This window comes from Prauserella sp. PE36 (genome assembly GCF_003311655.1).
Classification (GTDB): Bacteria; Actinomycetota; Actinomycetes; order Mycobacteriales; family Pseudonocardiaceae; genus Prauserella_A; species Prauserella_A endophytica.
Map to the genome: position 1 here is coordinate 1 of NZ_QEQT01000048.1, position 56,935 is coordinate 56,935.

General features: G+C 71.9%; 51 protein-coding genes and 1 pseudogene (1 of these 52 cut by a window edge). 22 read left to right on the top strand and 30 right to left on the bottom strand.

Translation table 11 applies throughout. From position 1 onward, the window contains the following. A pseudogene (locus tag DI005_RS09515) lies at window positions 1-316 on the top strand (succinyl-CoA synthetase subunit alpha); the annotation flags it as partial. Between the two features lie 26 nt (window positions 317-342). Here the strand turns inward: DI005_RS09515 and DI005_RS09520 are convergent. The 4 genes from DI005_RS09520 to DI005_RS09535 are packed head-to-tail and all read right to left on the bottom strand — an operon-like array spanning window position 343 to window position 7,399. Further along, entirely contained in the window at window positions 343-1,881 is a 1,539-nt protein-coding gene (locus DI005_RS09520) for a SulP family inorganic anion transporter (protein ID WP_113641890.1), read from the bottom strand. Between the two features lie 3 nt (window positions 1,882-1,884). Beyond that, complete coding sequence (locus tag DI005_RS09525) at window positions 1,885-2,997, bottom strand: Mrp/NBP35 family ATP-binding protein (RefSeq protein WP_112270140.1); 1,113 nt, start codon at window positions 2,995-2,997, stop codon at window positions 1,885-1,887. Beyond that, complete coding sequence (locus DI005_RS09530) at window positions 2,991-5,825, bottom strand: molybdopterin-dependent oxidoreductase (RefSeq protein WP_113641891.1); 2,835 nt, start codon at window positions 5,823-5,825, stop codon at window positions 2,991-2,993. Before DI005_RS09530 ends, DI005_RS09525 begins: the two co-directional genes overlap by 7 nt. A gap of 29 nt (window positions 5,826-5,854) precedes the next feature. Next, a complete protein-coding gene (locus DI005_RS09535; protein ID WP_112270143.1) occupies window positions 5,855-7,399 on the bottom strand; it encodes a 4Fe-4S dicluster domain-containing protein in 1,545 nt (514 codons plus the stop codon). Between the two features lie 107 nt (window positions 7,400-7,506). Here DI005_RS09535 and DI005_RS09540 point away from each other — a divergent pair, with 107 nt between their 5' ends. Then, complete coding sequence (locus DI005_RS09540) at window positions 7,507-8,427, top strand: LysR family transcriptional regulator (protein WP_113641892.1); 921 nt, start codon at window positions 7,507-7,509, stop codon at window positions 8,425-8,427. 57 nt (window positions 8,428-8,484) lie between these two features. Here the strand turns inward: DI005_RS09540 and xsc are convergent, their stop codons facing one another. Beyond that, window positions 8,485-10,293: a sulfoacetaldehyde acetyltransferase gene (gene xsc / locus DI005_RS09545; protein ID WP_112270147.1), complete on the bottom strand. Its 1,809-nt coding sequence runs from the start codon at window positions 10,291-10,293 to the stop codon at window positions 8,485-8,487. A 157-nt stretch (window positions 10,294-10,450) separates the two neighbouring features. Here xsc and DI005_RS09550 point away from each other — a divergent pair, with 157 nt between their 5' ends. The 6 genes from DI005_RS09550 to DI005_RS09575 all read left to right on the top strand — a co-directional run bounded on the left by DI005_RS09550 (window position 10,451) and on the right by DI005_RS09575 (window position 17,549). Further along, window positions 10,451-11,269: an IclR family transcriptional regulator gene (locus DI005_RS09550; protein WP_199542690.1), complete on the top strand. Its 819-nt coding sequence runs from the start codon at window positions 10,451-10,453 to the stop codon at window positions 11,267-11,269. Window positions 11,270-11,286: 17 nt separating this feature from the next. Continuing rightward, entirely contained in the window at window positions 11,287-12,255 is a 969-nt protein-coding gene (locus DI005_RS09555) for an AAA family ATPase (protein ID WP_113641893.1), read from the top strand. Window positions 12,256-12,258: 3 nt separating this feature from the next. Continuing rightward, the gene (locus DI005_RS09560; RefSeq protein WP_113641894.1) at window positions 12,259-13,938 is read left to right on the top strand and encodes a cobalt chelatase; all 1,680 of its coding nucleotides are present in this window, start codon (window positions 12,259-12,261) and stop codon (window positions 13,936-13,938) included. A 9-nt stretch (window positions 13,939-13,947) separates the two neighbouring features. Next, on the top strand, window positions 13,948-14,733 hold the full coding sequence (locus tag DI005_RS09565) for an IclR family transcriptional regulator (protein ID WP_112270153.1): 786 nt from the start codon (window positions 13,948-13,950) through the stop codon (window positions 14,731-14,733). 145 nt (window positions 14,734-14,878) lie between these two features. Next, on the top strand, window positions 14,879-16,168 hold the full coding sequence (locus DI005_RS09570; RefSeq protein WP_228713696.1) for a hydroxyacid-oxoacid transhydrogenase: 1,290 nt from the start codon (window positions 14,879-14,881) through the stop codon (window positions 16,166-16,168). Between the two features lie 19 nt (window positions 16,169-16,187). Beyond that, window positions 16,188-17,549: an MFS transporter gene (locus DI005_RS09575; RefSeq protein ID WP_112270157.1), complete on the top strand. Its 1,362-nt coding sequence runs from the start codon at window positions 16,188-16,190 to the stop codon at window positions 17,547-17,549. Between the two features lie 37 nt (window positions 17,550-17,586). On the opposite strand, the gene DI005_RS09580 is transcribed toward DI005_RS09575, so the two are convergent. The 4 genes from DI005_RS09580 to DI005_RS09595 all read right to left on the bottom strand — a co-directional run bounded on the left by DI005_RS09580 (window position 17,587) and on the right by DI005_RS09595 (window position 21,954). Then, complete coding sequence (locus DI005_RS09580; protein ID WP_113641895.1) at window positions 17,587-19,683, bottom strand: iron ABC transporter permease; 2,097 nt, start codon at window positions 19,681-19,683, stop codon at window positions 17,587-17,589. Window positions 19,684-19,690: 7 nt separating this feature from the next. After that, complete coding sequence (locus tag DI005_RS09585) at window positions 19,691-20,671, bottom strand: iron-siderophore ABC transporter substrate-binding protein (protein ID WP_113641896.1); 981 nt, start codon at window positions 20,669-20,671, stop codon at window positions 19,691-19,693. 38 nt (window positions 20,672-20,709) lie between these two features. Next, window positions 20,710-21,549: an ABC transporter ATP-binding protein gene (locus DI005_RS09590; protein WP_113641897.1), complete on the bottom strand. Its 840-nt coding sequence runs from the start codon at window positions 21,547-21,549 to the stop codon at window positions 20,710-20,712. A 78-nt stretch (window positions 21,550-21,627) separates the two neighbouring features. Beyond that, entirely contained in the window at window positions 21,628-21,954 is a 327-nt protein-coding gene (locus DI005_RS09595) for a hypothetical protein (RefSeq protein ID WP_113641898.1), read from the bottom strand. 546 nt (window positions 21,955-22,500) lie between these two features. On the opposite strand from DI005_RS09595, the gene DI005_RS09600 reads away from it, so the two are divergent. Beyond that, window positions 22,501-23,757: a hypothetical protein gene (locus DI005_RS09600; RefSeq protein WP_113641899.1), complete on the top strand. Its 1,257-nt coding sequence runs from the start codon at window positions 22,501-22,503 to the stop codon at window positions 23,755-23,757. Window positions 23,758-23,867: 110 nt separating this feature from the next. Here DI005_RS09600 and DI005_RS09605 read toward each other — a convergent pair whose 3' ends face one another. From DI005_RS09605 to DI005_RS09680, 17 genes are all read right to left on the bottom strand, one after another. After that, on the bottom strand, window positions 23,868-24,764 hold the full coding sequence (locus DI005_RS09605; protein WP_113641900.1) for an RNA polymerase sigma-70 factor: 897 nt from the start codon (window positions 24,762-24,764) through the stop codon (window positions 23,868-23,870). 28 nt (window positions 24,765-24,792) lie between these two features. Continuing rightward, window positions 24,793-25,980: an NAD(P)/FAD-dependent oxidoreductase gene (locus DI005_RS09610; protein WP_113641901.1), complete on the bottom strand. Its 1,188-nt coding sequence runs from the start codon at window positions 25,978-25,980 to the stop codon at window positions 24,793-24,795. A gap of 368 nt (window positions 25,981-26,348) precedes the next feature. After that, window positions 26,349-27,110, bottom strand: coding sequence for an SDR family NAD(P)-dependent oxidoreductase (locus tag DI005_RS09615; protein WP_112270166.1), 762 nt, complete (start codon window positions 27,108-27,110; stop codon window positions 26,349-26,351). A 108-nt stretch (window positions 27,111-27,218) separates the two neighbouring features. Further along, entirely contained in the window at window positions 27,219-29,075 is a 1,857-nt protein-coding gene (locus DI005_RS09620; RefSeq protein WP_113641902.1) for a GAF domain-containing protein, read from the bottom strand. A gap of 41 nt (window positions 29,076-29,116) precedes the next feature. Beyond that, on the bottom strand, window positions 29,117-30,415 hold the full coding sequence (locus DI005_RS09625) for a bifunctional 3,4-dihydroxy-2-butanone-4-phosphate synthase/GTP cyclohydrolase II (RefSeq protein WP_199542691.1): 1,299 nt from the start codon (window positions 30,413-30,415) through the stop codon (window positions 29,117-29,119). Beyond that, on the bottom strand, window positions 30,409-30,912 hold the full coding sequence (locus tag DI005_RS09630; protein WP_113641904.1) for a flavin reductase family protein: 504 nt from the start codon (window positions 30,910-30,912) through the stop codon (window positions 30,409-30,411). Before DI005_RS09630 ends, DI005_RS09625 begins: the two co-directional genes overlap by 7 nt. Before the next feature lie 61 nt (window positions 30,913-30,973). Further along, the gene (locus tag DI005_RS09635) at window positions 30,974-32,059 is read right to left on the bottom strand and encodes an LLM class flavin-dependent oxidoreductase (protein ID WP_113641905.1); all 1,086 of its coding nucleotides are present in this window, start codon (window positions 32,057-32,059) and stop codon (window positions 30,974-30,976) included. A 37-nt stretch (window positions 32,060-32,096) separates the two neighbouring features. Next, window positions 32,097-32,522 carry a nuclear transport factor 2 family protein gene (locus DI005_RS09640; protein ID WP_113641906.1) on the bottom strand — a complete coding sequence of 142 codons (426 nt, stop codon included), beginning with the start codon at window positions 32,520-32,522 and terminating at the stop codon, window positions 32,097-32,099. Window positions 32,523-32,639: 117 nt separating this feature from the next. Further along, complete coding sequence (locus DI005_RS09645; RefSeq protein WP_112270177.1) at window positions 32,640-33,356, bottom strand: SDR family NAD(P)-dependent oxidoreductase; 717 nt, start codon at window positions 33,354-33,356, stop codon at window positions 32,640-32,642. Beyond that, the gene (locus DI005_RS38520) at window positions 33,353-34,153 is read right to left on the bottom strand and encodes an alpha/beta fold hydrolase (protein ID WP_199542692.1); all 801 of its coding nucleotides are present in this window, start codon (window positions 34,151-34,153) and stop codon (window positions 33,353-33,355) included. Before DI005_RS38520 ends, DI005_RS09645 begins: the two co-directional genes overlap by 4 nt. Before the next feature lie 30 nt (window positions 34,154-34,183). Continuing rightward, the gene (locus DI005_RS38525) at window positions 34,184-35,302 is read right to left on the bottom strand and encodes an LLM class flavin-dependent oxidoreductase (RefSeq protein ID WP_199542694.1); all 1,119 of its coding nucleotides are present in this window, start codon (window positions 35,300-35,302) and stop codon (window positions 34,184-34,186) included. Beyond that, window positions 35,299-36,888: a long-chain-fatty-acid--CoA ligase gene (locus DI005_RS09655; protein ID WP_113641907.1), complete on the bottom strand. Its 1,590-nt coding sequence runs from the start codon at window positions 36,886-36,888 to the stop codon at window positions 35,299-35,301. Before DI005_RS09655 ends, DI005_RS38525 begins: the two co-directional genes overlap by 4 nt. Then, window positions 36,885-37,916, bottom strand: coding sequence for an LLM class flavin-dependent oxidoreductase (locus DI005_RS09660; RefSeq protein ID WP_113641908.1), 1,032 nt, complete (start codon window positions 37,914-37,916; stop codon window positions 36,885-36,887). The genes DI005_RS09655 and DI005_RS09660 overlap by 4 nt, the downstream gene beginning before the upstream one ends. A 101-nt stretch (window positions 37,917-38,017) precedes the next feature. Next, entirely contained in the window at window positions 38,018-39,037 is a 1,020-nt protein-coding gene (locus DI005_RS09665) for a phosphotransferase family protein (protein WP_113641909.1), read from the bottom strand. Further along, complete coding sequence (locus DI005_RS09670; protein ID WP_113641910.1) at window positions 39,034-40,314, bottom strand: acyl-CoA dehydrogenase family protein; 1,281 nt, start codon at window positions 40,312-40,314, stop codon at window positions 39,034-39,036. Before DI005_RS09670 ends, DI005_RS09665 begins: the two co-directional genes overlap by 4 nt. A gap of 108 nt (window positions 40,315-40,422) precedes the next feature. Then, window positions 40,423-40,626 (bottom strand): hypothetical protein, encoded by a 204-nt coding sequence (locus DI005_RS09675; RefSeq protein ID WP_110336221.1) that lies wholly within the window; start codon window positions 40,624-40,626, stop codon window positions 40,423-40,425. 68 nt (window positions 40,627-40,694) lie between these two features. Further along, complete coding sequence (locus tag DI005_RS09680) at window positions 40,695-41,282, bottom strand: TetR/AcrR family transcriptional regulator (RefSeq protein ID WP_113641911.1); 588 nt, start codon at window positions 41,280-41,282, stop codon at window positions 40,695-40,697. A 117-nt stretch (window positions 41,283-41,399) separates the two neighbouring features. Between DI005_RS09680 and DI005_RS09685 the strand changes: the two genes are divergently transcribed. The 4 genes from DI005_RS09685 (at window position 41,400) to DI005_RS09700 (ending at window position 44,844) form a co-directional block, all read left to right on the top strand. Beyond that, a complete protein-coding gene (locus tag DI005_RS09685) occupies window positions 41,400-42,593 on the top strand; it encodes an acyl-CoA dehydrogenase family protein (protein WP_113641912.1) in 1,194 nt (397 codons plus the stop codon). Then, window positions 42,590-43,621, top strand: coding sequence for a phosphotransferase family protein (locus DI005_RS09690; RefSeq protein ID WP_113641913.1), 1,032 nt, complete (start codon window positions 42,590-42,592; stop codon window positions 43,619-43,621). The genes DI005_RS09685 and DI005_RS09690 overlap by 4 nt, the downstream gene beginning before the upstream one ends. A 10-nt stretch (window positions 43,622-43,631) precedes the next feature. Further along, complete coding sequence (locus DI005_RS09695; RefSeq protein ID WP_112270192.1) at window positions 43,632-44,399, top strand: SDR family NAD(P)-dependent oxidoreductase; 768 nt, start codon at window positions 43,632-43,634, stop codon at window positions 44,397-44,399. A 175-nt stretch (window positions 44,400-44,574) separates the two neighbouring features. Beyond that, entirely contained in the window at window positions 44,575-44,844 is a 270-nt protein-coding gene (locus tag DI005_RS09700; protein WP_112270194.1) for a DUF1876 domain-containing protein, read from the top strand. Window positions 44,845-44,848: 4 nt separating this feature from the next. On the opposite strand, the gene DI005_RS09705 is transcribed toward DI005_RS09700, so the two are convergent. Together DI005_RS09705 and DI005_RS09710 are read right to left on the bottom strand one after the other, a co-directional pair. Next, window positions 44,849-45,682: an SAM-dependent methyltransferase gene (locus DI005_RS09705; protein ID WP_112270196.1), complete on the bottom strand. Its 834-nt coding sequence runs from the start codon at window positions 45,680-45,682 to the stop codon at window positions 44,849-44,851. 166 nt (window positions 45,683-45,848) lie between these two features. Next, window positions 45,849-47,174, bottom strand: coding sequence for an FAD-dependent oxidoreductase (locus DI005_RS09710; RefSeq protein ID WP_113641914.1), 1,326 nt, complete (start codon window positions 47,172-47,174; stop codon window positions 45,849-45,851). Window positions 47,175-47,277: 103 nt separating this feature from the next. Here DI005_RS09710 and DI005_RS09715 point away from each other — a divergent pair, with 103 nt between their 5' ends. After that, complete coding sequence (locus tag DI005_RS09715) at window positions 47,278-48,138, top strand: metalloregulator ArsR/SmtB family transcription factor (protein WP_113641915.1); 861 nt, start codon at window positions 47,278-47,280, stop codon at window positions 48,136-48,138. A 391-nt stretch (window positions 48,139-48,529) separates the two neighbouring features. Continuing rightward, entirely contained in the window at window positions 48,530-49,315 is a 786-nt protein-coding gene (locus DI005_RS09720) for a three-helix bundle dimerization domain-containing protein (RefSeq protein ID WP_369973567.1), read from the top strand. Window positions 49,316-49,333: 18 nt separating this feature from the next. On the opposite strand, the gene DI005_RS09725 is transcribed toward DI005_RS09720, so the two are convergent. Next, window positions 49,334-49,618 carry a hypothetical protein gene (locus DI005_RS09725; RefSeq protein WP_113641916.1) on the bottom strand — a complete coding sequence of 95 codons (285 nt, stop codon included), beginning with the start codon at window positions 49,616-49,618 and terminating at the stop codon, window positions 49,334-49,336. Between the two features lie 233 nt (window positions 49,619-49,851). Here DI005_RS09725 and DI005_RS09730 point away from each other — a divergent pair, with 233 nt between their 5' ends. The 7 genes from DI005_RS09730 to DI005_RS09760 all read left to right on the top strand — a co-directional run bounded on the left by DI005_RS09730 (window position 49,852) and on the right by DI005_RS09760 (window position 56,457). After that, on the top strand, window positions 49,852-50,709 hold the full coding sequence (locus DI005_RS09730) for an SMP-30/gluconolactonase/LRE family protein (RefSeq protein WP_112270206.1): 858 nt from the start codon (window positions 49,852-49,854) through the stop codon (window positions 50,707-50,709). A gap of 82 nt (window positions 50,710-50,791) precedes the next feature. Then, a complete protein-coding gene (locus tag DI005_RS09735; RefSeq protein WP_112270208.1) occupies window positions 50,792-51,709 on the top strand; it encodes a diiron oxygenase in 918 nt (305 codons plus the stop codon). 3 nt (window positions 51,710-51,712) lie between these two features. Further along, window positions 51,713-53,221, top strand: a complete 1,509-nt coding sequence (locus tag DI005_RS09740; RefSeq protein ID WP_113641917.1) for an FAD-dependent oxidoreductase — start codon at window positions 51,713-51,715, stop codon at window positions 53,219-53,221. 196 nt (window positions 53,222-53,417) lie between these two features. Further along, window positions 53,418-54,035 (top strand): GNAT family N-acetyltransferase, encoded by a 618-nt coding sequence (locus DI005_RS09745; protein WP_112270212.1) that lies wholly within the window; start codon window positions 53,418-53,420, stop codon window positions 54,033-54,035. A 96-nt stretch (window positions 54,036-54,131) separates the two neighbouring features. Then, a complete protein-coding gene (locus DI005_RS09750; RefSeq protein ID WP_113641918.1) occupies window positions 54,132-54,587 on the top strand; it encodes a Fur family transcriptional regulator in 456 nt (151 codons plus the stop codon). Beyond that, window positions 54,584-56,107 (top strand): catalase, encoded by a 1,524-nt coding sequence (locus DI005_RS09755; protein ID WP_113641919.1) that lies wholly within the window; start codon window positions 54,584-54,586, stop codon window positions 56,105-56,107. Before DI005_RS09750 ends, DI005_RS09755 begins: the two co-directional genes overlap by 4 nt. Before the next feature lie 131 nt (window positions 56,108-56,238). Beyond that, window positions 56,239-56,457 (top strand): antitoxin, encoded by a 219-nt coding sequence (locus DI005_RS09760; protein WP_369973569.1) that lies wholly within the window; start codon window positions 56,239-56,241, stop codon window positions 56,455-56,457. 7 nt (window positions 56,458-56,464) lie between these two features. Here DI005_RS09760 and DI005_RS09765 read toward each other — a convergent pair whose 3' ends face one another. Further along, on the bottom strand, window positions 56,465-56,935 hold the 3' portion of the coding sequence (locus tag DI005_RS09765) for an AraC family transcriptional regulator (RefSeq protein WP_112270220.1). The gene runs 468 nt beyond the window's last position; only the last 471 of its 939 coding nucleotides appear in the window; its start codon lies off the right edge, out of view — the gene reads right to left on this strand; its stop codon occupies window positions 56,465-56,467.

Sequence of the window (56,935 nt, forward strand, 5' to 3'; positions counted from 1 at the left end):
GCTCGACGCCGTGCGTGAGCTGGACGAGGACGAGCGCACCGAGGCGATCGTGCTCGTCGGCGAGATCGGCGGCTCGATGGAGGAGGACGCGGCGGACTACATCGCGGCGATGCGCAAGCCGGTCGTGGCCTTCATCGCGGGCCGCTCGGCCCCGCCCGACCGCCGCATGGGCCACGCGGGCGCCATCGTCAGCGCCGGCAAGGGCAGCGGGACCTCCAAGGTGGACGCTCTGACCTCTGCGGGAGCTACGGTGGTGGACCTGCCCAGCGGGGTCGGCGACGCCCTGCTGGCTGCGGGCGTCAAACCCGCGGCGTGAACCCGCACGAGGGCGGGCCCGCTCACTCACTCGAGCGGGCTCGTCCTCGGCGTCAGCACCCGGTCGGTCAGCTGGCGGGACTGCGGCGGAACACCCCGCAGCTCGGCCTCCAGCCGGGCGCCGTGGGCCTGCTCCAGTATCGACCGCAGCACCAGCGCGCCGGTGGTGTCGATGCGGCCCAGCCGGGTGAGATCGAGCACGAGCCTTACGGTTTCCGGGTGCGTGGCGAGCAGGTCGTGCAGCAGCGAGTCGAGGCGTTGCGCCGTGCCGAACCACAGCACGCCGCGCGGCGCGAGCGTCAGCTCACCGTCACGCGCCGTGACGTCGACCTCCAGCTGCAGCAGGCGCCACAGGAACACCGCGAGCGACAGCCCCACACCGAGCAGCACGGCCAGGTCGAGCCGGGGGGCCAGCAGCAACGTCGCCAGGAACGTCGCCCAGGCGATCATCGCCTGCGGCGGCGACACCCGCCACAGCCGCACCAGCGGGCGGAACCGCAGCAGACCGGTGACCGCGACGATCACGATCGCGCCCAGCACGGCCAGCGGCAGCGGTTCGAGCACGGCGGCGAACGGCAGGAACGCCAGCACGGTCAACCCGGTGAACGCGCCCGACCATCGGGTGCGCGCGCCCGACATCCGGTTCACCGAGCTGCGGGAGAAGGAGCCGCCGCACGGCATTCCGCCGACCGCCGCCGCGGCCAGGTTCGCCACGCCCTGGCCGACGAACTCGCGGTTGGAGTTCCAGCGGCTGCCGTCCTCGGCGGCGAACCGGCGCGCGATCGAGGCGGCCTCGGTGAACCCGATCAGCGCGATGATGACGCCGGGAAGAATCAGTGAGGGCACGCGGTCCCACGGGATGTCGTCGAGCGTGAACGGCAGCAGCCCGGAGGGCACGCTGTCCACCACGGGGCCGGAATAGAGTCCGGCAGCGGAGATCGCGACGCCGAGTGCGGCCGCCACGAGCACCCCGGGGAAGAGCGCGTGGAGGCGTCGCCCGCCGACGATCACCAGCGCGGTGAGCGCCGTGACCGCCAGCGCCGCGGGGCTCCAGTCGGCGGGGTGGGCGAGGCTCGTGACCGCGGCGACGATCTCGTTGCCCTCGTCCGGCGGCGCGACGCCCAGCGCCTTCGGCACCTGGGACGCGGCGATGAGCACGGCCGCCGCCGGGACGAAACCCAGCAGCATCGGCTGCGACATCAGGTACGCGAGCCAGCCCGCCCGCAGGAGGCCCAGCAGAACCCTGACCACGCCGATCACCAGCGCCAGCGCGAGGCCGAGTCCGACGTACTCGGGGCTCGCCGGGGTCGCGACGGTGCTCAGCGCGCCGAACGTCAGCAGCGCGGTGATCGCCACCGGGCCCGTCTGCAGGTACGGCGACGACGCGAACAGCGCCGCGAGCACGGGCGGCAGCGCACCGGCGTAGAGGCCCGCGACGGGCGGCATGCCGGCGAGCTCGGCGTAGGCCAGCGACTGCGGGATGCCGACCATCGCCACGCTCACGCCCGCGACGGCGTCGTACAGGAGTGTCTTGCCGCGCGGTCGCGCGATACGGGGAACGCGCACGGCTCAGCGGACCACCGACAGCGGCAGGGCGAGGCCGGACAGGCTCCTGCGCACGACCGGAAGCCGCGCCGCGAGATCGGACAGGGCGAGTGCCGACGGCGCGTCCGGCGCACCGGCCACCACCGGAACACCGGTGTCCCCGGCGTGCCGCAGCGCGGCGTCAAGGGGGATGCGGGCGAGCAGCTCGGTGCCGAGGTCGTCGGCGAGCCGTTGCCCGCCACCGGAGCCGAACAGCGCGGTGCGCTCGCCGCAGCACTCGCAGACCAGCGTGGACATGTTCTCCACCACCCCGGCCAGCGGCATGCGCAGATCGGCGGCCATGCGTCCCGCCCGCGTCGCCACCGTCTGCGCGCTCACCTGCGGGGTGGTGACGGCGAGCAGTGCCGCCCTTGGCAGCAGCTCCAGCAGCGAGAGGGTCACGTCGCCCGTCCCGGGCGGAAGGTCGACCAGCAGCACGTCCAGCTCGCCCCAGTGCACGTCGGTGAGGAACTGCTCCAGCGCCTTGTGCAGCATCGGACCACGCCAGACCACCGGCTCACCGTCGCCGACGAGGAACCCGACCGACATCAGCCGCACGCCGTGCGCGTCGACCGGCAGCATGAGCCCCTTCAGCGCGACGGGACTGCGCCGGACGCCGAACAGCTGCGGCACCGAATAGCCCCACACGTCGGCGTCGAGCAGCCCGACGCGCTTGCCGGTCCGGGCCAGCGCCACGGCCAGGTTCGCCGCGACGGAGGACTTCCCGACTCCGCCTTTGCCGCTCGCGACCGCGTAGACCAGGGTGTCCGTGCCGAGGCGCGCCGGCTGCTGTTCGCGCAGCCGCTGCGACAGGGCCAGCCGCTCCCGGTCGGAGAGCGTCGTGAAGCTCACCTCCACGCCGGTGACGCCCGGCACCGCCGAGGCGGCGGCGGTGACGTCGGCCTGGAGCCGCTCTCGCAACGGGCACGTGGGCGTGGTCAGCGCGACGGCGACGTGCGCGGTGCCGCGCCGGTCGGTGGTGACGTCGCGGAGCATGCCGAGCTCGTCGAGGCCCCGGTGGATCTCCGGGTCCTCCACCGCGCCCACGGCCTCCCGCAGGGCCGCGTGGTCGACCGGGGTCCGGCGCCGGGTCAGCATTCCGGCACCCGGTAACCACGCAGCTTCGGGGCGAGGGGACGCATCATGAACTCTGGCCGCCGCTGCCCTCCGGGACCGAGGTCGGGGCTCGTGCGGGCGAGCCACTCCCGGTACACCTCCGCGGAGCGCCGCGTGTCGACGTAGACGTCGCCGTAGCGGTCCCCGGGGTGCGCGTACTCCAGCTTGATCTTCTGCAGCCAGCAGTGCATGCCCGACTCCGGGTCAGGGTGCACGGCGAACGCGAGGTTCTGGTGCACGCCGGGGTCCTCCCAGTTGATCCGGCTCGAGTCAGGGTCGGATGAGTCGAACGGGGCGACACCGCCGCGATGCCGCAGCAGCCACGTGTGCTCACCGTCCGGATGGGACAGTTCCACCATGCCGGTGGTCCAGCGGCTGCCCTCCCCGGGGTGCAGGCGCCAGCGGCCCATGTGGTGGGACAGCGCGCAGACGCCGGGCCGGATCCCCTCGGTGACCCACACCCTGGCCACGAAGTAGCCGATCTCGGTGCTGATGCGCACGAGGTCGTCGGTGACCACGCCGCGCCGCGCGGCGTCGAGCGAGTTGAGCCACAGCGGGTGGGTGTTGGAGATCTCGTTGAGGTACTTGGCGTTGCCGGAACGCGTGTGGATCAGCGTCGGCAGCCGGAAGGTGGGCACGAGCACCAGCTCGCCGGCCTCGATGTCGATCTCGCCGCGCGCCACGTGCGAGCGCAGGTAGCCGGGTGTGGCCCGGTCGGCGCGCCCCCAGTCGCGCATCGCCGTCGAGTACACCTCCAGCTTGCGTGACGGCGTCGGCCAGCCGACGGTCGCCGTCCCGTCCTCGTGCCGCAGCCCGATCGCGCCAGCCTCGCCCACCACCGGCGCGACGGAGTCCGGGGTCACCGGCGTGCGCAGCACGCCGCAGGAGTCGGCGGTCGCGTTCTCCAGCTGCTCACCGGGCACCGCGCGCTCGTCGACGCGGTACACCTCGTCGTCGAGGGCCACCACGCCGTAGCGGCGCATGTACTCCAGCGGCTCCATGCCCTCGTCCGCGGCCTTCTTCGCCAGACCCGGCACCTGGTTCTCGAACAGCCACCGGTAGTACTCGTCCACGGTGATCTTCTCGCCCGGCCGGTAGGGCGACTCGAAGTAGCGGCGGATGCCCAGCGAGCCGTCGGGGTCGATGCGCCACGACAGCTCGAACCAGAACTCGTTCTCCTCCCAGACCTCGCCTGGGTTGACGTCGCGGGTGTCGTTGTACGACAGGCCGAGCTTGTCCATCGCGACGCGGCGCACGGGCTGCCGGAAACCCAGCCACCGCCCGGCGTGCGTCTCGTACGAATGCGTGTCGTGCCGCTCGCTGGCGTGTCCCATGGGCAGGACGTAGTCGGCGAACTCGGCGGTCTCGGACCACGTCGGGGTCAGCGCCACGTGCAGGCCCACCTTGTCCGGATCGGACAGCTGCTCGATCCAGGTGAACCCGTCGGGGTTGGTCCAGACGGGGTTGTAGACCCGCGAGAAGTAGACCTCGAGCCTGCCCCGGCCCTCGGCGAGGAAGTGGGGCAGCAGGAACGACATCTCGTTGGTGGACAACGGGAAGTCGCGTGGCCAGATCAGCTCGTTCCACCGCTCGTGCGGCTCGGGCTTCGCGGGACCGTGCGGGATGAACTTGTGCCAGCCGTTGGGGCTCGTGCCGCCGCGAGTGCCGATGCTGCCGGTCAGCGCGAGCACGAACCACAGCGCCCGCGCGACCTGCCAGCCGCCGAGGTTTCCCGCGGCCGCCGCGCGCCAGATGTGCGCCGAGAGGCGCCCGTCGCAGTCGGCCACCAGCTCGGCGATCTCCTCGATGCGGTCGGCCGGCACCTGCGCTTCCTCGGCGGCGAACTCGAACGTGTAGTCCGCGTAGTCCTCGGTGATGCGGTCGAGGAACGTCTCGAAGTCGCGGGGCGCGTCGGCGTGCAGCTCGGCGAGGTAGGTGTCCCAGTTGAACCACCGGCGGACGTACTCGGTGTCGATGCGGCGGGTCCGCAGCAGGTACGACGCGACGGCCAGCAGCACCGCCGCCTCGCTGCCGGGCCACGGCGTGAGCCACACGTCCGCGTGCGAGGCCGTGTTCGACAGACGCGGGTCCATCACCACGAGCTTGGCGCCGGACTGCTTGCCCTCCATGATGCGCTGGGCGTGCGGGTTGAAGTAGTGGCCGGTCTCCAGGTGGCTGGACAGCAGGAGGATGACCTTGGCGTTGGCGTGGTCGGCCGAGGGCCGGTCGTAGCCGGTCCACAGCGACATCCCGAACCGCGCCCCGGCCGAGCAGATGTTGGTGTGCGTGTTGTGCCCGTCCACGCCCCAGGCCGTGAGGAACCGCTCGGCGAAGCCGTCCTCGCCGGGCCTGCCCACGTGGTACATGATCTCGTCGTGGCGGTCCTCGACGATCGCCTTCCGGATCCGGCCGGCGATGTCGTCGAGCGCCTCGTCCCAGCTGACCTGTTCCCAGCCGCCCCCGCCGCGTTCACCGGTTCGGCGCAGCGGGTACAGGATCCGCTCCGGGTCGTTGATCTGGTTGATCGTGGCGGGCCCCTTGGCGCAGTTGCGGCCGCGGGAGCCGGGGTGGGCGGGGTTGCCCTCGAGTTTCTTGACGGAGAGGTCGTCCTTGTCGACGTAGGCCAGCAGGCCGCACGCGCTCTCGCAGTTGAAGCACGTGGTGGGCACCAGCAGGTAGGAGTGCGCGACCTTGCGAGGATGCGCTTTCGCGTCGTACTCGACGTGGTGGTCCCACGCGGACACCGGCGGGAAGTTGCGGAGGTGCTCGTGGCTGCGCGAGCCGGGCAGTACGGGTTCGGTCGCGCTCATGGCGCTCGTTCCTTTCGGCAGTGCTGGTTCTAGGACAGCGGGACGTCTTGCCCGGCGCGGACGAAGACGCTCTCGTACGCGAGCAGTGCGGCCTGCACGGCGATGCCACCGGCGGCGGCGAGCACGAGCGGGCCGCCCGCCCAGCCCACGGCGCCCAGTGCCGCGCCGAGCGCCGCGAGACCGGCGCCGCCACCCCAGAACAGGCGGGCGTAGCGACCCGAGGTGACCATGTGCGCCGCCGCGGCCGCGTGCGCGGTTGGATGCCTGCCCAGGTACTCCAGCAGCGTCATCGCCAGGTGACCGCCCGCGCCGAGGGTCAGCGCGGCGAGCAGCAGCGAGCGGGCGGCGGGGGAGGGGTCGCCTGCCGCGACGGCGAGGGTGAGCACGCCGCCGCCCACCATGAGCGCCTGCACGATCAGGTGCCAGAACAGCAGGGGCGACTGCCACAGGTCGCGGCCCTCGGCCTGGCCGAAGAGGAAACCGGTGTAGCCCGCCGTCAGCGCGGCCGCGAGCAGCGCGGGCACGGCCAGGCCGGTGAGCAGGGCGTCGGCGGTGGCCGCGGCCAGCGCGCCGGTCGCGGCGAGGATGCCCGTGGCGAGCCAGGCGGTGAAGACCACCGCCGCCGCGGCGAGCACCACGGCACCCCAGAACATCCACGATCTCGGGTTGGGCTTGAGGAAGATGAACAGGAACCGCTCTGGCCGCTTGAGGTCCCACACCAGCAGCACGCCGGTGACGGCGAGCCCCGCCACCCCGAGTGCGGGGGCCACGACGTCGCCGAGCCCGCCCAGTTCGATGCCGAGCAGGTGGGCGAGCGCGGCGATCAGCATCGCGCCGGCCCCGGCCGCCTTGGTCCAGAGGTACGTCGTGACCCGCCAGCCCCACGGCCGGGGGTGTGCCGTGTTGAGTGTGGTGCGGGCGTGCGTGACCGGGTCGGTGGGCAGGTCGGTGGACGCGCTCCTGCGGTGCTCGTCGGGGCGGGCCCACAGGTACGTGTCGCCGGTGGGGGCGGCGAGCGGGTCGAGCACCGCGCGGTCGGCGCCGAGGTAGAAGACGTTGGGCCCGGTGTTCTGCTCGGGCGCGCGCACCTGCGTCGGGTTCTCGTTGACCAGGCGCGCGATCCCGCTTTCCGGGTCGTCGAGGTCGCCCACCCAGATCGAGTGTGTCGGGCACACCACCACGCACGCCGGTTCGAGGCCCTCGTCGACGCGGTGGGCGCAGAAGTTGCACTTGGCGGCGGTGTGGGTGTCCTCGTCGAGGTAGATGGCGTCGTAGGGGCACGCCTGCATGCACGCCTTGCAGCCGATGCACCGCTCGTTGTCGAAGTCGACGATCCCATCGTCCCTTGTGAACAGTGCCTGCGTGGGGCAGATCTTGACGCACGGCGCGTCCGTGCAGTGATTGCACCGCATGACACCGAAATCGCGGGTGGTCGCGGGGAACTCCCCGGACTCCACGTACTTCACCCACGTGCGGAACTGGCCCACCGGCACCTCGTGCTCGGTCTTGCACGCCACTGTGCAGGCGTGACAGCCGATGCAGGTGCGCTGGTCGATCGCGAAGCCGTAGCGCATGACACCTCCGAAGCTGACGCACAGTGACGCTAACTCCGGAAAAGGGGGCCCGGTACCAATGTCGATCCTGGGTACTCCCAAAGCAGACTTTGGAGTAACGTGACGGCGTGCCACTGCCACCGCGCGTGCCCGAGATCGGGGCACTGGATCTGTTGCTGAGCGTCGCGCGGCTGGGCAGTCTCGGAAAGGCCGCGAAGGAGCACGGCATCTCGCAGCCCGCGGCGGCGTCGCGGATCCGGAACATGGAGCGGCTCACGGGTGTGCCGCTCATCGTGCGCTCGGCCACCGGTTCCCGGCTCACCGACGAGGGGGCCGTGATCGCGGACTGGGCGGGCCGGGTGATCGACGCCGCGGCCGCGCTGGACGCCGGCATCTCGGCCCTGCGTGGCCAGCAGGCGAGCCGGATCCAGCTGGCGTGCAGCATGACGATCGCCGAGTACCTGCTCCCCGGGTGGCTGAGCGAGCTGCGCAGGCGCAGGCCGGACACGACGATCGGGCTACAGGTGGTGAACTCCGCGAAGGTCGTGGAGCTGGTGCTCGGCGGGGCCGTCGACCTCGGCTTCGTGGAGGGCGCCGAACCCGCCGAGGGGCTCGATTCCCAGGTGGTGGCCGAGGACCAGCTGTCGCTCGTGGTGCATCCCGACCATCCCTGGGCGAGGAGGGGCCGGCCCGTGCGCGCGGCGGAACTCGCCGCCGAGGCGCTGATCAGCCGCGAGCCGGGCTCGGGCACGCGCTACGTGCTGGACCACGAGCTGGACCGGCTGGGCTACCACACGCGCCCGAACCCCGTGATGGAACTGTCGTCCACCACGGCGATCAAGGCCGCCGTGGAGGCGGGGCTCGGTCCGGCGGTGCTCAGCTCGCTCGCGCTGGCCGAGGACGTGGCGCAGGGCAAGGTCGTGGTGGTGCCAACGTCGGGCCTCGACCTGCAGCGCTCCCTGCGGCTGGTGCTGCGTGCGGGGGAGCAGCTGTCCCCGGCGCTGCGGGACGTCGTCGCGGCGGCCGGCGGGAGCGCGGGAAGGCGCTGAGTCCACATGGGACGGAGCCGGGCGGCGTTCGCCACCCGGCTCCGCGACAGGGGCCGGCTACACGTAGTCCTGGTACTTCGGCAGGAAGCGCACCGGCTTGGAGAGCGCGTCCCGGCGGAACGGGTCACCCAGCTCGCGGGTGCACATCACCTCGATGACCGTGGTACGGCCGCCGTTCATCTGCGCGTCGACGGCCTTCCGCAGTGCCGGGCCGACGTCCTCGAGCTTGTCGACCACCACGCCGTCCGCGCCCATGGCCCGCGCGATCCCGGCGAAGCTCTCGTTCTCCAGCTCTCCGGCCACGAACCGGCGGTTGTAGAAGTCGACCTGGTTCTTCTTCTCGGCGCCCCACTGCCGGTTGTGGAACACCACGGCGGTCACCGGGATGTCGTGGCGCACCGAGGTCATGATCTCGCCCATGCTCATGCCCCACGCGCCGTCACCGGCGTAGGCGATGGCGGGCCGGTCCGGCGCCGCGGCCTTGGCGCCGATGACGGTCGGCAGCGCGTACCCGCAGTTGCCGAAGCTCATCGGGGCCAGGAAGCTCCGGGGCTCCTCGAAGCGGAGGTAGCTGTTGGCCACCGAGTTGATGTTGCCGATGTCGGTGGAGACCATGACGTGCGGCGGCATGGCCTTCTCCAGCTCGCGCAGCACCTGCCTCGGGTGCAGCCAGCCGCCCTCCTCCTGCTCCTGCTCGGCGATCATGTCCAGGCTGAACGGGTCGGTCTCGTGGGTCCACGCGGTGAGCTCGGCCTCCCACGCGTCCTTCTCGGCCTTCGTCGTGGCGGCCCGCTGCTCCCGCGTGGCGTCGCAGGCCAGCGTGCGTCCCGCGAGGCGCTGGGTGAGCGCGGCGGCGGCCGCCTTCGCGTCGCCGCAGATCCCGACGGTGATCTTCTTGACCAGGCCGAGCATCTTGTGGTCGGCGTCGATCTGGATGATCTTGGCGTTCTTCGGCCAGTAGTCCATCCCGTGCTGCGGCAGTGTGCCGAACGGCCCGAGCCGCGAACCCAGCGCCACCACCACGTCGGCCTGGGAGATCAGCTTCATGGCGGCCTTCGACCCCTGGTAGCCGAGCGGTCCGCACCACTGGGGGTGGCTGGCGGGGAAGGAGTCGTTGTGCAGGTAGCTGTTCACCACCGGCGCGCCGAGCCGCTCGGCCAGCGCCTTGCACTCCTCGACGCCGTCGGCCATCACGACCCCGCCACCCGAGATGATCACGGGGAACTCCGCGGCGGCGAGCAGTTCGGCGGCCTCGTTGAGGCTCTGGTCGCCGCCGGGGCCGCGGTCGAGCCGCTGCGGGTCGGGGATCTCGGTCTCGATCTCGCCGTAGAAGAAGTCGCGCGGGATGTTGAGCTGGGTCGGGCCGATCTCCGACATAGCGCGGTCGAAGGCGCGGCCCGTGAGCTCGGCCATCCGACGTGGGTTGTTGACGTGCGCCTGGTACTTGGTGAACTCCTGGAACATCGGCAGCTGGTTGGCCTCCTGGAAGCCGCCGAGGCCCATGCCCATCGTGCCCGCCTCGGGGGTCACGATCACCACGGGGCTGTGTGCCCAGTACGCCGCGGCGATGGCGGTGACACAGTTGCTGATGCCAGGGCCGTTCTGCCCGATCACTACGCCGTGCCTGCCGCTGACGCGCGCGTAGCCGTCGGCCATGTGCGCGGCGCCCTGTTCGTGCACGACCGGGACCAGCCGGATGCCTGCCGGAGCGAAGATGTCCATCGCGTCCATGAACGCGGAGCCCATGATGCCGAAGATGTCGGTGACCCCGTTGGCCACGAGTGTCTCGACGAAGGCCTCGGAGGGGGTCATGGTTGCCGGGCCGTCGACCACGGTCCGGCCGTCGCCGGTCTTACGCTGCGCCATTGCGGACTCCTACAAAAATCGGGACGGCATGTTCCTGAAACCGGAATCGGATCGACCATATGCCAGTCGCGATGGTCGGTCAACGTCATCTTCGAGAAACCGAGACGAAGTGTGTTAGTTTCTGGAACCACGTGACGGTGTTCCAGAAGGAGGTGCCGTGGAGCTCATCCGTGAGCCGGACCCGGCCGCCCTGAACGGCGACACCCCGACCATGCGCCTGTTCTCGCTGCTCGAGCTCATCGCGAGCAAGGACGAGCTGGTGACGTTGCAGGGGCTGGTCGCGGAGACGGGCATGCCGAAACCGACCCTGCACCGGATGCTGCAGCAGCTGGAGGGCGCCGGGCTGCTGATCCGGCAGGCCGACGGCAGGCACTACGGCACCGGGGTCCGGCTGCGCAGACTGGCCGAGAACCTGCTGCTCAACGCCACCCACTACGGCGCGCGGCACGCGGTGCTCAAGAACCTGGTCGAGGAGCTGGGCGAGAGCTGCAACATCACCACGCTCTCCGGCAACGAGATCGTGTACCTCGACCGCGTGGAGACGCCGGAACCGCTGCGGTTCTACCTGCGGCCCGGTTCACGCGTGCCGGTGCACTGCTCGGCCAGCGGCAAGATGATCCTGTCGCAGCTCAGTCCCGGCCAGCGGGCCAAGCTGCTCGCCCACGCGCCGCTCAAGGCGTACACGCCGAAGACGGTCACCGACCTCGGAGTGCTCGAGGAGGAGTTCGCCCGCATCCGGCGCGACGGCTTCGCGCTCGACGACGAGGAGTTCCTGCCCGGTCTCGTCTGCGTGGCGGTGCTGGTGCCCGCGCCGTCGGGGCGGTCGAACCTGGCCGTCGCCGTGCAGGCGCCGGTCATGCGGCTCACCGCCGACAAGGCGCTCCACACGCTTCCCGCGCTCCAGCGTGCGGCCGAGGCCATCAGCAGGGTCGAGGCCGAGGGAGCCGCCGACGCCACCCAGACCGCCACGTCGTGAAGGGAACACCCGCGCGCATGCACACCGACCTGCCGGGCGAGCGGATCAGCGTCCGGGACGCCTTCGGCATCGACTCCACGCTCGTGGTGAACGGGTTCCGCGAGCGCACCGAGCACGTGCCGGACGTCGACGATTCGTACCGGTTCAACCCCGACGTCACGCTCGCGGTGCTGGCCGGGTTCGCGCACAACCGCAGGGTCCTCGTCCAGGGGCTGCACGGCACCGGGAAGTCCAGCCACATCGAGCAGGTCGCCGCGCGGCTCAACTGGCCGTGTGTGCGCGTCAACCTCGACGGCCACCTCAGCAGGCTCGACCTCGTCGGCAGGGACGCCGTGGTGCTGCGCGAGGGCAAGCAGGTCACCGAGTTCTGCGAGGGCATCGTGCCGTGGGCGGTGCGCGGGCCGGTCGCGCTCGTGCTCGACGAGTACGACGCGGGGCGGCCCGACGTCATGTTCGTGATCCAGCGGCTGCTCGAACGCGACGGCCGGTTCACGCTGCTCGACCGCAACCTGGTGCTGCGGCCGCATCCGGCGTTCCGGCTGTTCGCGACAGCCAACACCGTGGGGCTCGGCAACCTCAACGGGCTCTACCACGGCACGCAAAGGCTCAACCAGGCCCAGATCGACCGCTGGGACGTGGTCGCGTCACTGAACTACCTGCCCCCCGATGAGGAGATCGCCATCGTCCTGGCCCGGGTTCCCGAGCTGGCCGACGACGCCGGTCGCGCGCTCGTGGCGGCGATGGTCGCCGTGGCGGGGCTGACGAGGGCGGGCTTCCGGGCCGGCGACCTGTCCACCGTGATGTCGCCGCGCACGGTGATCACGTGGGCCGAGAACACCGGCATCTTCGGCGATCCGGCATTGGCCTTCCGCCTCTCCTTCGCGAACAAGTGCGACGAGGCGGAGCAGCCCGTGCTCGCGGAGTACTTCCAGCGCTGCTTCGACCACGAGCTCGAGCAGCCGGCACCGCTCGCGGCCACGGCCTGAGCCGTGCGGGCCGAGCGGGAGCGCCGCCGCGCCGAGGAGCTGTGCGCGGCCGCGGTCAGGGCGCTGGCCGGTGAACCCGGCCTGCACTTCCGCGGCGGCAGGCTGCACGACGGGCGACGGCCGGTGCCGCTGCACGCCCCGCACCTGCGTCCGGCCGGGGAGCCGTGGCGGGGCGCGGGCGACGGTATGGCGCTGCACCTGCTGCACACCGACCGCGACCTGCACCGGGGGCTGCGCCCGGAGTCCGGTGTGGAGCGCCTGCTGTTCGAGCTGCTGGAGCAGTTCCGCGCGGAGGCGCAGGTCCCCGCGACGTGGCCGGGAGCGCGGCGCAACCTCCGCGAGCGCTTCGAGCGGTGGTCGCTCGCCTACCACCACGACGGCCACGCCGACACCGCACGCGGCCTGCTGTTCTACACCGTCGCGCAGGTGTGCCGGGCGCGGATCACCGGCGAGCCCGTGGTCGCCGAGACCGAGGACCTGATCGAGCCCACCCGCGCGGCGATCGCGCCGTCACTCGGCGCCGATCTCGCGGGGCTGCGACGAACCAGGCGGGACCAGGCCGCGTTCGCCCGGCATGCGCGGTCGCTGGCCGCCGAGGTCGCCGCGCTGCTGACGTCGGACGACGCCGGGGATTCCGGAGACGCGGCTGCCGAGGAGGACCGGGACTCCCCGCTCGCGCTGCTGCTCGACTTCGACGACGAGCCCGGCGACGGGGGAGCGGTGGCCCTGCGTGAGCGGGCGGTCTGCGACGAGCATCCGGGCTACCGGGTCTTCACCACCGCTTACGACCGGGAGGCAGGCATCGCCAGCCTCGTGCGGCCCGCCGCGCTCGCCGGTTATCGCGAGCGGCTGGACCGCGAGGTCGAGCGACAGGGTGTGAACGTGGCCCGCCTGGCGCGCGAGCTGGAGGCCGTCCTGGCGGAGCCTGCCCGCGACGGCTGGGACGGCGCGCAGGAGGAGGGTCTGATAGACGGACGGGCGCTCGCGCGCCTGATCAGCTCACCGGAGGAGCGCAGGCTGTTCCGGGTGGAGCGCACGCGGCCGGTGGCCGACGTGCACGTGACTTTCCTGATCGACTGCTCGGGGTCGATGAAGCAGCACGCCGAGCGGGTCGCGGTGCTCGTCGACCTGTTCGCCCGCGCCCTCGACCTGCTGGGTGCGCGCAGCGAGATCCTCGGGTTCACCACCGGGGCCTGGCATGGCGGCCGCGCGAGGAGGGACTGGCTGCGCGCCGGCAGCCCGCCGGTGCCGGGACGGCTCAACGAACGGCTCCACGTGGTGTTCAAGGACGCCGAGACCCCGTGGCGGCGGGCCCGTCCGGACATCGCGGGCCTGTTGAAGGCGGACCTGTTCCGGGAGGGAGCCGACGGGGAGGCCGTCGCATGGGCGGCCGCGCGGGCGCGCGACGCCGGACGCCGCGCACTGCTGTTCGTGCTGTCCGACGGCAGCCCGATGGACGGCGCCACGGCGCTGGCCAACGGGGAGCGGTACCTCGACGACCACCTGCGGGAGGTGGTGTCGGCGTTCGAACAGGAGGGCGCGGTGGAGGTCTACGGCCTCGGCGTGGGGCTCGACCTGAGCCCGTACTACCGGCACTCCCTCGCGCTGGACACCGGAGAGGGCACCGGGCACCGCGTGTTCCGCGAGATCGTGGGGCTGATCGCCGCCTCCCGCCGCCAGTAGGATCCGCACATGGAGCACGCCAAGCCGCCGACCGGCACCCAGGCCATCGGCCGGGCGCTCGCCGTGCTCAAGCTGCTTGCCGCGCAAGCCGGTGAGCTGGGCACCTCCCGCATCGCCGAGCACCTCGGGCTGTCATCGGGCACCGCCCACCGGATCGTGCGGGCGCTCGTGGCCGAGGGGCTAGTGGCGCACAACCCGCGCACGGACGCCTACTACCTGGGCACGGGCACGATTCTGCTCGGCCAGGCAGCGCAGCGGGGGTTCGGGCTCGACAAGGCGCTGCCCGTGCTGGAGCAGATCAACGCCGAGACGCAGGAGTCGGTGAACCTCGTCGTGCGGGAAGGCGGCGAGTCGGTGGTGATGCTGCGCGTGCAGTCGACGCTGCCGCTTCGATTCGAACAGCACCCGGGTGCCCGCTTCCCGCTGTACACCACCGCGTCGGGCAAGGCGATCCTGGCGTACTCGCCGGACGCCGAGACCTACCTGGCGGGTCTGCCCAAGCGGCTGCCGAAGATCACCAACCGCACGCTGAGCTCCCCGGCGAAACTGGCTGCCCAGCTGGAGGAGATCCGCGAGCGCGGGTACAGCATCGACGAGGAGGAGAACGTCGCCGGAGTGCGTTGTGTCGGCGCGCCGATCCTCGACGCCGACCGCTGTGCGCAGGCGGCACTCGTCATCCAGGTACCCGCGGTGCGCATGCCCGCACGGCGGGTGAGAGAGCTGGGCGCGCGCACGGTCACGGCGGCCAAGGAGATCGCCCAGTTCGTTCCCGTCGACCGCATGATGTCGCGCTGATGCCGCGCTGACCACGGAAATCCGCGACTTTGTGTCCGTTGTGGACACAGTGATGTCCTCCCGGCCCCTTCTCAATTTCGCCCGGCGCGCCTATGGTGTTTCACATAGTGGGGCTAGTACCCACATAGTGCCGACGATGTCGATGATGGGAGAGCCGTCAATGCTGCCGGAGATCCAGCCCAACGAGCAGGTGTTCACCTGGGCCGCACCACCCCTGAAATTCGGCCCCGGCGCGGTCGACGAGATCGGCGCCGAGGTGGCGGCGACCGGTGCGGCCTCCGCGCTCGTCATCACCGACCCCGGCGTGCGGGACACGGGCTTTCCCGACCGCATCAGGGAAAGCCTGCTGCTGGCCGGGGTCAAGACCGAGGTGTTCGACGGTGTGGCGATCGAGCCGACCGACCGGAGCATCGCCGCGGCCGTCGAGTTCGCCCGCGAGCGGCAGTGGGACTGCTTCGTCGCGGTCGGCGGCGGTTCCGCGCTGGACACGGCGAAAGCCGTCAACCTCCTGACCACTCACCCCGGCGAGCTGCTCGACTTCGTGACGCCACCGATCGGCGCGGGCAAGGCGCCCTGGCTGCCGCTCAAGCCGCTCATCGCGGTGCCGACGACGGCGGGCACCGGGTCCGAGTCCACCACGATCTGCGTGGTCGACCTTCTCGACCTGCACCTCAAAGCCGGGGTGAGCCACCCGAAGCTTCGCCCCTCACTGGCCGTGGTGGACCCGCTCGCCACCGTGAGCATGCCGCCGCAGGTGACCGCCGCGAGCGGGATGGACGTGCTCTCGCACGCGCTGGAGAGCTACACGAGCGTGCGCTACGACGCCAAGCCCGCGCCGCGGGATCCGATGCGCAGGCCAGCCTTCTGCGGGTCCAACCCGATCAGCGACGTGTGGTGCGAGATGGCACTGCGCCTGGTCGGCCGCAGCCTACGCAAGGCCGTGTGCAATGGGCGGGACCTCTCCGCCCGCACCGACATGGCACTGGCCTCCACCTACGCGGGCACCGGGTTCGGCAACGCGGGCACGCACCTGCCGCACGCCAACGCCTACCCGGTGGCGGGCGCGGTGCGGGACTACAGGGCCGAGGGTTACCCGGAAATGCCGATGGTCCCGCACGGCCAGGCGGTGTCGGCGACGGCGGCGGCGGTCTTCCGCTGGACCTACCCCGCCGACCCGCAGCGGCACCTGCACGCGGCGGAGCTGCTGTCCGGGCAGACGTTCACGGCCACCGACGGGGCCGATGCGCTGCCGCACGTCCTCACCGAGCTGATGCGCGACATCGGCATGCCGTCCGGGCTGCGGAGCTTCGGTTACACCGAGGCGGACCTGGATACCCTCACCGACGGCACGCTCAAGCAGACCAGGCAGCTCGCCGTGGTGCCGAGGCCGGTGGACCGCCCCGCGCTGACCGCGATCTTCGAGCAGTCGCTCTGATGCGGGGAGGTGGGCAATCATGGGTGACACCGCAACCGGCCAGGCCGAACCGACCCGCCGCGAGGTCCGGCTCGTCGTGGCGTCGAGCGTCGTCGGCACCACCGTCGAGTGGTACGACTTCTTCCTCTACGGCACCGCGGCCGGCATCGTCTTCAACAAGTTCTACTTCCCCAGCGAAGATCCGCTGGTCGGCACCCTGCTGGCGTTCGCGACCTTCGCGCTGGGCTTCGTCGCCCGGCCCGTCGGCGGGCTGATCTTCGGCCACATCGGCGACCGCATCGGTCGCAAGAGGACACTCGTCGCCACGATGCTCATCATGGGCATCGCGACATGTGCCATCGGCCTCATCCCCACGTACGCCAGCATCGGCGTCGCGGCGCCGATCCTCCTCGTGCTCATGCGGCTGGCGCAGGGCATCGCGATCGGCGGGGAATGGGGCGGCGCCGTGCTGATGTCCGTGGAGTACGCCCCGAGGAACCGGCGGGGCCTCTACGGCAGCTTCCCGCAGCTCGGCCTGGCGCTGGGCCTCGTGCTCGGCACCGGTGTCTTCGCGGGACTGGGCGCGATGATGGACGAGAGCGCGTTCCTCTCCTGGGGCTGGCGCATCGCGTTCCTCCTCTCCGCCGTGCTCGTGATCGCGGGCATGGTGATCCGGCTCAAGGTGATGGAGACCCCGGCGTTCCGCAGGCTCCAGCAGACCGAGGCGCGCGCGAGCGTGCCCGCGCTCGAAATGGTGCGCAACAAGCTCTCGCGCCGGCACGTGCTGCTGGGCATGGGCAGCCGGTGGGTCGAGGGCGTCGCGTTCAACACCTGGGCCGTCTTCTCGATCTCGTTCGGCACCGGCACGCTGGACATGCCGCAGCAGACGTTGCTGATCTCGGTGATGATCGCCGCGGTGACCATGGTGGTGTTCATCCCGTTGTTCGGCAGGCTGTCCGACACGGTCGGCCGTCGGACGCTGTTCGGCTGGGGCGCGCTGCTGACGGGCGTGGTCGCCTATCCGGCTTTCGCGCTGCTCGGCACGGGAACGCCGTTGCTCGCGGGCGCCGGGCTGGTGCTGGCGCTGGGTGTGCTGTACCCGGTGCTGTACGGCCCGCAGGCGGCGTTCTACTCGGAGATGTTCCCGGTCAGCGTCCGGTGCACCGGGATCTCGTTCGTGTACCAGTTCTCCGGCATCTTCGCCTCGGGTCTCACACCCCTGGTGCTGTCCTACCTGGTGGGTCTCGACGGCGACGGCTACTCGCTCGTCGTCACCTACCTGGTGGTCGCCGCCGTGGTGAGTGCGGTGTGCACCTTCGCGGTGCGCAAGCGGGATCTCCGGCTGATCGCCGAGGCCGAGGAGTCCGATATGGACTCGGCGCGGGACGCGGTGCGGTCGTGACACGGGTGTGGTGCGTGCTCGCCGCACGCACCACACCTCACGTGCGCGTGCGGCTGCGGTACAGCAGCCAGACGAAGTACGGCGCACCGAACACCGCGGTCATGAGACCCGCCGGGAGCTGATCCGGCGCGATCACCGTGCGCCCGATGGTGTCGGCGACACACACCAGGAGCCCGCCGAGCAGCGCCGCCACCGGAAGGGCGCGGCTGTGTCGTCTGCCCACGATCGCGCGGGCCGCGTGCGGAGCCACGAGTCCCACGAAGGAGATCACCCCGACACCAGCGACCGCGGCGCCGGTCAGCAGCACGGCGCAGCCGAGCATCAGCAGCCGCGACCCCGCCACCGGCACGCCCAGCACCCGGGGCGTCTCGTCGTCCAGCGACAGCAGGTCCAGGTCCCGGCGGGCGCGGACCAGCACCGGGATCACGAGCGCGAGCGCCAGCGCCATCGGTACGAGGTGCTCGAAGGCGCGACCGTAGGTGGAGCCGCCGAGCCACGTCAGCGCCTTCGTCTCGTTCCACGGATCCGACAGGGTGATAAGCAGGATCACCAGTGCCTGTGTGCCCGCCTGCACGCCGAAGCCGATCAGCACCAGCCGCTCGCTCGCGAACCCACCCCGCGCTGCCATGGCGAACACCACGACCGTCGCCAGCGCCGCGCCCAGTCCCGCGAAGCCCGCCTGGTTCCAGAACCCGACACCGGGCACGAGCGTGATCACTGCGACCGCGCCCAGACCGGCGCCGCCCGCGACACCGATGATCCCCGGCTCCGCCAGCGGGTTGCGTGCCACCGCCTGCACCAGGGCGCCCGCCAGCGCGAGCGCGGCACCGGCGAGCAGCGCGGCGACCACGCGGGGCAGCCGGTTCTCCATGACGTTCGAGACGATCGGGCCAGCCTGGCCGCGCACCCAGTTGACGACGTCGCCCAGCAGGATGCCGATGTCGCCGAGCAGGACCGAGGCGACGACCGCGCCGAGCGCCAGCACGATCAGCGTGCCGAGGATGAGCCGATAGCGCGGCGCGCCGAGGGTGCCTCGCGTACCGGCGGCGGGTGGCTCCGTGGCCGCCGAGGAGACGCGGATGTTGCGGGCCAGTACGACGAGGAACACGGCGCCGAGCACGGTCGTGACCACGCCCGTCGGCACCTCCAGCGCGTTCTGCGAGCCGATGAGCGCACGCAGCAGCAGGTCCGCGCCCAGCAGCAGCGTGACGCCGAGCGCGGCCGACACCGGGATCAGCACCGCGTGCCGGTGCAGCCCGGGCACGGCGTTCGCGAGCAGGCGGGCCAGTGCGGGCGCGGCCAGGCCGACGAAGCCGATCGGCCCGGCCAGCGTCACGGCCGCCGCGGACATCAGCACCGCGAGCCCGATCCCGGCGAAGCGGATCCGTCCCACGTGGACACCGAGGGTCCTGGCGTGGTCCTCGCCGAGGTACACGAGGTCGAGCCGCCGGGAAAGGGCGAGCAGCAGCACCAGCCCCACGCCGACCACGGGTCCGAGCGTGAGGAGGCCGCCGAGGCCGTTCTGGCCCAGCGAGCCCGAACCCCACGCGAACAGGCCCCTCGTCTCCTGCGCGAACAACAGCAGCAGCATGCTCGTCGCGGCCTTCATCGCGAGCGCGATGGCGGTGCCCGCGAGCACGAGCCGGACGATCCCGGCGCCCCCGGTGCCGGACAACGTGAGCACCAGTGCCGCGGCGCCGAGCCCGCCCGCGAAGGCGATACCGGCCGCGCCCGCGAGCGGCAGCGAGAAGCCGAACGCCGCGACGGCCACGATGGCGAGGTGGGCACCGGCGTCGACGGCGAGCGTGTCCGGTGACGCCATGATGTTGCGCGCCACCGTCTGCAGCACCGCCCCGGCCACACCGAGTGCGATGCCCACCACCACCGCCGCGAGCAGGCGGGGCAGCCTCGACTCCAGCACGACGGCGGCGGTGTCGCCGGTGCCTCCGCCGAACACGAGCCGGAGCACGTCGAGCGCGTTGGCGGCCGACGTGCCCTGGGTCAGGTGCAGCGCCGAGCCCGCGGCGATGAGCACGCCGAGGCCCACGGCCAGCAGCGCGAGCCGCCCGCGCCGCCGCCGGGCCGGAGCGTGTGGCGACGGCGCGGGTGGAGCCGCGACGGTGTCAGTGTCCACTGTGGAGTCAGCGGCCGAGCGCGGCGATGGCGGCGTCGACGTACTGCTCCATGGACTTCACGCCACCGAACATCCACAACGAGTCCGGCAGGCGCTCGACCTTGCCGCTCTTCACGAAGGGCAGGTTCCGCCAGATGGCGTTGTCCGCGAGCTCGTCGGCGTACGAGTCGCCGAAGGCGTCGTTGGCCATGTACCAGAACCGGACGTCCGGCAGCTGGGTCAGTCCCTCCACATCGGCCTGCGCGAGGCCGTAGGCGGCGTCGCCCTCCATCGGCCACGCGTTGCCGAGTCCGATGCGCTCGAACACCGCGGACACCAATGAGCCCTTGGTGAACGGGCGGATGCTCACCGAACCGGAGCTCACGTAGGCGTCGGAGAAGGCCACCTGCTCACCGGCCGCGCCGAGCCGCTCCACCTCGGCCTTGCCCTCGGCGAGCCTGGTGTCGAACTCGGTCTTCAGCTGAGCCGCCTTGTCCTCGGTGCCGGTGGCCTCGGCGATCATGTCGAGGCTCTCGAACATGGACCCGATGGGGTTCTCGGCGTCGCCACCCTCGATGACGAGCACCGGGACCTTCGACTCGATCTGCTCCAGCGCGCCCTCGACGAGGCTGTCGGTCACGACCACGAGATCCAGGTCCAGCGAGCCGAGGGTGTCGATGCTCGGCTCACCACGGGTGCCGAGGTCCGTCGGGGTGTCGTCGAGCGGCGCCGCGCTGACCCACTGGCCGTAGCCCTCGATGTCGGAGACACCGACCGGCATGACGCCGAGCGACACCAGGTGCTCGACGCCGTTCCACTCGGTGGCCGCGACCCGCTCCGCCGGGCCGTCCAGCTTCACCTCCTTGCCCCGCGAGTCGGTGACCCTGATCGGGTCCCCGCCGTTCGCGGCGGCCGGGTCGGCACCGCTGGCGTCCTCCGTGGTCCCGCAGCCGCTCAGCATCAACGCGGCGGCCGCGGACAGGCCGATGATCACACGGGTGGTGCGCATTCTTCTCCTGTTTTCATGTGGGGGCCGGAAAGCGCCGGTCAGACCGAGGCGACCCGGACGGCCGCGTCGTTGAAGCGCCCGACGGCACGGGTGTGCACGAGGCCGTCGACCGGGTCGATGTCGACGTCGACCCGGATGCCGTACGCGCGGGTGAGGTTCTCGGCGGTCAGCACGTCCCGCGGGGCGCCGTGCGCGATGACCCTGCCGCCCTCAAGCAGGAGCAGCCGGTCGGCGACGGCGGCGGCCTGGTCGAGGTCGTGCAGGACCACGCCGACCCCGACGCCGTGCTCGTCGGCGAGGTCGCGTAGCACGTCGAGGACCTCCACCTGGTAGCGCAGGTCGAGGTGGTTGGTCGGCTCGTCGAGCAGCAACAGCGCGGTGTCCTGGGCGAGGCAGCTCGCGAGCCACACCCGCTGCGCCTGCCCGCCGGACAGAGCCTGCACCGGCCGCTCGGCCAGTGCGGTGAGCCCGGTCAGCTCCATGGCGCGTTCCACCGCCGAGGGCCCTTCGGGATCGCGGCCGCCCCAGCGGGAGCGGTGCGGGTGCCGGCCGAACTCCACCAGCTCGCGCACGCACAGGCCGCCGGGTGCGGTCCGGTGCTGTGACAGCAGCGTGATCCGCCGGGCGAGCTCCCGGCCGGACAGTGCGCGCAGGTCGGCGCCGTCGGCGAAGGTGACGTCACCCGCGACGGGCGGGTGTAGCCGGGCGAGCGCGCGCAGCAGCGTCGACTTCCCGCTGCCGTTGGGGCCGATCAGCGCGGTGACGGTGCCCGCGTCGAGCGAGATCGAGGCGGCGCGGACGACGACGTCGTCCCCGTAGGCGACGTCGATCTCACGTGCCGAAACGCCGGCAGCAGTGGGTGAGGAGGGCGCGGACACAGGCTCACAGTAAAGACAGCCTTGCCTAACATACAAGCGTTGTGGCCCTCAGCACATTCCAGGCGTTCCGGGCAGCGGTCAGTACATTCGCGACAGGGCGTTCAGGATCGCCACGATCACCACGACGGCGCTCACGGCGCCGAGGGTGCCCGCCAGGATCAGGCCGGTGCCGAACGACCGCCACGGCGGGCGGGGCCGCGCGGCCTTGAGCACGATCCCCGCCACGACGGCGGCGAGCACGACGCCGAGGAACACCTGTGCGTACTCGCCGCCGCGCCAGCCGAGATCCCAGAACAGCCGCTGCCGGAAGCCCAGCACCACCACGGACAGCAGCACGATCGGCACCAGGAAGCCGGCGAGAGCCGGGCCGAAGCGGTTCCGGTTCTCGCCCGCTGGTTCGGTCATGGTTCCAGGGTCCCCCGGCGACCCCTGGCCGCGCCTGAGTAGGACTACCCGGAACGCGCCGTCGGAGCGGCTGGACTCCCGGCGCCCGACTCGATCGCGAACGACCGGCCGGTGCGGATCGGGGGGTGCCGGGCAGGCTGGCGTGGGCGACCACGCGGTAGTCGGCGGCGTGCCGCTTCGTGTACACCGTGCGGCTGCGCCGGAGGAAACCAGCGATGGCACGGCGGCTCCAGTGCGCCGTGGAGTTCGCGATCGACGTGATCGCTGGCCGTGCTCCTCGCTGTCTTGCAGGGCGCGGGTGTCGCCACGGCGAGCCGATGCCGACGCGGCAAAGGCGCGAGCTGGCGGCTGCCGGTGGGTGACAGCCAGCGCCGTGGCGCCCGTGCCGCGGCGCCCGTGCCGCGGCGCCCGCCCGAGCGGGGTCTCCGCCGCGCCGCCAGCGAGGGGATCCGCTCGGCGAGTGATGGCCGCTTGGTGTCAGAACGCGCTTCTCGTCTGGCAGAAGTCGTTAACTTCACCGGAGCAGGAACTCGGAAAGGACCCCTCATGCGCACTCGCCCGGCCGTCGTGCTCGCAGCCGGCCTGCTTCTCGTCGCCGGCTGCTCGACCGGCGGACAGCCATCGGCCCTCCCGGAGCTCCCCGCGCCGAGCAAGGAGCTCGTCGCGTGGGCGGACACGGTGTGCACCAGCGTGAAGCTCGTCGACGGCCTCCGGTCGCACGCCGACTCCGGGTACTACGCCTCGGCGGTGACCACCGACGTGGTCGCCGCGCTGGAGACCCTGGACGTGCTCCGGCCGTCCGGGATCAAGCAGGCCGACAGCTACGTCGGCGGCCTGGTGAAGGCCCTCGAGCGGCTACGGGACCAGCTGCCGACCGGCGAGGAGGGGCAGCAGGTCGACGCGGCACGGATCACCGCGCTCGTCGACGAGGTCGGGAAGCAGAAGCCCGCGCTCAGCAGGCTCGCCGGACGCACGCGGGCCCTCGGGCCGTCCTACCACCTCGCCCCGCGGTGCGCGCCGCTGAAGCGCCCGCCGGAGTCGGCCACCCGCGCGACGCGCGCGCTGGTGACGTGGGCGGACACGATGTGCGAGGGCGTGTCGTCGATCGAGACGCTGCCGGCGGCGGGCGACGAGCTGCTCAAGCACCCGAGGTTCGCGCAGTTCGAGGACATGGAGCTGTCGTCTTACCTCACGTCGGTTCATAGCCAGGTAGCGTCCATTGTGGACCCACTGGCGGGGCTGGAGGAGACCCGCGTCGCCGAGGTCGACGCCTACCGCGACGAGCTGGTCGGCGCGCTGCGCGACGCCGCGTCCCGGCTGCCGCGGCAGACCTCGGCACTCGATCTCCACGACGTCCCGCTCGGACAGCTGCGGGAGCGGGCGAGCCAGGCGGCCGCCACCGTGTCGGCGCTCGAGCCGAAGGCCAGGGAGCTGCCGGACCTGGCACGCAGGCACCCCGCACTCGCCGACGCCTACCACCTGGCACCGCACTGCGACGATGAGCCGCCGACCCCGGCGACCACCGCCACGCTCCCGAAGGCGGAGAACGGGACGGACTTCGCCGTGTGCCAGGGCGGCACGTGCCAGATTGAGGTCTCCGAGCCGAAGGACGTCACCGTGCGGGGCAACGTCTTCACGATCGCCGTGAGCGACGGCACGGTGTGGCTGGCGAGCGGCAGCGGCCTGATCCGCCTGACAGGACCGGGAACGGCGCAGTTCGGAGCGGCCGGGGCGACGGTGGTCTTCGACGTCGTGGCCTCCACCGACACCGCCGCCGTGCTGGACGTCTCCACCACGGACTAGCGCGACGCGCAGGCGGCGCCTCGCCGCGTTGCCCGCAGGTACACCAGCCCTCCGGATCGCCGCTCGCCACGGGCGGGGTTGTTCAGAACACCAGTGCGTCAGCTCCCGGCTCATCGGAGGGTCAGCGGGGTCTCGCACGCGACGCGGGTCAGCTTCTCCGGGTTGCGGACGTAGTACGCGCCGGTGATGCGGCCGTCCTCGATCCGGACCGCCATGACCCCGTCGAGCTCGCCGCCCAGGCGCAGAACGAGTGCCGGGTTGCCGTTGACCACGGTGGACTCACCGGTGATCGTGCCTTCGGCCTTGCCGAGGCTGCCGACCATGAAGCGAACCAGCTTGTCGGCGCCGACCACGGGCCGCAGCGCGGCCTGCTTGACGCCGCCGCCGTCGCTCACCAGCACGACATCGGGGGCGAGCACGTCGAGGAGGCTCTGTACGTCCCTGGTCTCGAGTGCGCGCCGGACCGACTCCAGCACCTCCCGGGCCTCGTGCGGGGAGACCACCTGGCGAGGACGGCGGGCGTCGACGTGCCGGCGGGCGCGGTAGGCGATCTGGCGGACGGCCGCGGGGCTCTTGTCCACGGCGGCCGCGATGTCCTCGTAGCTGATCTCGAAGGCCTCGCGCAGCACGAAGACGGCGCGCTCGGTGGGCGACAGCGTCTCGAGGACGAGCATCATCGCCATCGACACGCTCTCGGCGAGCTCGACGTCCTCGGCCACGTCCGGTGTGGTGAGCAGCGGTTCGGGCAGCCAGGGGCCGACGTACGCCTCCTTGCGGCGGGTCATGGTGCGGAGTCGGTTGAGCGACTGCCGGGTGGTGATCCGGACCAGGTACGCGCGCTGGTCGCGTACCTGCTCCAGGTCCACTTTGACCCACCGCAGCCAGGTCTCCTGGAGGATGTCCTCCGCGTCGGCCGCCGAGCCGAGCATCTCGTATGCGACGGTGAAGAGCAGGTTGCGGTGGGCGACGAAGGCGTCCGTCGCCGGGTCGGTGGCGTGATCGCTCAACGTCGACCGCCTCTCCTTCACGGGTCGTTCAGCGGGCGGCCGGCGCCTCGTCGCGCATGGCCTGGAGCCGCTCCCGACGCTTGGCGTCCTTGAACTTCCAGGTGTACGAGCCGGGCTCGCGGCCCTCGTCCGCCAGCCGGTGGACCAGATCCCGCATAGCCCGCGCCTTGATCTTCGCGGCAAGGCGGCCGCCGAGGTAGAACCCCTTCACGGTGTCGTCGCCGGCGGCGAGCTGCACGGTGGCGGCGCGGCTGCCCACGCCGATGCACTGGCCGAAGAACCCCAGGTCGATGGTCGCAGGTTTCGCTCCGGCGATCCGGTCGAGCACCGTGTCCGCGGCGTGCGCGCCCAGCGGAGTCGCGGACTGGCAGCTCATGCGCAGCGGCAGGCCCGATGGGGCCGCCGAGTCTCCGGCGGCGACGATGTGCGCGTCGTCCACGCTCGTCAACGTCTCATCGGTGAGCAGACGCCCCATGGCGTCGGTGCTGAGCCCGCTGCGGGCGGCCAGGTCCGGCACGCCGAACCCGGCGGTCCAGATGGTCACCTCGCTAGGAAGCTCGCGGCCGTCGCCGAGCCGCACGGCGTCGCGGGTCACGGCCGTGACCTCCGCGCCGGGGCCGTCGAGCACGGTCACCCCGAGCCTGGCCAGCTGCCTGGCGACCGAGCGCCGGCCTCGTGGGTGCAGGTACGGACCGAGCACCCCGCCGCAGACGAGGGTCACGGCGCGGCCCTCCTCCGCCAGCTCGGCGGCGACCTCGATGCCCGTCGCACCGGCTCCGACCACGGTCACCGGGGCGGTGGCGGGCGCGGCCTCGAGGACCGACCGCAGCCGCCGCGCCTCCTCCAGGGTGGCGACCGGATAGGCGAACTCGGTCGCGCCGGAGACGCGGGGCCCGGCGCTGCCACTGCCCAGCGCGTAGACCAGGTAGTCGTAGGCGACGCCCTCGCCGCTCGCCAACGTCACCGCGCGCCGGGCCGGGTCGATCCGGGTCGCGGTGTCGACGACCAGTCGGACGCGCTCGGCCAGGATCTCCCGGTAGTCGACGATCGCGTCGTGCGAACCGCCCACCAGCTGGTGCAGGCGGATCCGGTGGACGAAGCTCGGGCGCGGGTTGACCAGGGTCACGGTCACGTCGTCGCGCCGCGTCAGCCGGTTGGCCGCCATGACGCCGGCGTACCCGCCGCCGATCACGACGACCTCGGTGTTCTCAGCCATGGTGTCTCCTTCGCTCGTGGGCGTTCGACCTCAGGACACCGGGCGACCGCTGGCTGTAACAGCCCGTGGGACAGATCACTACAGAAGCCGACGTGGGATGTCGGCAGCCAGGGTGAGAACTCGGTGAGCGCCCGGCCGAGCAGGCCGGGCGCTCGCCGTGGGGATGTGGCCGGCTTCCGGGACGCGCGCCAGTGTGGCCTGCGGGATCTCCGCGGCGAACCGCTCGGCGTGGTCCGCCGTCTCGAAGGCGTCGTCCCGTGGGCCTCCGCAGGGCGGACCTTCCGCGAGACCCGGTAGGCGAGGGCGGCCGGCCCGCCGCGACTCGCGATGGGCGCTCGTATGCCGTGCCCCCGCACCCGGCGGGAGGGCTAGAAGTTGCCCTTCGCCGACCAGCCGCCGTCCACCGCGTAGGTCAGCCCCGTCAGGAAGGAGCCCTCCCGGAAGAAGTAGGCGACCATCGAGGCGATCTCCTCGGGGCGGCCGAGCCGCCGGATGAGGTGCGAGTTCGCGTTGGCCTGCTTCATCTCCGGCGTGATGTCGCCCAGGATGGGGGTGTCGATCGTGCCTGGTGCGATGGCGTTGACGAGGATGTTGCGGTCGGCGTACTCGAAGGCGGCCTGCCGGGTGAGCGCGGCGACACCGCCCTTGGCGGCGCTGTAGGACGCCAGGTTCGGCAGGCCGCGCAGCGCGGCCAGCGAGGAGATGTTCACGATCCGCCCGCCGCCGTTGTCGATCATCCCGGGGATCACCGCGCGCATGCCCAGCCACGGTCCCTTGAGATCGGTGTCGATGACGTGGTCCCACGCCTCCTCCGTGAGCCCGGTGACCGTGTCCTCGCTGATCATGTTCACCACGCCGGCGACGTTGGCGAGATAGTCGATGCGCCCGTGCCGCTCGAGCAGCCCTTCGACGGCGGAGGTCCAGTCCCGCGCGGAGCGGATGTCCAGCGACACCGGCTCGGCCGAACCGCCCGCCGCCTCGATGCTCTTGACGGTGCTCGCGGTGTCCTGGATGTCGGCGCAGGCCACGTGGGCGCCGTCCGCGGCGAGCCGTTCGGCGGTGGCGCGGCCGATTCCCTGTGCGGCTCCGGTGACGATGGCGGTGCCGGTGACGGTGCTGGCGAGGGGCATCTTCGACCTCCGTGCGGGGTTGCCGTGCAGTGCTGCCCCGAGTCAATCCCGTGGAGTGTCGGCCGTACAGGGATCGTCCGGCGGCCCGTTGTCGGCCGCCACAACGGCTCACCAGCCGGCGAGATCCAGGATCTGGAACGCGAGCCGGGCCTGCAGCAGGCCGTCGAGCGTCGCGGGGTCCCGCTGCACGAGCTTGCGGATCTTGCCGAGCCGGTAGCGGATCGTGTTCTCGTGCACGCCCAGCTCCGTGGCCGTGGCCTGCACCTTGCCCTCGGCCCGGACGAAGGCGCGCCAGGTGTCGAGCAACGTGCCGTCGTCCTCGGCGCGCAGCGGGCCGATGAACCCGTGGGCGAAGTGCACGGCCTCCTTGACACGGCCGCTCGCCGCGACCACGCGGAACAGCCCGAGCTCGTCGGCCGTGAGCACCCCGCCGCCCCAGTCGAACGACCGCGCGAGCTCCTCCACCTCGCGCAGTTCCTTGTGCGCCATGGGGAAGTCCTCGGGAGCGCGGCACACGGCGGAGATCACGGCGGTGTGAATGTTCAGCACCGGCGACAGCGTCTCGCGCACGCCGGCGATGGTGTCCCGCAGCGACTCCGGCACCGCCCGGTCGCGAGACAGCGGCACCAGTGCGATCACCGCGCCGGGCAGGCTCACCGCGGCGGGATCGGACTCGCCGAGAGCCGCGGCGAGCTGCTGGATCACCAGCCTGCGGCCCGCCGACACGCTCACGTGCTGGTCGGCCTTGCCCAGGGAGAACCGCACGAGCACGTGGGGCCGCGTGAGGTCGATGCCGAACTGCGGGCTGCGCCGCACCAGCTGTTCGGCGTCGCGCGTGTTGTGCAGTAGATCGGACAGGTAGTCCTCGCGGGCCTGACCCTCGGCCTCGGCCTGCCTGCGCTCGGAGAGGATCTGCAGCGAGAGCACCGTGGCGCCGTGCTCGGCCAGCTTGCTGTCCCGGTGCTCCAGGCTGCGGCCGACCTCCACGATCCCGACGTAGCCGCTGGGCTGGCCCTCGATCACGAGCCGGCACATGAGGTGCCTGCGGCCGAGCCCCACGGCCAGCGTTCTGGGCACCACGGCCGACGGGCAGCTCGCGCTGAGCCCGGCGAGCGTCCCGCGCACCGACGGCAGCTCCCGCACGCGGGGCGCGAGCACCGGCGGCTCGGTCATCTTGAGACCCGGCGGCGCCGACCAGGCCAGCACCTGGAAGTCCTCGTTGTAGAGCACCACGGGCTTGGCCGACAGCTCGCCGAGCAGCGTCACCACGGTCTGGATGCTGGCGCCGTCGAGCACCGCGTTGGTGAGTTTCTGGTGCACGTCCGCGAGGTGGGCGAGCATGTTCTTCTGCCGCACCACCTCGGCGGCCTTGCGCTTGAGGTGCGCGTTGAGCATCGCCTGGCGCAGGAACAGCGCGCCGAGCCGGGCGAACAGCTCGGCGAGCGCCACGTCCTCGTCGGTGTAGACGTGCTCCTGCTCGACGTTGTCCACGAAGATCAGGCCGATGACCTTGCCGTCGAACACGAGCGGCACACCCAGCATGGCCCGGACCCGCCAGTGCTCCATCGTGCGGCGGTGCGGGCGCGGGTCCCTGCGCACGTCGTCGATCAGCACAGGGGCGGCCGTCTCGATCACCTCGCGGCTGAACCGGTCGCCCCTGATCCCGGCCTCCTGGGTCTGCACGGCGGCCGAGATGTCGCCCTCGTGCTCGCAGTAGCCCGCGGCGCCGCGGAACCGGTCGTCCTCGTGGCGCAGGTACACCGAACAGCGGGTGACGCCGAGCAGGTGGCACAGCTGCTTGCCGAGCAGCCCGAGCAGGTCCTCCAGCCGCGTGGTGGTGATGGCCTCGGTGGTGATCTCGCTGAAGGCGGCGATGACCTCGCGTTCGCGGTGGGACGCCGCGGAGCGGGACGCGTGCACCGCCCGCAGCCGCGGCGCGACGGCGTTCGCGGTCGTTTCGCGCATCGAGAACCGCCTTCACCATTGAGTGCGGGCAAAGCTGGAGGTCACTGTGCCTTACCGTGCGCCTGACGTCCATGCCCCCAGCGGGCGGTGCGCCCCGGTTCGGCCAGCTCGTGGCCCATCCGCTCGCGCTTGGTCCGCAGGTAGCGAACGTTGTGCGGGGTCGGGGACACCGGCAGCCGGACGCGCCCGACGATGTCGAGCCCGTGCCCGTCGAGGCCGCCGTACTTGGCGGGGTTGTTCGTGATGAGCCGCAGCCTGCGAATCCCGAGGTCGGTGAGGATCTGGGCGCCGATGCCGTAGCTGCGCGAGTCGACGGGCAGGCCCTGCGCGAGGTTGGCGTCCACCGTGTCGAGGCCCTGTTCCTGCAGGGCGTACGCGCGGATCTTGTGCGCGAGCCCGATGCCGCGGCCCTCGTGCCCGCGCAGGTAGACCACCACGCCGCAGCCCTCGTCGGCCACCGCCCGCAGGGCCTGTTCGAGCTGGGCGCCGCAGTCGCAGCGCAGGGAGCCGAGGATGTCGCCGGTGAGGCACTCGCTGTGCACGCGCACCAGCGCGCCCGCCTCGGTGCGGCCCGCGGTGGCCACGTCGCCGAGCACCAGCGCCAGGTGCTCCGTGCCGTCGAGCGTCGAGCGGTAGGCCACGGCGCGGAAGTCGCCGAACTCGGTGGGCATCGCGGCGTTCGCGACCGGCTCCACCAGCCGTTCCGTAGCCCTGCGGTAACGGACGAGGTCGGCGATGCGCAGCATCGGCAGGTCGTGGCGCTCGGCGAACGCGGTGAGCGCCGCGCCGCGCAGCATCGAACCGTCGTCGGTCACGAGTTCGCCGATCACGCCGACGTCCCCGGCCCCGGCCAGTCCCACCAGGTCGACGGCCGCCTCGGTGTGCCCGGCCCGCACGAGCACTCCACCCTCGCGCGCCCGCAGCGGGAAGATGTGGCCGGGCCTGCGCAGGTCGCCCGCGTGCGTCGCGGGGTCGGCCAGCGCGCGGACCGTCGTGGCGCGGTCGTGCGCGGACACGCCCGTGCCGGTGTGCGCGTGGTCGACGCTCACCGTGAACGCCGTGGCGTGCAGGTCGGTGTTGTCGGCGACCATCTGCGGCAGGCGCAGGGCGTCGGCCCGCTCTCCGGTCATCGGCGCGCACACGATGCCCGTGCTGTGCCGCACGAGGAAGGCCATCCGCTCCGGGGTCATCGACGCCGCCGCCGCGACCAGATCGCCCTCGTCCTCCCGGTCGGCGTCGTCGAGCACCACGATCATCCGGCCCTGGGCGAGCGCGGCGACGGCGTGCTGCACGGCCTCGCCGGGCGAGACCGGCACTTCGGGTGTCCCGGGCGTCAGCATCGCTCACCCGTCACGGGAAGGTGCGTGCCGAAGCCACGCGCGTGGTAGGTCAGCGGCGAGACTGCCAGCCGTTGCGCGGCGTCCACGAGGCCAAGCGCGATCACGTGATCGCCGCCGCTGACGAGCTGGTGCACCCGGCAGGCGAGCCAGCCGGCCACGCCCGGCAACCGGGGCAGCCCGTGCTCGGTCCGCCACGGCACGCCCTGGAACTTGTCGGCTCCCTTGCGTGCGAACCGGGTCGCCAGTGCCTGCTGACCGCTCGCGAGCACGTTCAGCCCGAACCGGCCCCGCGCGCGCACCAGCGCCAGCAGCTCCGAGCGCCGGTCGAGGGCGGCCAGCACCATCGGGGGCTCCAGCGACAGCGAGGCGAACGCGCTCACGGTGGTGCCGTGTGGACGATCGCCGTCCATTGTGGTCACCACGGCGACCGGGGTGCACACCCCGGACATCACCTCGCGAAAGTCGTCCGTCAGCGAGGGCGAGCTCACGGTCTCCATCTGCGACTCCAGCGTCGTCGAGCGCCGTGGCCCCGGACCGGTCCGGGGCCACGGCGGGAGTTCACACTCCGGCGGGGGTGCGGGCCTTGATCTTGTGCAGCTCGGGCACGACCTTCTCGCCGAACAGCTTCATGCTCGCCTCGGCCTTGTCGAGTGGCAGGCCGCCGAAGCAGAACGCGGCGTTGGCCATGAAGTTCCCGCCGATCTCGGCGCGCTCGGCGTACCTCTCCACGATCTGCTCCGGGGTGCCCCACACGTTGGCGTCGACGTAGGCGCTCGCCGCGGCCTCCATGCCGGCCTCCCGGATCATGTCCGCCCCGACCTGGTAGGCCTCGTATCCCTTGGTCTCCCGCCAGTGGGAGCCCGCGAAGTCGTAGTGCTTGATCACGGAGAGGAAGTACCGCGAGATGTGCTCGTGCGCGACGCGCTTCGCCTCCTCGGGGTCCTCGTGGCAGTACACGAAGTCCTGGATCAGCGCCGGTCCCGGCTCGGTGCCGTGCTTCTCCCGGTGCAGGCCACGCCAGCGCTCCAGCGCCTCGACGTGCGTGGGGAAGTCGTACTGCATGAACGTCATCATCTGCGCGCCCAGATCGGCGACCGCCGGGATCGAGTCCGGCGACATCGCGACACCGAACAGCCTGCCGTCCCACGAGCGGCTCCCGCCGGGCCGGACGTTCACCCTCGGCTGTGGGTAGAACGGCCCTTCGTTCTCCACGTAGCCGTCCCGCAGCCCGCGGATGATCATCGCGGCGGCCTCGTCGAACCGGCCGCGCGACTCGTTCATGTCCACGCGGAAGCCCTCGTACTCCATCTTCGCGAGGCCCCGGCCCATGCCGAACAGCACGCGGCCGTTCGACATGTGGTCGAGCATCACGACCTTCTCCACCACGCGCAGCGGGTCGTTCCACGGCAGGATCACCGCACCCGTGCCGAGTTTGATCCGCGAGGTCTGGCCGGCGATGTAGGCCATGATCTGAAGGTTGTCCGGACACATCGAGTAGTCGTCGAAGTGGTGCTCCGCCGACCACACCGAGTCGAAGCCGTACTGCTCGGCGAGCACGCCCATCTTCAGCTCGCGTGTGAAGACCTCCTCGTCGCTGACGTTCTCGAACCAGTTCTGGAAGACCAGCAGCATGCCGACGTCCATGGGAAATCCTTTCTGTCGTGAGTGTTCGGCGTCGCGTTCAGGGCGCCAGGAAGATCGCGCGGGTGTGCTCGGTGTCCAGGAACTCCTTGACGCTCTGGATCTTCCCGTCGCGCACCTCGAACACGAAGTGGTAGAGGTTGTTGTAGACCCGGCCGTTCTTCAGCTCCGAATAGGACTCGGTCTCGACGGCGACCCGGTCACCCTCGGCTGTCCAGGCCAGTGGAGTGAGCCGGATGGCGCCGGTGACGGTCGACGCGGAGATCCCCGACAGCATCTCCCCGAACTCCCGCTTGCTCTTGGTTCCGGAGATGCCGTCCAGGTCGCCCGCCACCCACCACGTGGCGGACTCGGAGAGGAAGGACAGGATCCCGTCGACGTCGCCCGTGGAGAAGACCTCCATGAACGAGGCGACGGTGTCCTTGTTGAGCTCCTCGACGGTCTTGGTGCCAGTGCCGGTCGTCATCAGCGGTCGCTCCTCATTGAACGGTGGGCCTTGGACTCTGTTGTGGACGCTAGCCAGGGTTTCCGGCCCGGCGAACAGCCGATCCGGGCGGGCGTTGGAGGTCGGCACAACGCCGCATCACCTGCCTCCCCCGAACGTGGCGAGCAGGCCGCCGTCCACGGGCACCGTCGCGCCGGTCATGTAGGTGGAGCCGGCCACCGCAACGATCACCTCGGCGATCTCCCGCGCCGTTCCCGTCCGTCCGAACGGGATGGTGTCGACCACGCGCTGCCGCGCCCGCTCGCTGAGGCCCGCGGTCATGTCGGTGTCCACGAAACCGGGCACGACGAGGTTCACCCGGATGCCGCGAGGGGCGAGTTCCACGGCCAGCACCTGCGTGAGCCCGCTCAGCCCCGCCTTGGCCGAGCCGTAGGCGACGTCGCCGGGGAAGCCGCGCAGCCCCACCACCGCGCCCACGTTGACCACGGCCGCGCCCGCGCGCAGCACCGGGGTCACGGCACGGCACACCTCGAAGGCGCCGGTCAGATTGGTGGCGAGCACCTCGTCCCAGGCCGCCCGGTCGATCCCGTCGATCCGGCCACCCCGGTGCACCCCGGCGCTGTTGACCACCACATCGATCCCGCCGAACTGCTCCCGCACGGTCTCGATACCGCGGCGGATGGACTCGGGATCGGTCACGTCCGTCTTCACCTCGAGCAACCGCTCCGGCAGGCCCGCCCGGTCGGCGGCGGGGGAGCGGGAGAACGTCGCGACGTCCGCTCCCGCCGCGGCGGCGCGCTCGACCACGGCCCGGCCGATGCCGCGGGAGCCGCCCGTCACCAGCCACGTGCTCATCGGCCGAGGAACCCGGTGAGCTCGGCGAGGTAGGTGTCGCGGTCCTCCAGGAACGGCGCGTGCCCGCAGCCCGGGAACGCGACGAGCTTCGCGTCGCGGCACAGGTCCATCGCGGCCTCGCCGCCGGAGAACGGCACGAACGCGTCGTCCGTGCCGTGCAGGGAAAGCACGGGGACGTCCACACCCGCCAGCTTCTCGCGCTGGTCCATTCCGGCCAGATCCCACAGCGAGTGGTCGCCGCGGGGCCCCATCTCCAGGAACATGCCCCACAGCCAGTTGACCACCTCGGCGCTGACCGGTGCCGCGCAGACCGCGTCGGCGACGCCCTTGAGGGTGGTGGCGCGGTCGGCGGCGAGCCCGTCGAGCACGCCGCGCACGTCGTCGAGCGACCCGCCGTGCGGCCAGTCCGGCGCCGAGGTGTAGCGCGGCGTCGCGCCGCCCGACAGCACCAGCCCGCCCGCGTTGCCGCCGAGCCTGCTGACGGCGTCGACGGCGACCGCTCCGCCGAGCGACCAGCCGTTGACGACCGGCCGGCGCAGTCCGAGCCGCTCGCAGAGCAGCGCGACGTCGGCGCCCAGCGCGCTGATCGAGACGTCCTCGAAGTCGTTGTCGGAGCGGCCGCACGTGCGCAGGTCCAGCAGCACCACCTCGTTGCCGTTGGCCCGCAGCGCGGGCGCGACGGTGTCCCAGCAACGGGCGTTGGCTCCCCAGCCGTGCACCAGCACGACCGGACGACCAGAGCCGTGGTGGTGCTCGAAGTAGATCCGCCTGCTTCCCTCGACCTCTAGATGTGCCATGGTTCCGCCTTTCTCTCTCTCGGGCTGGGCTCAGCGAATCGCGGCGACCTCGTCGCGCAGTGCGCGCGGCACGACCGGCGGCCGGTCGCGAAACCGCGGCAGGACGTGCTCGGCGAACAGCTCCAGCGAGCTGAGCACCTTCTCGTGCGCGAGGCCGCCGAAGCGCATCCAGCAGATCAGGTGCTGCAGGCCCGTTTCCTGGTACAGCGTCTCGATCTCGGTGACGAGCCCGTCCGGCTCGCCGACGTAGAGGACCCCGCTCTCGCGCAGCCCGTCCAGCGTCAGCCCGCCCGCCTCCTCCGAGGCGGCCACGAGCTCGGCGTAGCGCTCGTAGGTCCTCGGCACCTCGGGCCCGCTCGGCACGAGGTCGAGCACGTTGCGGTAGTACCAGGCCAGCGGCTCGGCGACGTTGGCCACGGCCTCCTCGGCGCTCCCGGCGAGGTGGATCTGCCAGTTCATCGGGAAGTCGAGCGAGAGCGGGTCACGCCCGCCCGCGATGAGCTTGCGCTTGATGTCCACCACGAGGCGATTCAGCTCGGGCAGCGTCATCAGGGTCGGCGTGATGAGCATGTTGTAGCCCTGCGAGGCGACCAGGTCGAACGTCTGTGGGCTGATCGAGGCGACGTACATCGGCGGGGTCGGCCGCTGCACCGGCGTCGGTCTGCACTCGACGGCGTCGATGTCGAAATGCTCGCCCTGGAACGAGAACGGCTCACCCGGCTTCCGGCTCCACAGCCCCCGGATGATCTCCAGCGCCTCGGCGAACACCTCGCGGCTGACGTCCTGCCGGTCGCCGACGCCCATGTTGTGGAACTCGCCGGGCTGGTACCCCCGGCCCGCGCCGAAGTCGAGCCGTCCCCCGGAGAGCACGTCGACCATCGCGTAGTCCTCGGCGACGCGCACCGGCCAGTCGAACGTCAGGTTGCTGACCGCGATGCCGATCCGCATCCGCTCCGTGCGCTCGGCGACGGCCGCGGCGGCGACCTGCGGCGAGGGCATCGAGCCGTAGTCGCTGCCGTGGTGCTCGGCCAGCCACACCTCGTCGAACCCGAGATGCTCGGCGTAGCTGATCTGCGCCAGCATCTCGCGGTAGGCCCTGGAGAAGTCGTGGTCAGGGCACTCCAGCACGTAGAACACGCCGAACCTCACGCGAACCTCCCGGCACGGCCCCGGTCGCGCAGGGCGCGTTTGTCGAGCTTGCCGACGCTCGTCCTCGGCAGCGCGTCGACCACGAGCACCTGCTCGGGCAACCACCACCGGGGCACGCGCTCGCGGAGGCCGGCGAGCAGGTCGGCGGGCTCGGTGTCCTCGGTGTCCTCGGCGGGCGGGTGGAGGACGACGAAGGCGAGCGGACGTTCCTGCCAGCGTTCGTGCGGGACGGCGATCACCGCGGCCTCGGCGACGGCCGGATCGTGCAGCAGCGCCTGCTCCAGCGCCACCGAACTGATCCACTCGCCACCGCTCTTGATCAGGTCCTTGGCGCGGTCGACGATCTCCAGGTAGCCGTCGGGGTCGATCGTGGCGACGTCGCCGGTGCGAAGCCAGCCGTCGGTGAAGCTCTCCGGGTGCTCGTCGCGGAAGTATGAGCCGGCCACCCACGGCCCCCGGACCAGCAGCTCGCCGGGGGTCTTGCCGTCGTGGGGCTGGTCGCGGCCCTCGTCGTCAACCAGCCGCCAGCGCAGGCCCGGCAGCAGCCTGCCCTGGGTGCGGACGAACCGCCGCCGCGCCGCGGGGTCGTGGTCGGCCGACGGCAGCGGCCGCGCGAACGTGCCCATCGGGCTGATCTCGGTCATGCCCCAGCCCTGGAAGACGGGGACGCCGAGGTCCTCGGTGAAGGTGCGCACCAGGTCGTCGCTCGGCGGCGAGCCGCCGAGCACGAGCGCGCGGAGGCTGCTCAGGTCGGTGCCCCGCGCGAGGGCGTACCGGGCCAGGTCGACCGCGACCGTGGGCACCATGCCTGTGTAGGTCACCCGCTCCGACTCGATGATCCGCGCGATGTCGGCCGGAGCCGGGCGCGGGCCGGGCAGCACCTGGTTCGCTCCGGTCATCAGCGCGGCGAACGGGATGCCCCAGGCGTTGGCGTGGAACATCGGCACGACGTGCAGCACGGTGTCGCGCTCGCTGATCGCGTGCCCGTCGGCGAGGCACGCGGCGAACGTGTGCAGGTACAGCGAGCGGTGGGAGTAGCCGACGCCCTTGGGCGGGCCGGTGGTGCCCGACGTGTAGCAGAGCGCGGCGAGGTCGTTCTCGCCCACATCGGGTGGGCCGGACAGCGGCGAGCCGGTCTCGATCAGGTCCTCGTAGTCCAGCACACCGGGCGCGCTGCCGTCCGTGCCGACGACGAACATGCCGGGGCGGGCCGCGCGCGCCTGCTCGAGGGCGGGCAGCAAGGCCGTGTCGGCCACCACGACCCGGTCGTCCGCGTGGTCGAGGATGTAGGCGATCTCGCCGGGTTCGAGCCGCAGGTTCACCGTGTGCAGCACCGCGCCGGCCAGCGGCACGGCGAGGTAGAGCTCCAGGTGGCGATCGTGGTTCCACGCCAGGGTGGCGACCCGGTCACCGGGCCGCACCCCCAGCTCCCTGAGCGCGCCCGCGAGCCGGGCGACCCGGTCGTAGTAGTCCCGGTAGCGGTAGCGGCGCCTTGGCCCGCCGTCGCCGTACTGCGCGATCTCCTTGTCGGGAAACAGCTCCCTGGAGCGATCGAGCAGGTCGGTGAGCAGCAGGGGAGTGGTCACGCCGCCACCTCGACCGCCAGCCGCTGCCGCACCTGCGGAACCACCTTCGTGGCCAGCAGCTCCACGCGCGCCGAGCCGCTCTCCACCGGCTCGCCAGGCAGCTGGGCCCAGAAGTGCACGTCCTTGATTTGCGGCCGGTCCCGCAGCAGGGTGGTCAGCTCGTCGACCGCCGTGGCCGGGTCCCACAGCTGGAAGGCGCCGGCGTCGAGGATCTGGCCGGGGTCGGTGAAGCGCGGGACTTCGTCAGGCGGGCCGAAAGCACCCCACGAGATGTAGTTGTTCAGCTGGTACAGCGCGTGCTCGCCGATCCGGGACCACTCGCGTTCCGGGTCCTCCGCGATCACCGCCCACTGGCCCGCGTAGATCTCGCCGTCCTCCGGGGACTTCCCGACCCGTTCCAGAGCATCCACATAGGACTGGTGATGGGCGTTCTGGGTGCTGAGGAAGCCGTCGCCGATGCGGGCGGCGCGTTCGATCGCCCGGTCGGCCATCGCGCCGACGAGCAGTTTCGGGGTCCGTTCCGGCGCGGGGGTGACGCGCACCGAGGGCAGCCGGAACCGCTTGCCCTCGAAGGGTTCGCCGCTTCCCGACCAGGCTCGGCGGATGAGCGCGATGCTCTCCTCCAGCAGGCTCGGCCGGTGGCGGAGGTCGCGGTCGAACGCCGCGAACTCCGGTGCCCAGTAGCCCTGCCCGACGCCGAGCTCGAACCGGCCGCCGGTGAGCAGCGAGACCGTGGCGGCGTCCTCGGCGAGGCGCACGGGGTTGTGCAGGGGGGCGACGATGAGGTTGGTGCCGATCGTCATCGTGGACGTGCGTTCCCCGATCGCCGCCGCCAGCGCGAACGGGGACGGGGTGTAGCCGTCGTCGCAGAAGTGATGCTCGGTCAGCCAGACGGAGCCAAGGCCGAGGGCCTCGGCCCAGGCGATCTGGTCGAGCGCCTCCCGGTAGAGGGTGCTGAACGGGCGATGCCAGCGCTGGGGGTTGCGGAAGTCGTACCAGAGTCCGAAGGTGCGGTCCTGCTCGCTCACGCCGTCTCCTTTGTCGACGTTGCCGGTGCCCGTCGAGCGTGCCCCGCCGGGTGCGGGTCGCCCAAGGTGAACCGGAGGCCGTGGTTGTGGGGAACTCCAAATCACCCGCCGAGGCCGGCCGCGGCGGCCGCCTCGTCCAGCAGCGCGGGCACATCGTGCTCCAGCGCCGCCGCGTAGGGGGTGTCCAGCTCCCCGGCGAGGTACTGCGAGTAGGCCGCCTCGACGATGGCCGCGAGCTTGAACAGCGCCAGGCAGACGTAGTACCCGACGTTCTCCACGGGCCTGCCCACCGCCTCGCGGTACCGCGCGAGCAGGTGATCGCGCGTGGGCGCGCCCGGCAGACGCGAAACGGCCTGGATCGCGGGCATGCCGGGGCGGGGCCGTTCGCCCCAGAACGCGAGCAGCAGCCCGAGGTCGAGCAGCGGATCGCCGATCGTGGCCATCTCCCAGTCGATCACCGCGAGCAACCGGGGCTCGTGCACCGAGAACAGGCAGTTGTCGAGGTGGAAGTCTCCGTGCAGCAAGGCGGGCGGGCCGTCCTCGGGGCGATTGTCCTCCAGCCACCGGGCGACGCGGCGCAGCATGGGCAGCGGGCGGCGGGCGATGCCCTTCCACTGCCCGTACCAGCGGGGGACCTGCCGTTCGAGGAAGTTCGCCGGGCGGCCGAAATCGCCGAGCCCCGCCCCACGCCAGTCGGCGAGGTGGATCGCCGCGAGCGCGTCGACGACCTCGTCGGCCAGCCTGGTGAGCGCATCCGGGTGGTCGCGGTATGCCTCCGGCAGCTCGCTGGTGATCGACACCGCGCCGGGCACGTGCTCCATGACCAGGAACGGCGCCATCGGCACGCTCGCGTCGTCGCACAGCGCGACCGGCCGGGGCGCGGCGACGGCGGTGCCCTCCAGAGCGGAGAGCAGCCGGTGCTCCCTGGCGACGCTGTGCGCCGAGGCCGACAGCGCCTGCCGTGGCGGCCTGCGCAGCACGTACTCGGTGCCGGCACAGGTCAGCAGGCAGGTCTCGTTGGAGTTGCCGCCGGCGAGGCGGCGCAGCTCCCACGGCCCCGGCCTGCCGGTGTGCTCGGTGAGCCAGTCCGCGACCGGGCGGCCCAGTGCCGTGGCGGTCATCCCGCGGCCATCGCGAGGTCGAGCTGGCCGCGGAACCGCTCCAGCGCGTCCGCGCGACGGGTCGGGATGTGCTCGGTGGGGACCGGGCGGGCGGAGTAGCCCTTGAGCAGGCGTTTCGCGACGGTCACCCGGTGGACCTCGTCGGGCCCGTCGTAGATCCGCGCCGCGCGGGCCCAGCGGTACATCTGCTCCAGCGGCAGGTCCGTCGAGAAGCCCAGCGACCCGTGCACCTGGATCGCCCTGTCGATCACGTCGTGCAGCACGGCGGCGCCGTGGTACTTGATCATCGCGATGTCGGTGCGCGCCGCCTTGGCGCCGACCTGGTCGATCTTCCATGCCGTCTGCAAGGTCAGCAGCCTGGCGGACTCGATCGCCGCGGCGGAGTCGGCCACCCAGTTCTGCACGGTCTGCTTCTCCGAGAGCAGGCTGCCGTGCACGTCGATGCTCACAGCGCGCTCGCACAGCATGTCGAACGCCCTGCGGCACACGCCGATCCAGCGCATGCAGTGGTGGATCCGGCCTGGGCCGAGCCGCTGCTGGGCCAGCGCGAACGCCTCGCCGCGGCCGCCGAGCAGGTTCTGCGCGGGCACGCGCACGTCGTGGTAGCCGACCTCGCAGTGCGACCACACGGGATTGCGGTGCTCAGGGTCGTTCATGAGACCGAGCTCGCGCGTCTCGATGCCGGGAACGCCGGTGGGCACGATGAGCATCGACATCCGGTGGTGCGGGGGCGCGTCGGGCTCGGTGACCGCCATGACGATGTGGAAGTCGGCGCGCGAGGCGTTGCCGACGAACCACTTGCGGCCATTGAGCACCCAGTCACCTCCCTCGAGCCTCGCCGAGGTGGTGAACTGCCGCGGATCCGAGCCGGTGCCCTGCTCCGTCATGGAGAACGCGCTGAGCAGCGTCCCGTCGAGCAGCGGGCGCATCCAGCGGGCACGCTGTTCCTCCGTGCCCGCGAGCGCGAGCAGCTCGGCGTTGCCCGAGTCCGGCGCCTGGCAGCCGAAGACGTACGGCGCCAGTTCGCTGGTGCCGAGGATCTCGTGCAGGAGGCCGAGCTTGAGCTGTCCGTACCCCTGGCCGCCGAGCTCGGGGCCGAGGTGGGCGGCCCACAGGCCGTGCTCCTTGACCCGCTGCTGCAGCGGAGTGGCCAGCTTCCGGAATCCGGCGTGGTCGAGGTCGAGCACCTCGAGTGGGTAGATCTCCTCGCGCACGAACTCGCGTGCCCAGTCCAGCTTCGCCGCGAACTCGGGTTCGGTGGAGAAGTCCCAGGTCATCTGCCGCCCTCTCGATCCGCTGTCGATGAACGGCTCAACGCTAGGAACGTCCCTGGTCCGTAGGCCAGCGCCGGGCACGGCCGGCTTTGTGGACTCCCACAGCGAGGGTCAGATGCGCTCGATCACCACGCGCATGCACTGGGTCCGGCCGCAGCACGGAACCCCGCACTGCTGCTTGCCGGTCGGGCGCAGGCACCCGACACAGAGCCCGTCGACCACCTTCTTCGTCGTCCGCACCACCTTGCCCTTGCGGGTGGCGACCTTGTCGGCGGACTTGTCGAGCGCGCGTGCGACCCCGGCCCAGATTCCCATCTCCGGCCCCTCCTCCATGCGACTGGCGACACTGCGTGATTCAAATGTCACTCGCCGCATGCGGGAACTCAAGAAGGTTCCACCTGACGGGTTGCCGCGCCCACGATGTTGAGGGCGAACTCGCTGTACTGCCAGACCAGTGTGTCCTCGCTGTACTCGCCGTCCTCGCGGTACCAGACGGCCACGCCCATGCCGAGGTCGAGGATCGCGTAGGAGGCGAGCTTGACCGAGGCGACGTGAAAGTCGCCCGTGGCGACGCCCGCCTCGACGAGCTCGCGGAAGGCGGCCTCGTACTCGGAGCGCAGAGCGAGCACGCGGCCGCGATGAGGTTCCACCAGTGCCCGGATCTCGCGGTTGCCGACGAACGCCTCCAGGCGGTGTCGCGCGTGGTAGCGGACGTGGGCCTCGGTGGCGCGCCGCAGGCGTTCGACGGGGTCGGCGGTGGTGGCGACGGCAGCGCGGTGCACGGCGAGCAGTTCCGTCATCGTGGCGGTCATGATCCGTGCGAGAACGTCCTGTTTGGAGTCGACGTGCTTGTAGAGGCTCGGGGCGCGCATCCCGACGGCCGCGCCGAGGTCGGCCATCGTCGTGGCCTCGTATCCCTTGCGGGTGAACAGCTCGAGCGCTGCCGTCCGGATGTCGGCGAACCGGTCCACGTCACCTCCAGCTCCCGTGAGCTAACTCATGTTAGCGGACGTCTTCGCGTTGATTGATTCCGTGCGGGCTCGGCGCTAACGTCACGGCTAATGTTCATTAGCCAATGTGGAGGCGCCATGGCCGTCGACCTCACTCCCAGCCCGGACGTCGCCGAGCTCGCCCGGCGCACCGCCGGCTTCGTCCGCGACGTGGTGATCCCCGTCGAGGAGGCGAACGACGGCGTCGCGCGGACGGAGGAGATCCGGGCGACCCTGCAGTCCGGCGCCAAGGAAGCCGGGATCTTCGCCCCGCACGTCGGCGCGGCGTACGGCGGGCACGGGCTCGACATGCGGGGCCGGGCCGCCGTGTTCGAGGAGGCCGGCTACTCGCTGCTGGGCCCGCTCGCGCTGAACATCGCGGCGCCGGACGAGGGCAACATGCACATGCTCGAGGCGATCGCGACCGACGAGCAGAAGGAGCGCTACCTGCGGCCGCTCGCGGCGGGCGAGATCCGGTCGTGCTTCGCGATGACCGAGCCGGCGCCCGGAGCGGGTTCCGACCCCGGGGCGCTCGCCACGACGGCCACCCGAGTGCCCGGTGGGTGGCGCATCGACGGGCACAAGTGGTTCATCACCGGCGCGGACGGCGCCGGGTTCGCCATCTGCATGGCGAGGACGTCGGGCCGGCCAGGGGAGACCGGGGGAGCGACGATGTTCCTCGTCGACGCCGACAACCCCGGCATGAAGCCGGTGCGGCACATCGACACGCTGGACGAAAGCCTGTACGGCGGGCACATCGAGCTCGTCTTCGACAACTGCGTTGTGCCGGACGAGGCGGTGCTCGGCGAGGTCGACGAGGGTTTCCGTTACGCGCAGGTTCGGCTCGCGCCCGCGCGGATGACGCACTGCATGCGCTGGCTCGGCATCGCAAGGCGCGCACAGGACATCGCCGTCGCCCGCGCCGCGGAGCGCGAGCTGTTCGGCTCCCGGCTGGGCGAGCTGGGCATGGTCCAGCAGCTGATCGCTGACAGCGAGATCGACATCGCCGCGGCCCGTGGGCTCATCCTGCGGGCGTGCTGGGAGCTGGACCAGGGCCGCTCGGCGTCGCAGTCCACCTCGATCGCCAAGACGTTCTGTGCCGAGGCGATCTGGCGCGTGGTCGACCGCGCGGTGCAGATCTGCGGCTCGCTGGGCATCTCGGGCGACCTGCTGCTGGGCCGGTTCCTGCGGGAGGTCCGGCCGTTCCGGATCTACGACGGGCCCTCGGAGACGCACCGCTGGGCCATCGCCCGGCGGGTCCTGCGCCGCCACGACGCGCAGGTGGCCGGATGACCGCCGATCGGTCCACACCGGACGGTCTCGACCTGCCCGCGCTGGAGGCGTTCTTCGCCGGGCACGTCCCCGGCTTCGGCGGCACGCTGCGCGCCGAGCTGCTGCAGGGCGGGCGCTCGAACCTGACCTACCTGCTCTCGGACGGGCGGCGGCGGTGGGTGCTGCGCCGCCCGCCGCTGGGCGGGCTCACCCCGTCGGCGCACGACATGGGCCGCGAGTACCGGGTGGTCGCCGCGCTGGGGAACAGCGACGTGCCGGTCGCACGCGCCGTCGCTTTCGCCGAAGCGGATGTGCTCGGGGTGCCGTGCTCGATCGTCGAGTACGTCGAGGGCTCCGTGCTGCGCACCACGGGGCAGCTGCACGCACTGTCCGATCCGGACATCGCCCGCTGCGCATACGGCCTCGTGGACGCGCTGGCCCGGCTGCACGCCGTGGACCCCGTCGCGGTAGGCCTGGGTGACTTCGGGCGGCCGGAAGGCTACCTCGGGCGTCAGGTGCGGCGCTGGCGCGACCAGTGGGAACGCGTGCGAACGCGCTCGCTCGGCGACATCGAGAGGCTCCACGCGCGCCTCGCCGACCTGTGCCCGCAGGAGAGCGGCGCGTCGATCGTGCACGGCGACTTCCGGATCGACAACGCCATCCTCGACCCCGGCGACCCGGGACGCGTGCTGGCGATCGTGGACTGGGAGATGGCCACGCTCGGTGACCCGCTGGCCGATCTCGGCCTGCACCTCGTCTACGCCGACCCCGCGTTCGCGCCCGTCCTCGCGGGCTCGGCGCCGTCCACGAGCGACCGGCTGCCGCCGGTGGAGGAGCTCGCACAGCGCTACGCCGAGGTCGCCGGGCGGGACCTCGGCCGCCTCGACTTCTACCTCGGGCTCGGGTACTTCAAGATCGCCGTGATCGCCGAGGGCATCCACGCCCGCTTCCAGCAGGGCCTGACCAGGGGGTCGGGCTTCGAGCGCGTGGGCGAGGCGGTGGCCCCGCTGGCCGCCGCCGGGCTCCGGGCCCTGGCAACGAATTCGTGAAGGAGACGCCGTGCCGAACGTACTCGACCTCTTCCGCCTCGACGGCAAGGTCGCCGTGGTGACGGGCGCCAGCTCGGGTCTTGGCGCCGGGTTCGCGGTCGCACTCGCCCAGGCGGGCGCCGACGTGGTGCTCGCGGCGCGCCGGACCGATCGGCTGTCCGAGGTCGCCGGGAGGGTCCGCGCGGAGGGAACCCGGGCGCTGACCGTCGCCGCCGACGTCACCGACCCGGACAGCTGCACCGCGATGGTCGAGGCGGCGACCGGGGAGTTCGGCCGCGTGGACGTGCTCGTGAACAACGCGGGTGTGGGCACGGCGGTTCCGGCGCTGCGCGAGTCGCCCGACGAGTTCCGCCGGGTGATCGACGTCAACCTCAACGGCGCCTACTGGGCCGCCCAGGCCTGCGGCCGGGTGATGGAGCCGGGGTCGAGCATCGTGAACATCAGCAGTGTGCTCGCGCTGGTCAAGTCGTACGCCCCGCAGGCCGCCTACGCCGCCAGCAAGGCGGGCGTCCTCGGGCTCACCCGCGATCTCGCGCAGCAGTGGTCGGGCCGCAAGGGGATCCGGGTCAACGCCATCGCGCCGGGCTACTTCGCCAGCGAGATGACCGAGGAGATCCCGGACGACGTCCTGCTCCCGTTCCTGAAGCAGGCCAGCCCGCTGGGCAGGCTCGGCGTGCAGCACGAGCTCGACGCAGCCGTGGTGTTCCTCGCGAGCCGGGCGTCGTCCTACATCACCGGCGTCACGCTCGCCGTGGACGGCGGCATGTCCGGACACTGAGCGGCAGCCCCAGCTGACGGGCCCCCAAGGCCACCTTTGGTGCGCTCAACGCACCAAAGGTGGCCTTGGGGGCGTGCGGCGGCCGCGGCCGGCCGTGCTGCCGCTCCCGCTCGTTCTGCTGCTCGACGTGGTGGTCTGAGCGAGGGACCATCGAGGGTACGGCAGGAGGTGCGCGATGGAACACGAGACGAGGTGGACCGTCGACATCGACATCCACGAGTACGAGGACCGCACGCGAGCGGAGGCCCGGTTGAACACCGGCGCGGGCACCGAACGGACCGGGACCGGAACCGCCCGCAAACACCCACGCGACGCCAACGTCCCGGCGATCGGCGACGAACTCGCCGTCGCCAGGGCGATGGCCGATCTGTCACACCAGCTCATCGAGGCGACCGCGGCCGACATCGAGGCCGTGACCCGGCGCCCCGCGCACCTGACCGAGTAGCGCGTCAGGCCTTGCGGGCGACCCCCGCCAGGCCGCGGGAACGGGCGGGCTCGTTCTGGTAGGGGTCGTCGCCGTCGGGTCGCCACTCGGGCACCCACACCAGGCCGGGGTCCACGAGTTCCAGGCCGGCGAAGAAGGCCGCGATGTCCTCGCGGGACCTCGGCCGGGCCACGCTGTTGGCCTGCCTGCGGTAGGAGTCGATGACCTTCTCCGCAGCGGCGAGGGTCTCCGCGTCCTCCGGCGGCACGTGGATGTGCGACAGGGCGACGAAGCTGCCGGGGGCCAGCTGGTCGCGGTAGTACGCCAGCGTGCGCTCCGGCTGGGTCTCCGGTGGCATGAAGTGCAGCAGCGCCACGGCGAGCAGCGCGATCGGCCGCTCGGGGTCGATGACACCGGTGTCCAACACGCGCTCCCACAGCTTCGGCCCGTCGAAGAAGTCCGCGTCGAGTGCGCGGTGCCGGTCCGGGTCCGCCGTGCGCTCCAGCAGGATGTGCGCGTGCGCCTGCGCGATGGGCTCGTTGTCGATGTAGACGACGCTGCACTCGCCGGGTGCGACCTCCTCGGCCACCTCGTGCACGTTGCCCTGCGTCGGGAGTCCCGAGCCGATGTCGACGAACTGCCGCACGCCCTGTTGGACGGCGAACCGCACGGCACGGCCGAGGAAGGCACGGTTGGACCGCGCGAAGTTGCGCATCTCCGGCAACCGCTTGAGCTGCTCCTCGGCGAACGCCTGGTCCACCGCGTAGTTGTGCACACCGCCGAGCAGGTAGTCGTACACCCGCCCGACCGAGACCTTGTTCACCGACTCGCCGAGCCGCTCCGCCTCGTTCAACCGCATCCTCCGTGCTCACCGTCGAGATCGAGAACAGTGTGCACGGTCCCGGGGCCGGAGCGCACACCGGTGTGGCTCGTCGAGTAGCCGCTAGACGCCAGCCGCAGTGAAGGCCACCTTCACTGCGTTCAACGCAGGCATGGTGGCCTTCACTGCGGACGCCGCGTCAGCGTCAGTGCGGGGCCGACAGCGAGATCGGCTCCGCCCCGGCCGGCGTGCCGCAGAAGCCGCCGTCCTGGGAAGGCTCGTCGAACACGCCCGCACCTCCGCAGACCCCGGTCTCCGGCAGCACCAGCTCGACCCGCTCGGCGGCCGCCCGGTCGCCGGCCAGCGCGGCGGCGATGCTGCGCACCTGCTCGTATCCGGTCAACGCGAGGAACGTCGGCGCGCGGCCATAGCTCTTCATCCCGGCCAGGAACACGCCGGGCTCGGGATGTGACAGTTCCCGGACGCCGTGGGGGTACACCGTGCCGCAGGAGTGCACGTTCGGATCGATCAGCGGAGCGAGCGCCACGGGGGCCTGCAGCGTCGCGTCGAGTTCGAGCCGCAGCTCCGACAGCCACGACAGGTCCGGGCGGAACCCGGTGAGCACGACGACCTCGTCGACATCCTCGATGCGGTCGCCGGCGTCCGGCGCCAGCGTGAGCCTGCCGTCCGAACCGGACTCGACGGCCCGGGTGCGGAACCCGGTGACCACCCGGATCGCGCCCGTGGCCACGGCCTCGCGGGCGCGTGCGCCCAGTGCGCCACGGGCTGGCAGCTGGTCGGCCGCGCCGCCGCCGAAGGCGTCGCCCACCGTGCCGCGCCGCAGCACCCAGCTGACGCGCGTGGCCGGGTCGTTCTCGGCGAGCCCGGCGAAGGCCACGAGCGCGGTGAGCGCCGAATGTCCGCTGCCGGCGACCACGACGTGCCTGCCCGCGTAGCGGTCCCGTACGGCGGAGTCGGTCAGATCCGGCACCTGGTAGGTGATCCGGCCGGTTGCGGCCCGCTCCCCGAGCGCGGGCAGCCCGTCGCCGCCGAGGGGGTTCGGCGTTCCCCACGTGCCGGAGGCGTCGATCAGGGCTCGCGCGGTGATCCGCTCCTCGCCACCGCCGGACCGGCGAACGTGCACCGTGAGCGGCTCGGTCTCCCGCCCGGCGTCGACCACGCGGTCGCGGCCACGCCGGGCCACGCCGACCACTTCGGCACCGAAGCGGACCTGCTCGCCGAGCGCGGCGGCCAGTGGGCGCAGGTACCGCTCTGCCCACTCCCGCCCGGTCGGGTAGGTGGGGTCCGGTGGCCGCCAGCCCGTCGGCTCCAGCAGCCTGACGGCGGCCGGAGCGACGAGCTCCGGCCACGGCGAGAACAGCCGCACGTGGTGCCACTGCGCGACCGCCGTCCCCGCCGCCGGACCCCGTTCCAGCACCAGCGGTTCGAGACCGCGTTCGCGCAACTCCGCGGCCGCTGTGAGCCCGACCGGGCCCGCGCCTACCACCACGACAGGCAGTTCGCCGTTCATCTCCGGATCCCCTTTCCATCGATATCTGTCGATGAAGCTGACTCGGAATCTATCGACGGATCTCGATTGACGCAAGAGTCGCGGCTCGCCGATAATCAGCCGCATGACCATCACGGCGCCGGTGCCGCGGCTGCTCGCCGACCAGGACGCCGCCACCTACGCGGACTGGTTCTCCTGCCTCGCGGACCCCACGCGGGTGCGCCTGCTGCACGCCGTCGCCACGGCGGCGGGCGGTAGCACGGTCGGCGCGCTGACCGCGCGGCTCGGCATCAGTCAGTCCACGTGCTCCCACCATGTGCGCAAGCTCGCCGACCTCGGTTTCGTGCGGCTGCACAAGGAGGGAACCGCCACCAGGGTGGTGGTGAACGAGGCCTGCTGCACCGGCCTGCCGCACGCCGCCGACGTCGTGATGGGCACCGTCACCCCGCCGCCGTGCTGCCCCGCCGACCCACCCGCCGACGTGCGGGTGCGCGCGCTCGGCCCCGGCGACTGGACCGACGTCCGGCGCATCTACGGCGAGGGCATCGCCACGGGGATCGCGACGTTCGAGACGACCGTGCCGAGCCGCGCCTCCCTCGACGCGCGCTGGCTGCCCGGGCACCGATGGGTCGCCGAGCTCGGCGGACGGATCGCGGGCTGGGCGGCGCTGAGCCCCGTCTCGTCCCGCGACTGCTACTCGGGGGTGGCCGAGAGCTCCGTCTACGTCGGCGCGGGTGACCGGGGCCGCGGGGTCGGCAAGGCTCTGCTGCGGCAGCAGGTCGTCGAAGCCGACGCCGCGGGGCTGTGGACGCTGCAGGCGTCGATCCTCGCGGAGAACCGCACCGGCATCGGGCTGCACCATTCCGCCGGCTACCGCACGGTCGGCATCCGCGAGCGCATTGCCAAGATCGGTGACACCTGGCACGACACCGTGCTGCTCGAGCGGCGCGCCGGCGAGGTCGCCCAGTGCGCGGACTGCGCGTGAGTCAGTCTGCGGGCACTCGATGAAGGCGTGACCGGCGGGGTTGGCCGGACCTCGTGGGAGTCGCTGGCGACGAGCTCGGCACGGTGGAGCGCTCCAGCCCGCGCAGGTGCCGGGACAGCGATGGCTGGGCAAGGCCAGGGCGGCAGCACGGCTGACGTGCGGCTCCTCGGCGCTGGCGAGCAACGGGATCAGCTGCCGCGGCTCCGCTCGCGCGGTAGCCGCGGTGGGCGGGCCGCGGTGAACGCGGCCGCCGAGGCGGCGGCTCGGCTGTGAGGTCGTTCTCTCGGGACGTCCGACACTTGCGGTGGGCCGGTCGGGGGCCGAGACTCGGGGCTCGTTTGTTTGTTCGGCCGCCAGGGGAGGGAGCGGGGCTGGTGCCATGGTGGAGGGGTTGACGGGGAGTCGCCTGCCGCAGTCGCAGGTGGACCAGCAGATCCGGGAACTGGAAGCGCGGCTGGTGCGTGAGCAGGACCGGGTGCCCGCACAGGTGGTGCACGACTGGGTGGAGCGGGCGAGGGCGCGGTTCGCGCGGGCCCGGGTGCTGACGTTCGTGCCGATCCTGGTCGAACGGGCAGTCCGCGCCGAGTTCAGGGCCGTCGCGCCGAGACACTCCTCCGGAGAGCGTCTCGCGGACTGGGCGCGGCGAACGGCCAGGGACATCCTCGCCGTCGAGCTGCCCCGACGGTGGGCCCACACCCAAGGGGTCGCCGAGCGGGCGGAGGAGGTCGCGCGCGTGCTGTCCCCCGAGGAGGGCGATGTCCTCGTGGCCTCGGCGTGGCTGCACGACATCGGCTACGCGAGCGCGCTGAACGTGCTGGGGTTCCACCAGCTCGACGGGGCCCGGTTCCTGGCCGAGCACGGGGTGGCCCGGCGGGTGTGCGCGCTGGTGGCGCACCACGCGGGGGCCGCTGCGGTGGCCGAGCTGGAGGGCCTGGGGCCTCAGCTGGCGGAGTTCGAGGACGAGCGGGGGCCCGTGCGCGACGCGCTGTGGTACGCGGACATGACCACGAGCCCGGACGGTCTGCGGGTGTCGTTCGCGGACCGCATGGCGGAGCTGCGCGGACGCCGGGGCCCGGAGGACCCGGTGGTGCGGGCGCTCGCGGTCAACGGCGCCGAGCGCGCGGCCGCGGTACGCCGGACCGAACAGCTGCTGAGCCGCCACGCCGTGCCGGCGTAGCGCCCGGCCGGTCACGGCTCAGCCCGAGCGCGGCACGCGGATGCACGCGGCGGGCGCGGCCGTCACGATCCCGGCCGCCGCGAGCCGGCTGTGCCGCCTGCCGTGGGAGAACGCCTTCTGCGCGACGTCCACGAGCCGGCCTCCCGCCGGGCCGGACGGCTCAGCGACGGCCAGCACGCCCGTGAGCGAGCCGTCCGCCGCCTCGGGCAGCGCCTCCGTTGACGGACGCGCCGACGAGGTGTGGGTGGCCGGCCCGAGCAGCACCATCCCGGCGACCACGATCGCGAGCCCGACGCGCGTCACGGCGAGCAGCCGGAACCGGCGGGCGAGGTTGGCCGACGCCAGCGACAGCGGGAAGAGCGTCCCCGCGATCGGCCACAGCGCCGGAGCGGGTCCAGAGGTGAGTGCCCCTGCACGAGCTTGTGCCAGTCCGAACAGCGCGCCGCACGCCGCCGTGACGGCTGTCGATCCGGCCGGTCCCCGTTCGTGTCGAGGGTGAGCAGGGTTGGTTCCCCGACACCGAAGGAGCGGACACGATGAGCGAGGTACTGCTGAGCGGCTTGCGGATCGGCGAGTCGGCACGCTGGCACGACGGCAGGCTGTGGCTGTCGAACTGGGGCACGCGCGAGGTGCTGGCCGTCGGCCTTGACGGCAGGGCCGAGGTGATGGCCACGGTTCCGACCACGCTGCCGTTCTCGATCGACTGGCTGCCGGACGGGCGCCTGCTGGTGGTCGCCGGGCCCGAGCGACGGCTGCTACGCCAGGAGGCCGACGGTTCGCTCGTGGACCATGTCGAGCTCAGCGGGCTGCCGGGCGGGCTCAACGAGATCGTCGTCGACGGCCGGGGCCGGATCTACGTCAACGGCGGCACGGACTTCAACCCGGGCGAGGGTGAGGCGCCAGGGTTCATCGCGCTGGTCACGCCGGACGGCGAGGTGCGCGAGGTGGCCGACGGGATCGCGTTCCCCAACGGGATGGTGGTGACCCCCGACGATCGGACGCTGGTCATCGCGGAGTCCTTCGCCGGCACCCTGACCGCGTTCGACATCGGCCCTGACGGAGGCCTGACGAACCGGCGGGTGTGGGCACGGGTGCCCGGCGACGGCATGGTGCTGGACGCCGACGGCGCCATCTGGACCCCGGGCTGGGACGAGGAGGGGCCCACGTGCGTCCGGGTGGCCGAAGGGGGAGCGGTGCTGGAGACGATCCGGCTGGAGCACGCCGGGTTCGCCTGCGCGCTCGGAGGGGGCGACGGCCGCACCCTGTTCGTGCTCACGGCGGACTGGCGCATGGCCGACGGCTTCGAGGAGAACCTCGAACGCCTGCTCAGCGGCCCGGAGACCGGCCGCGTGCTCACGGCCCGCGCGCCCGCGCCCCACGCCGGGCACCCGTGACCGCTCGCGTGCCCGCCCAAGTTCGTGTTACCGTTGGTAACTGTAAATCGCGGTAACAGGAAAACGTCGCCAGGGAGCAACGATGACCAGCGCCGACACCACCCAGCATGCGCACACGTCCGAGCCCGACCGGCAGGCGGTCGCCCGGCGGCTGCTGGACTCGTCGGAGACGTTGTCCTACGACCCCGTGACGGAGGTCGACTGGGAGACCCCGCTCGACACCGCCTACCACGGGGCGAGCCCGGAGTGGAGCACGCTGTACGGCACGCCCTACTGGGCGGAGATGACGCCGGAGCAGCAGCGTGAGCTCACCCGCCAGGAGGCGGCGTCGGTGGCGAGCACCGGCATCTGGTTCGAGATGATCCTGCAGCAGATGGTGCTGAGGGACTTCTACGCGAAGGACCCGACCGACCCCGCGTTCCAGTGGGCGCTGACCGAGATCGCCGACGAGTGCCGGCACTCCATCATGTTCGCCCGCGGGGCCGCGAAGCTGCGCGCGCCCGCCTACCGCCCGCGCCGCCTGGCCGTGGAGCTCGGCCGCTTCTTCAAGACCACCGCGACCGGCGAGGCGGCCTACGCCGCGATCCTCGTCGCCGAAGAGGTCCTCGACGTGATGCAGCGCGACTGGATGCGCGACGAGCGCGTGGTGCCGTTCGTGCGCACGATCAACAACATCCACGTGGTGGAGGAGTCGCGGCACATGAAGTTCGCGCGCGAGGAGACCAGGGAGCGGCTGAAGGGTGCGGGCAGGCTGCGCAGGCAGTACAACGCGCTGGTGGTCGCCATCGCCGCGTACTTCATCGTGAGCAGCATGGTGAGCCCGAAGGTCTACGCCAACGCCGGGCTCGACACGAAGCGGGCGCTGCGCGAGGCGAGGGCCAACGAGCACCACAAGTCGATGCTGCGGTCGAGCTGCTCGGGCCTGATGGAGTTCCTCGACTCCGCCGGGCTGCTCACCAAGGCGTCGATGCGCTGGTACAGGCGCGCGAACCTGATCTGACCCATGGCCTTCGCGATCACGCAGACGTGCTGCAACGACGCCTCGTGCGTGGCGGTCTGCCCCGTCAACTGCATCCATCCGACTCCGGACGAGCCGGACTTCGGCACCACCGAGATGCTCTACGTCGACCCGGGCGCGTGCATCGACTGCGGCGCCTGCGCCGACGCGTGCCCGGTCGACGCGATCTTCCCGGTGGACGCGCTCACCGGCCCGCTCAAGGCGTACGCCGGGATCAACGCCGACTACTACACCGGCCGGGACCCGCTCGCCGAGGCCGCCGACCCGGCGCCGAACTTCCACCCGTGGAACCCGCCGGTGTTCACCCGGACCATCCCGAGCGACCTCGCCCCGCTCGACATCGCGGTGGTGGGCACCGGTCCCGCCGGCATGTACGCCGTCGAGGACCTGCTGCTGCACACCAACGCGCACGTGACGCTGATCGACCGGCTGCCCGTCGCAGGTGGCCTGATCCGGTACGGCGTCGCACCCGACCACCCGTCGACGAAGAAGATCGGCGAGACCTTCGCGCGGTTCCACACGCATCCGCGGCTGCGGCTGCGCCTCGGGGTCGAGGTGGGCCGGGACGTCACGGTCGACGAGCTGGCCGGGCGGCACGACGCGGTGATCTACGCCGTCGGAGCCGCGTCGGCGCGCAGCCTCGGCATCCCCGGCGAGGACCTCACCGGCAGCGTCGCGGCGACGTCGGTGGTCGCCTGGTACAACGGCCATCCCGACGCCCAGCCCGATGTGCTCGACCTCTCCGCCGAGCGCGTCGTGGTGATCGGCAACGGCAACGTCGCACTCGACGTGGCCCGGATCCTGATCACCGACCCGGACGAGCTGGCGGGCACGTCCATCGCACCGGAGGCGCTGGAGCGGCTTCGGTCGAGCAAGGTCCGCGAGGTCGTGCTACTCGGGCGCAGGGGGCCCGACGCGGCCGCCTTCACGCGGCCGGAGCTCCTCGCGCTGACCGGACGGGACGACCTCGAGCTCGTGGTCGACGACCACGACCCGCGGACCGCGGAGGCGATCGACGCGACGGAGCCCTCCGGCAAGGCCGGCCTGTTGCGCGCCGCCACACGCGAGGCCGTCGACTGGTCGGTGGCTCCGCCGGACGGGCGGCGGCGCATCGTCTTCCGGTTCCACTCCGCTCCGGCGGAGATCCTCGGCGACACCCAGGTGCGCGGGCTCCGCGTCACGGGCCCGCACGGCGAGGTGGAGATCGCGACGGGGCACGTGGTCCGGGCGGTCGGCTACCGGGGAACCCCGGTGCCCGGGCTGCCGTTCGACACCGGCACCGGCACGATCCCGCACACCGGCGGGCGCGTGGAAGGGCGGCCGGGAACCTACGTCGTCGGCTGGATCAAGCGCGGTCCTTCCGGCGGCATCGGCGCCAACAAGGCGTGCGCGAACGAGACCGTGGGAACGCTCCTCGACGATGTCGTGGCGGGCAGGGTGCGGCCCGCGCGGAGGCCGTCGTCGCCGCTCGCGCGGTTCCTTCGCCGCGACTGAACTCGTTGCGGCGCCGGTGACTTTCCGCCTCGAGGTGGTCCCCGGTGATGTCCACACGGGATGGTCCGGGGGTGGCTTCGGCCGCCGCTGGGGACGCCGCGGCGCGCTCGTGCTGACCTCGCGCCGGCGCGGGCGTAGTATCGGCGATGCCGGGCGGCGTTTCCGCGATGCCCGGCCTGGGGACGGGAGCATCGGTATGGCGTGGAATCCCGATCCGGAGCCGTCGTCGGGGAGGCCGACGCTGGAGACCGAGCGGTTGATCCTGCGTGGCTGGCACATCGACGACGCCCCGGCGGCGCTGTCCATCTACGGCCAGGCCGCCGTGGCTCGCTGGCTGAGTCCGGCCATGGACCTGGTTCCCGACCTCGCGGCGATGCGGCTGCTGCTGCAGCACTGGATCGCCGAGGCCGACCGGATGCCGCCGCCCGCGGGCCGCTGGGCCATCCAGCGCAAGGAGGACGACCTGGTGGTCGGCGGTGCGATCCTGCTGCCGTTGCCGCCGGGCAACGAGGACTTCGAGATCGGGTGGCAGCTTCGCCCCGACTACTGGGGCCAGGGCTACGCGAGCGAGACCACCCACGCGCTGGCCCGGTGGGCGTTCAGCCACGACATCGACGAGATCTTCGCCGTCGTCCGGCCCGGCAACAAGCGCGCGGCCGCGACCGTCCGTCGCAACGGCATGCAGTGGGTGGGGGAGACCGGGAAGTACTTCGGGCTGACGCTGCAGGTCTTCCGGCTCCGCCCCGCCGATCTCGACCAGGTGATGAGCGGCAGCCTGCTCCCGGAGCGCCCGCGCCAGGCCGAGATCGACTAGTCCCGCGCGAGTTCCCCGTTCCGCACTGCGAGTCCGCGTGCGGGAACGCCCAACTCGCGCTGTTTTGAGCGAGTCCAGTCTGGGTAGGCCGCGGGGATGCGGAACCGACGCGAAACCACCGCGCCCGCCGACGACGTGGCGACGCTGCTGCGATCCGCGGGGCTGCGGGTGACCGCTCCCCGGCGAGCGGTGCTGACCTGGCTCGACCGGCATCCGCACGCGACCGCCGACGCTGTCCTGGCCGGCGTGCGCGACGAGTTGGGTTCGGTGTCCCACCAGACGGTCTACGACGTGCTGCACGCCTGCGTCACGGCCGGGCTGGTGCGCTCGGTTCAGCCTGCCGGGCACCCCGCGCGGTTCGAGCGCCGGGTCGGCGACAACCACCACCACCTGGTCTGCCAGGACTGCGGCCGCACGCAGGACGTGGACTGCGTCACCGGCGACGCGCCGTGCCTGGCACCCGTCGACGACCACGGTTTCGGGATCGAGGAAGCCGAGGTCGTGTTCTGGGGCCTGTGCCCCGCCTGCACCGAGAAGAGGAGAACGGCATGACCGAACGGACGCGCCCCTTCACCACCACGGACGCCGGCATTCCGGCCGAGACCGACGAGCACTCGCTGACCGCGGGGCCTGCCGGGCCGATCCTGCTGCAGGACGCCTACCTGATCGAGCAGATGGCCCAGTTCAACCGCGAGCGCATCCCGGAGCGTCAGCCGCACGCCAAGGGCAGCGGCGCGTTCGGCCGCTTCGAGGTGACCAATGACGTCAGCCGGTACACCAAGGCGGCGCTGTTCCAGCCCGGCGCCAAGACCGAGCTGGTCGCCCGCTTCTCCACCGTGGCCGGTGAGCGCGGCAGTCCCGACACGTGGCGGGACCCTCGGGGCTTCGCGCTGAAGTTCTACACCTCCGAGGGCAACTACGACATGGTCGGCAACAACACGCCGGTCTTCTTCGTCAAGGACCCGATGAAGTTCCAGCACTTCGTCCGGTCGCAGAAACGCCGCGCCGACAACAACCTCCGCGACCACGACATGCAGTGGGACTTCTGGACGTTGTCGCCCGAGTCGGCGCACCAGGTGACGTGGCTGATGGGCGATCGCGGCATCCCGCGCACCTGGCGGCACATGAACGGCTACAGCTCGCATACCTACATGTGGGTGAACGCCGACGGCGAGCGGTTCTGGGTCAAGTACCACTTCAAGACCGACCAGGGCATCGAGTTCTTCACCCAGCACGAGGCCGACCAGATGGCGGCGGCTGACACCGACTACCACACCCGCGACCTGTTCGAGCACATCGCCGAGGGGGACTTCCCGAGCTGGACGCTCTACGTGCAGATCATGCCGTACGAGGACGCCGCGAACTACCGCTTCAACCCGTTCGACCTGACGAAGGTGTGGCCGCACGGCGACTACCCGCTGACCGAGGTCGGCCGGATGACGCTGGATCGCAACCCCACGGACAACCACGCCGAGATCGAGCAGGCCGCGTTCCAGCCGAACAACCTCGTGCCCGGCATCGGACCGAGCCCGGACCGGATGCTGCTGGCCCGCCTGTTCTCCTACGCCGACGCGCACCGCTACCGCATCGGTGGCAACTACCAGCAGCTCCCGGTCAACGCACCGGTCGTGCCGATCAACACCTACTCCAAGGACGGCGCGATGGCCTACCGCAAGACCACGGACCCGGTGTACGCGCCGAACTCCAAGGGCGGTCCGGCCGCCGACACCGAGCGGTACGGCAGCCCGCCGACCTGGGAGACCGACGGACACATCGTCCGCTCCGCCTACGTCGACCACGCGGAGGACGACGACTGGGGCCAGCCGGGAACGATGGTCCGCGAGGTGCTGGACGACGCCGCCCGCGACCCGCTCGTGGACAACGTGGTGGGGCACCTGCTCAACGGCGTGTCCGAGCCCGTGCTGGAGCGCGCCTTCGAGTACTGGCACAACATCGACAAGAACATCGGCGACCGGATCCGCGAAGGCGTGCGGGCCAAGCAGGACGAGAAGGACCCCAAGGCCGCCGAGCAGAGCAACCCGGCGCGCCGGAGCATGCAGAAGAAGGCCTGACCTCACCCGGGTGGGTTCGCTCGAACGCATGGCGTCGGTCCTGGCGCCGTTTGCCGGTGCCCGGCCCCGACGAACCCTCCGCGTGAACGGCCGAGCAGCGGCCGGTATCAACGAGGAGGTTCGCCGTGAACATGTTCGACAAGGCCAAGGAAGCGTTCGGCAAGAACCCGGACAAGGCCGAGCAGGGCATCGACAAAGCCTCCGACGCGGCGAAGTCGAGGTTCGGCGACCACGCCGACAAGATCGACCAGGGCGCCGACAAGGCGAAGGACTACCTGCGCGGCGGCGGAGGCGACCAGCAGAACCAGCAGGGGCAGCAGAACCAGCAGGGGCAGCAGGGGCAGCAGTAGCCCGCGCTCAGCGGCGCGCCTGCGAGGGCGCGACGCCGTAGCGCCGCCGGTACGCCGCGGCGAACCGGCTGGCGCTGGAGAAACCCCACCTGGCCGCCGCGTCGCTGACCGTCAGCGACGGATCGGCACGCAGGTCCGCGTCGGCCCGCTGCAGGCGGACTCCGATCAGGTACTCGGTCGGTGTGCGGTCGAGCCACTGGCGGAAGCCCTCCTGCAGCCGCCGCACGCTGGTGCCCGCCACGGCGGCCATCTCGCCCGCGGTCCACGGCCGGGCCGGGTCGTCGTGCAGCTGATCCACGACGCGCCTGATCGCGCGCGGCGCAGGCAACGGGCCCGCGCCCGCGTCGGGGCAGCCGGCCAACAGCAACCCGGCGGCCACCGCGCCGGCGAGCTGCGCGCGGACCAGATCGCATTCGCCGAACAGCTCGGGATCATGCAGGTGGGTGGCGAGGCTCCCGACGAGCTGCCGCCACGCGCG

Coding starts and splice junctions, on each gene's coding strand:
- DI005_RS09525 (WP_112270140.1), bottom strand. CDS start 2,997: ATGCTGACCCGGCGCCGGACCCCGGTCGACCACGCGGCCCTGCGGGAG.
- DI005_RS09530 (WP_113641891.1), bottom strand. CDS start 5,825: ATGAGCGCGACCGAACCCGTACTGCCCGGCTCGCGCAGCCACGAGCAC.
- DI005_RS09535 (WP_112270143.1), bottom strand. CDS start 7,399: ATGCGCTACGGCTTCGCGATCGACCAGCGCACCTGCATCGGCTGTCAC.
- xsc (WP_112270147.1), bottom strand. CDS start 10,293: ATGGCGCAGCGTAAGACCGGCGACGGCCGGACCGTGGTCGACGGCCCG.
- DI005_RS09555 (WP_113641893.1), top strand. CDS start 11,287: ATGCACACCGACCTGCCGGGCGAGCGGATCAGCGTCCGGGACGCCTTC.
- DI005_RS09565 (WP_112270153.1), top strand. CDS start 13,948: ATGGAGCACGCCAAGCCGCCGACCGGCACCCAGGCCATCGGCCGGGCG.
- DI005_RS09570 (WP_228713696.1), top strand. CDS start 14,879: ATGGGAGAGCCGTCAATGCTGCCGGAGATCCAGCCCAACGAGCAGGTG.
- DI005_RS09575 (WP_112270157.1), top strand. CDS start 16,188: ATGGGTGACACCGCAACCGGCCAGGCCGAACCGACCCGCCGCGAGGTC.
- DI005_RS09585 (WP_113641896.1), bottom strand. CDS start 20,671: ATGCGCACCACCCGTGTGATCATCGGCCTGTCCGCGGCCGCCGCGTTG.
- DI005_RS09595 (WP_113641898.1), bottom strand. CDS start 21,954: ATGACCGAACCAGCGGGCGAGAACCGGAACCGCTTCGGCCCGGCTCTC.
- DI005_RS09600 (WP_113641899.1), top strand. CDS start 22,501: ATGCGCACTCGCCCGGCCGTCGTGCTCGCAGCCGGCCTGCTTCTCGTC.
- DI005_RS09610 (WP_113641901.1), bottom strand. CDS start 25,980: ATGGCTGAGAACACCGAGGTCGTCGTGATCGGCGGCGGGTACGCCGGC.
- DI005_RS09615 (WP_112270166.1), bottom strand. CDS start 27,110: ATGCCCCTCGCCAGCACCGTCACCGGCACCGCCATCGTCACCGGAGCC.
- DI005_RS09620 (WP_113641902.1), bottom strand. CDS start 29,075: ATGCGCGAAACGACCGCGAACGCCGTCGCGCCGCGGCTGCGGGCGGTG.
- DI005_RS09625 (WP_199542691.1), bottom strand. CDS start 30,415: ATGCTGACGCCCGGGACACCCGAAGTGCCGGTCTCGCCCGGCGAGGCC.
- DI005_RS09630 (WP_113641904.1), bottom strand. CDS start 30,912: ATGGAGACCGTGAGCTCGCCCTCGCTGACGGACGACTTTCGCGAGGTG.
- DI005_RS09635 (WP_113641905.1), bottom strand. CDS start 32,059: ATGGACGTCGGCATGCTGCTGGTCTTCCAGAACTGGTTCGAGAACGTC.
- DI005_RS09640 (WP_113641906.1), bottom strand. CDS start 32,522: ATGACGACCGGCACTGGCACCAAGACCGTCGAGGAGCTCAACAAGGAC.
- DI005_RS09645 (WP_112270177.1), bottom strand. CDS start 33,356: ATGAGCACGTGGCTGGTGACGGGCGGCTCCCGCGGCATCGGCCGGGCC.
- DI005_RS38520 (WP_199542692.1), bottom strand. CDS start 34,153: ATGGCACATCTAGAGGTCGAGGGAAGCAGGCGGATCTACTTCGAGCAC.
- DI005_RS09665 (WP_113641909.1), bottom strand. CDS start 39,037: ATGACCGCCACGGCACTGGGCCGCCCGGTCGCGGACTGGCTCACCGAG.
- DI005_RS09670 (WP_113641910.1), bottom strand. CDS start 40,314: ATGACCTGGGACTTCTCCACCGAACCCGAGTTCGCGGCGAAGCTGGAC.
- DI005_RS09675 (WP_110336221.1), bottom strand. CDS start 40,626: ATGGGAATCTGGGCCGGGGTCGCACGCGCGCTCGACAAGTCCGCCGAC.
- DI005_RS09685 (WP_113641912.1), top strand. CDS start 41,400: ATGGCCGTCGACCTCACTCCCAGCCCGGACGTCGCCGAGCTCGCCCGG.
- DI005_RS09690 (WP_113641913.1), top strand. CDS start 42,590: ATGACCGCCGATCGGTCCACACCGGACGGTCTCGACCTGCCCGCGCTG.
- DI005_RS09700 (WP_112270194.1), top strand. CDS start 44,575: ATGGAACACGAGACGAGGTGGACCGTCGACATCGACATCCACGAGTAC.
- DI005_RS09705 (WP_112270196.1), bottom strand. CDS start 45,682: ATGCGGTTGAACGAGGCGGAGCGGCTCGGCGAGTCGGTGAACAAGGTC.
- DI005_RS09710 (WP_113641914.1), bottom strand. CDS start 47,174: ATGAACGGCGAACTGCCTGTCGTGGTGGTAGGCGCGGGCCCGGTCGGG.
- DI005_RS09715 (WP_113641915.1), top strand. CDS start 47,278: ATGACCATCACGGCGCCGGTGCCGCGGCTGCTCGCCGACCAGGACGCC.
- DI005_RS09730 (WP_112270206.1), top strand. CDS start 49,852: ATGAGCGAGGTACTGCTGAGCGGCTTGCGGATCGGCGAGTCGGCACGC.
- DI005_RS09735 (WP_112270208.1), top strand. CDS start 50,792: ATGACCAGCGCCGACACCACCCAGCATGCGCACACGTCCGAGCCCGAC.
- DI005_RS09740 (WP_113641917.1), top strand. CDS start 51,713: ATGGCCTTCGCGATCACGCAGACGTGCTGCAACGACGCCTCGTGCGTG.
- DI005_RS09745 (WP_112270212.1), top strand. CDS start 53,418: ATGGCGTGGAATCCCGATCCGGAGCCGTCGTCGGGGAGGCCGACGCTG.
- DI005_RS09750 (WP_113641918.1), top strand. CDS start 54,132: ATGCGGAACCGACGCGAAACCACCGCGCCCGCCGACGACGTGGCGACG.
- DI005_RS09755 (WP_113641919.1), top strand. CDS start 54,584: ATGACCGAACGGACGCGCCCCTTCACCACCACGGACGCCGGCATTCCG.
- DI005_RS09760 (WP_369973569.1), top strand. CDS start 56,239: ATGTTCGACAAGGCCAAGGAAGCGTTCGGCAAGAACCCGGACAAGGCC.